The organism is Prevotella sp. HJM029, assembly GCF_000599605.1.
Classification (GTDB): Bacteria; Bacteroidota; Bacteroidia; order Bacteroidales; family Bacteroidaceae; genus Prevotella.
The window spans coordinates 1-57,671 of the sequence record NZ_AZHT01000001.1 but is presented as its reverse complement, the minus strand read 5'-3'; the positions used below and the strand labels follow the sequence as shown (position 1 = coordinate 57,671).

51 protein-coding genes and 1 tRNA gene (1 of these 52 running past the window's edge) are annotated in these 57,671 nt (G+C 43.3%); 27 read left to right on the top strand and 25 right to left on the bottom strand.

Annotated elements, in window-relative coordinates; translation table 11 throughout:
* Together X919_RS0100275 and rd are read left to right on the top strand one after the other, a co-directional pair.
* A protein-coding gene (locus tag X919_RS0100275; protein WP_028898542.1) for an anaerobic nitric oxide reductase flavorubredoxin crosses the window boundary here: on the top strand, positions 1–849 show its 3' portion. Its footprint begins 342 nt before the window's first position; 849 of the gene's 1,191 nt are visible here — the last part of the coding sequence; its start codon lies beyond the left edge, outside the window; its stop codon occupies positions 847–849.
* Between the two features lie 27 nt (positions 850–876).
* Positions 877–1,041: a rubredoxin gene (gene rd / locus X919_RS17155; RefSeq protein WP_028898541.1), complete on the top strand. Its 165-nt coding sequence runs from the start codon at positions 877–879 to the stop codon at positions 1,039–1,041.
* 437 nt (positions 1,042–1,478) lie between these two features.
* Here rd and prmA read toward each other — a convergent pair whose 3' ends face one another.
* Positions 1,479–2,345, bottom strand: coding sequence for a 50S ribosomal protein L11 methyltransferase (prmA, locus tag X919_RS0100260; RefSeq protein WP_028898539.1), 867 nt, complete (start codon positions 2,343–2,345; stop codon positions 1,479–1,481).
* 140 nt (positions 2,346–2,485) lie between these two features.
* Between prmA and X919_RS0100255 the strand changes: the two genes are divergently transcribed.
* Positions 2,486–3,520, top strand: coding sequence for a hypothetical protein (locus tag X919_RS0100255; RefSeq protein ID WP_028898538.1), 1,035 nt, complete (start codon positions 2,486–2,488; stop codon positions 3,518–3,520).
* A gap of 30 nt (positions 3,521–3,550) precedes the next feature.
* Entirely contained in the window at positions 3,551–5,086 is a 1,536-nt protein-coding gene (locus X919_RS0100250) for an OmpP1/FadL family transporter (protein WP_028898537.1), read from the top strand.
* 600 nt (positions 5,087–5,686) lie between these two features.
* On the opposite strand, the gene X919_RS0100245 is transcribed toward X919_RS0100250, so the two are convergent.
* The 5 genes from X919_RS0100245 to mltG all read right to left on the bottom strand — a co-directional run bounded on the left by X919_RS0100245 (position 5,687) and on the right by mltG (position 10,318).
* Positions 5,687–6,208, bottom strand: a complete 522-nt coding sequence (locus tag X919_RS0100245) for a hypothetical protein (RefSeq protein ID WP_036916540.1) — start codon at positions 6,206–6,208, stop codon at positions 5,687–5,689.
* A gap of 99 nt (positions 6,209–6,307) precedes the next feature.
* Positions 6,308–6,673 (bottom strand): hypothetical protein, encoded by a 366-nt coding sequence (locus X919_RS0100240; protein ID WP_155949619.1) that lies wholly within the window; start codon positions 6,671–6,673, stop codon positions 6,308–6,310.
* A gap of 110 nt (positions 6,674–6,783) precedes the next feature.
* Complete coding sequence (locus X919_RS0100235) at positions 6,784–8,112, bottom strand: PD-(D/E)XK nuclease family protein (RefSeq protein WP_028898534.1); 1,329 nt, start codon at positions 8,110–8,112, stop codon at positions 6,784–6,786.
* 23 nt (positions 8,113–8,135) lie between these two features.
* Positions 8,136–9,068 carry a WYL domain-containing protein gene (locus X919_RS0100230; RefSeq protein WP_028898533.1) on the bottom strand — a complete coding sequence of 311 codons (933 nt, stop codon included), beginning with the start codon at positions 9,066–9,068 and terminating at the stop codon, positions 8,136–8,138.
* 203 nt (positions 9,069–9,271) lie between these two features.
* A complete protein-coding gene (gene mltG, locus X919_RS0100225) occupies positions 9,272–10,318 on the bottom strand; it encodes an endolytic transglycosylase MltG (RefSeq protein ID WP_028898532.1) in 1,047 nt (348 codons plus the stop codon).
* Between the two features lie 117 nt (positions 10,319–10,435).
* Here mltG and X919_RS0100220 point away from each other — a divergent pair, with 117 nt between their 5' ends.
* Positions 10,436–11,077, top strand: coding sequence for an HAD family hydrolase (locus X919_RS0100220; protein ID WP_028898531.1), 642 nt, complete (start codon positions 10,436–10,438; stop codon positions 11,075–11,077).
* 165 nt (positions 11,078–11,242) lie between these two features.
* Here X919_RS0100220 and X919_RS0100215 read toward each other — a convergent pair whose 3' ends face one another.
* The 5 genes from X919_RS0100215 to X919_RS0100195 all read right to left on the bottom strand — a co-directional run bounded on the left by X919_RS0100215 (position 11,243) and on the right by X919_RS0100195 (position 16,401).
* Complete coding sequence (locus X919_RS0100215) at positions 11,243–12,586, bottom strand: TolC family protein (RefSeq protein WP_028898530.1); 1,344 nt, start codon at positions 12,584–12,586, stop codon at positions 11,243–11,245.
* A gap of 70 nt (positions 12,587–12,656) precedes the next feature.
* Positions 12,657–13,265: a riboflavin synthase gene (locus tag X919_RS0100210; protein ID WP_028898529.1), complete on the bottom strand. Its 609-nt coding sequence runs from the start codon at positions 13,263–13,265 to the stop codon at positions 12,657–12,659.
* Between the two features lie 302 nt (positions 13,266–13,567).
* Positions 13,568–15,181 carry a glycoside hydrolase family 10-like protein gene (locus X919_RS0100205; RefSeq protein WP_028898528.1) on the bottom strand — a complete coding sequence of 538 codons (1,614 nt, stop codon included), beginning with the start codon at positions 15,179–15,181 and terminating at the stop codon, positions 13,568–13,570.
* The gene (gene coaW / locus X919_RS14470; RefSeq protein WP_051502345.1) at positions 15,174–16,073 is read right to left on the bottom strand and encodes a type II pantothenate kinase; all 900 of its coding nucleotides are present in this window, start codon (positions 16,071–16,073) and stop codon (positions 15,174–15,176) included. Before coaW ends, X919_RS0100205 begins: the two co-directional genes overlap by 8 nt.
* The gene (locus X919_RS0100195; protein ID WP_028898527.1) at positions 16,066–16,401 is read right to left on the bottom strand and encodes a cupin domain-containing protein; all 336 of its coding nucleotides are present in this window, start codon (positions 16,399–16,401) and stop codon (positions 16,066–16,068) included. The genes coaW and X919_RS0100195 overlap by 8 nt, the downstream gene beginning before the upstream one ends.
* 169 nt (positions 16,402–16,570) lie before the next feature.
* Between X919_RS0100195 and X919_RS0100190 the strand changes: the two genes are divergently transcribed.
* Entirely contained in the window at positions 16,571–16,780 is a 210-nt protein-coding gene (locus tag X919_RS0100190; protein WP_028898526.1) for a hypothetical protein, read from the top strand.
* A 101-nt stretch (positions 16,781–16,881) separates the two neighbouring features.
* On the opposite strand, the gene X919_RS0100185 is transcribed toward X919_RS0100190, so the two are convergent.
* A complete protein-coding gene (locus X919_RS0100185) occupies positions 16,882–18,390 on the bottom strand; it encodes a BACON domain-containing protein (protein WP_028898525.1) in 1,509 nt (502 codons plus the stop codon).
* A gap of 14 nt (positions 18,391–18,404) precedes the next feature.
* A complete protein-coding gene (locus X919_RS0100180) occupies positions 18,405–21,704 on the bottom strand; it encodes a TonB-dependent receptor (protein WP_028898524.1) in 3,300 nt (1,099 codons plus the stop codon).
* Between the two features lie 746 nt (positions 21,705–22,450).
* Here X919_RS0100180 and X919_RS0100170 point away from each other — a divergent pair.
* The 11 genes from X919_RS0100170 to X919_RS0100120 all read left to right on the top strand — a co-directional run bounded on the left by X919_RS0100170 (position 22,451) and on the right by X919_RS0100120 (position 35,839).
* Positions 22,451–23,446 (top strand): AAA family ATPase, encoded by a 996-nt coding sequence (locus X919_RS0100170; protein ID WP_028898522.1) that lies wholly within the window; start codon positions 22,451–22,453, stop codon positions 23,444–23,446.
* Entirely contained in the window at positions 23,446–24,315 is an 870-nt protein-coding gene (locus X919_RS0100165; RefSeq protein ID WP_028898521.1) for a DUF58 domain-containing protein, read from the top strand. Before X919_RS0100170 ends, X919_RS0100165 begins: the two co-directional genes overlap by 1 nt.
* Positions 24,315–25,391 carry a hypothetical protein gene (locus X919_RS0100160; protein ID WP_028898520.1) on the top strand — a complete coding sequence of 359 codons (1,077 nt, stop codon included), beginning with the start codon at positions 24,315–24,317 and terminating at the stop codon, positions 25,389–25,391. The genes X919_RS0100165 and X919_RS0100160 overlap by 1 nt, the downstream gene beginning before the upstream one ends.
* 3 nt (positions 25,392–25,394) lie before the next feature.
* Complete coding sequence (locus tag X919_RS0100155; RefSeq protein WP_028898519.1) at positions 25,395–26,393, top strand: vWA domain-containing protein; 999 nt, start codon at positions 25,395–25,397, stop codon at positions 26,391–26,393.
* 13 nt (positions 26,394–26,406) lie between these two features.
* A complete protein-coding gene (locus X919_RS0100150; protein WP_028898518.1) occupies positions 26,407–27,435 on the top strand; it encodes a VWA domain-containing protein in 1,029 nt (342 codons plus the stop codon).
* A complete protein-coding gene (locus X919_RS0100145; RefSeq protein WP_028898517.1) occupies positions 27,432–28,121 on the top strand; it encodes a tetratricopeptide repeat protein in 690 nt (229 codons plus the stop codon). Before X919_RS0100150 ends, X919_RS0100145 begins: the two co-directional genes overlap by 4 nt.
* 17 nt (positions 28,122–28,138) lie before the next feature.
* Positions 28,139–30,730, top strand: a complete 2,592-nt coding sequence (locus X919_RS0100140) for a BatD family protein (RefSeq protein ID WP_028898516.1) — start codon at positions 28,139–28,141, stop codon at positions 30,728–30,730.
* A 180-nt stretch (positions 30,731–30,910) separates the two neighbouring features.
* The gene (locus X919_RS0100135) at positions 30,911–31,444 is read left to right on the top strand and encodes a phosphatase PAP2 family protein (protein ID WP_253270054.1); all 534 of its coding nucleotides are present in this window, start codon (positions 30,911–30,913) and stop codon (positions 31,442–31,444) included.
* An 18-nt stretch (positions 31,445–31,462) separates the two neighbouring features.
* Positions 31,463–32,713 (top strand): S-adenosylmethionine:tRNA ribosyltransferase-isomerase, encoded by a 1,251-nt coding sequence (locus X919_RS0100130; protein WP_028898514.1) that lies wholly within the window; start codon positions 31,463–31,465, stop codon positions 32,711–32,713.
* A 31-nt stretch (positions 32,714–32,744) separates the two neighbouring features.
* Positions 32,745–33,908: a DUF2027 domain-containing protein gene (locus X919_RS0100125; RefSeq protein WP_028898513.1), complete on the top strand. Its 1,164-nt coding sequence runs from the start codon at positions 32,745–32,747 to the stop codon at positions 33,906–33,908.
* A gap of 2 nt (positions 33,909–33,910) precedes the next feature.
* Positions 33,911–35,839, top strand: a complete 1,929-nt coding sequence (locus X919_RS0100120) for an NAD(+) synthase (protein ID WP_028898512.1) — start codon at positions 33,911–33,913, stop codon at positions 35,837–35,839.
* Between the two features lie 208 nt (positions 35,840–36,047).
* Here the strand turns inward: X919_RS0100120 and X919_RS0100115 are convergent, their stop codons facing one another.
* The 6 genes from X919_RS0100115 to proS form a co-directional block, all read right to left on the bottom strand.
* Positions 36,048–37,715: an AMP-binding protein gene (locus X919_RS0100115; RefSeq protein ID WP_028898511.1), complete on the bottom strand. Its 1,668-nt coding sequence runs from the start codon at positions 37,713–37,715 to the stop codon at positions 36,048–36,050.
* A 159-nt stretch (positions 37,716–37,874) separates the two neighbouring features.
* The gene (locus X919_RS0100105) at positions 37,875–39,122 is read right to left on the bottom strand and encodes an ABC transporter permease (protein WP_028898510.1); all 1,248 of its coding nucleotides are present in this window, start codon (positions 39,120–39,122) and stop codon (positions 37,875–37,877) included.
* On the bottom strand, positions 39,119–40,333 hold the full coding sequence (locus X919_RS0100100) for a pyridoxal phosphate-dependent aminotransferase (protein WP_028898509.1): 1,215 nt from the start codon (positions 40,331–40,333) through the stop codon (positions 39,119–39,121). The genes X919_RS0100105 and X919_RS0100100 overlap by 4 nt, the downstream gene beginning before the upstream one ends.
* Before the next feature lie 66 nt (positions 40,334–40,399).
* Complete coding sequence (locus X919_RS0100095) at positions 40,400–41,074, bottom strand: YggS family pyridoxal phosphate-dependent enzyme (protein WP_028898508.1); 675 nt, start codon at positions 41,072–41,074, stop codon at positions 40,400–40,402.
* 11 nt (positions 41,075–41,085) lie between these two features.
* Positions 41,086–41,601, bottom strand: a complete 516-nt coding sequence (locus X919_RS0100090; protein WP_028898507.1) for a DUF4494 domain-containing protein — start codon at positions 41,599–41,601, stop codon at positions 41,086–41,088.
* Between the two features lie 36 nt (positions 41,602–41,637).
* Positions 41,638–43,119, bottom strand: coding sequence for a proline--tRNA ligase (proS, locus tag X919_RS0100085; RefSeq protein WP_028898506.1), 1,482 nt, complete (start codon positions 43,117–43,119; stop codon positions 41,638–41,640).
* Between the two features lie 195 nt (positions 43,120–43,314).
* Here proS and X919_RS0100080 point away from each other — a divergent pair, with 195 nt between their 5' ends.
* The 3 genes from X919_RS0100080 (at position 43,315) to X919_RS0100070 (ending at position 47,397) form a co-directional block, all read left to right on the top strand.
* A complete protein-coding gene (locus X919_RS0100080) occupies positions 43,315–43,998 on the top strand; it encodes a YiaD family glycine zipper/OmpA-like lipoprotein (RefSeq protein WP_028898505.1) in 684 nt (227 codons plus the stop codon).
* Between the two features lie 369 nt (positions 43,999–44,367).
* Positions 44,368–45,108: a monofunctional biosynthetic peptidoglycan transglycosylase gene (gene mtgA, locus X919_RS0100075; RefSeq protein ID WP_028898504.1), complete on the top strand. Its 741-nt coding sequence runs from the start codon at positions 44,368–44,370 to the stop codon at positions 45,106–45,108.
* Between the two features lie 6 nt (positions 45,109–45,114).
* A complete protein-coding gene (locus tag X919_RS0100070; RefSeq protein ID WP_028898503.1) occupies positions 45,115–47,397 on the top strand; it encodes an ATP-dependent helicase in 2,283 nt (760 codons plus the stop codon).
* A gap of 493 nt (positions 47,398–47,890) precedes the next feature.
* On the opposite strand, the gene trmD is transcribed toward X919_RS0100070, so the two are convergent.
* From trmD to X919_RS15750, 4 genes are all read right to left on the bottom strand, one after another.
* Positions 47,891–48,565 (bottom strand): tRNA (guanosine(37)-N1)-methyltransferase TrmD, encoded by a 675-nt coding sequence (gene trmD, locus X919_RS0100065; RefSeq protein WP_028898502.1) that lies wholly within the window; start codon positions 48,563–48,565, stop codon positions 47,891–47,893.
* Positions 48,566–48,583: 18 nt separating this feature from the next.
* A complete protein-coding gene (gene ligA / locus X919_RS0100060) occupies positions 48,584–50,617 on the bottom strand; it encodes an NAD-dependent DNA ligase LigA (RefSeq protein WP_028898501.1) in 2,034 nt (677 codons plus the stop codon).
* An 87-nt stretch (positions 50,618–50,704) separates the two neighbouring features.
* Positions 50,705–51,319 carry an OmpH/Skp family outer membrane protein gene (locus tag X919_RS0100055; RefSeq protein ID WP_028898500.1) on the bottom strand — a complete coding sequence of 205 codons (615 nt, stop codon included), beginning with the start codon at positions 51,317–51,319 and terminating at the stop codon, positions 50,705–50,707.
* Between the two features lie 33 nt (positions 51,320–51,352).
* A complete protein-coding gene (locus X919_RS15750) occupies positions 51,353–51,547 on the bottom strand; it encodes a hypothetical protein (RefSeq protein WP_081759385.1) in 195 nt (64 codons plus the stop codon).
* Between the two features lie 102 nt (positions 51,548–51,649).
* Between X919_RS15750 and X919_RS0100045 the strand changes: the two genes are divergently transcribed.
* Positions 51,650–53,107: an aminoacyl-histidine dipeptidase gene (locus X919_RS0100045; protein WP_028898498.1), complete on the top strand. Its 1,458-nt coding sequence runs from the start codon at positions 51,650–51,652 to the stop codon at positions 53,105–53,107.
* A 187-nt stretch (positions 53,108–53,294) separates the two neighbouring features.
* Here X919_RS0100045 and X919_RS0100040 read toward each other — a convergent pair whose 3' ends face one another.
* Together X919_RS0100040 and X919_RS0100035 are read right to left on the bottom strand one after the other, a co-directional pair.
* On the bottom strand, positions 53,295–53,933 hold the full coding sequence (locus X919_RS0100040) for a DUF4230 domain-containing protein (protein ID WP_028898497.1): 639 nt from the start codon (positions 53,931–53,933) through the stop codon (positions 53,295–53,297).
* Positions 53,923–54,597 (bottom strand): DUF4230 domain-containing protein, encoded by a 675-nt coding sequence (locus tag X919_RS0100035; RefSeq protein ID WP_028898496.1) that lies wholly within the window; start codon positions 54,595–54,597, stop codon positions 53,923–53,925. Before X919_RS0100035 ends, X919_RS0100040 begins: the two co-directional genes overlap by 11 nt.
* A 117-nt stretch (positions 54,598–54,714) precedes the next feature.
* On the opposite strand from X919_RS0100035, the gene X919_RS0100030 reads away from it, so the two are divergent.
* The 6 genes from X919_RS0100030 to X919_RS16965 all read left to right on the top strand — a co-directional run.
* A complete protein-coding gene (locus X919_RS0100030) occupies positions 54,715–55,356 on the top strand; it encodes a DUF4738 domain-containing protein (protein ID WP_371212578.1) in 642 nt (213 codons plus the stop codon).
* Positions 55,357–55,492: 136 nt separating this feature from the next.
* Positions 55,493–55,978 (top strand): ferritin, encoded by a 486-nt coding sequence (locus tag X919_RS0100025; RefSeq protein WP_028898494.1) that lies wholly within the window; start codon positions 55,493–55,495, stop codon positions 55,976–55,978.
* 82 nt (positions 55,979–56,060) lie between these two features.
* Positions 56,061–56,657: an IMPACT family protein gene (locus X919_RS0100020; protein ID WP_028898493.1), complete on the top strand. Its 597-nt coding sequence runs from the start codon at positions 56,061–56,063 to the stop codon at positions 56,655–56,657.
* A gap of 92 nt (positions 56,658–56,749) precedes the next feature.
* Positions 56,750–56,840, top strand: a tRNA-Ser gene (locus X919_RS0100015).
* A gap of 79 nt (positions 56,841–56,919) precedes the next feature.
* The gene (locus X919_RS0100010; protein WP_028898492.1) at positions 56,920–57,381 is read left to right on the top strand and encodes a MarR family winged helix-turn-helix transcriptional regulator; all 462 of its coding nucleotides are present in this window, start codon (positions 56,920–56,922) and stop codon (positions 57,379–57,381) included.
* 28 nt (positions 57,382–57,409) lie between these two features.
* A partial coding sequence (locus X919_RS16965) for a hypothetical protein (protein ID WP_036916522.1) occupies positions 57,410–57,671 on the top strand: 262 nt, incomplete at its 3' end.

The window sequence follows — 57,671 nt, the reverse complement described above, 5'->3', positions numbered from 1 at the left end:
CATCAAGACTGGAACTTTGTAAACGTGAAAACGGGCGACACCTTGAGCCTCGGTCGCCAGACACTTACGTTCATAGAAGCACCGATGTTGCACTGGCCCGACACAATGATGACCTATCTATCGGGCGACGAGATATTGTTCTCCAACGACGTTTTTGGTCAGCATTTCGCTACCGAGTCGCTCTATAACGACCTCGTGAAGCAAGACGACCTGATGTGGGAGGCCGAGAAATATTATGCCAACATCATCAATATGTATAGCCCCATGGCTAATCGCAAGGTGAAAGAATTGATAGGCATGAATCTTCCGCTGAAGATGATTTGCCCCAGCCATGGCGTGATGTGGAAAAAGAATCCACAACAAATCATTGACAAGTATTTGGAATGGTCGCAGGGCTATCAGGAAAATCAAATCACATTGGTCTACGACACGATGTGGAATGCCACACGCAAGATGGCCGAATCCATTGCCGAGGGCATTCTCGAAGCCGATAAGGAAGTGACCGTGAAGCTCTTTAACGCAGCCAAAGAAGATAAAAACGATATTCTAACCGAGTTATTCCATTCGAAAGCTGTATTAGTAGGCTCGCCCACCATCAACTATGGTTTCTCTTATGCTATTGCAGGCATTTTAGAGATGACCCGTGGTTTGAAACTGAAAAACAAAAAGGCCGCCGCATTCGGTTCTTACGGATGGAGTGGGGATGCCCCCAAAATGATTAGCGAGCATCTTGTAGAAGCTGGCTTTGAATTGGTGAACGATGGCATTAAAATGCTGTGGGTGCCCGACGAGGCGGCCTTGGCAGCGTGCCGAGAATATGGTAAAGATTTTGCACTGAAAACAAAATAGAAGTTTAATTTTAAAACAAAAACAATTATGAAGAAGTATGTATGTGACGTTTGCGGGTACATTTACGACCCCGCAGCAGGCGATCCCGATAGCGGTATCGCTGCAGGAACCGCTTTCGAGGATATCCCTGAAGATTGGGTTTGCCCTGTTTGTGGTGTAACAAAGAGCGACTTTAGCGTGGTTGAAGAGTAGTCTTCTACACGTGAGAATCATAAAAAAAATCGCACGAGCTTTTAAGTTCGTGCGTTTTTTTATATTGTATTCAAAGTGCTGTAATGCTTTCTATGTGCGAAAGCTTGCTGGAGTTCCAGCAGAGCTGTTTTTTGATTTTTCAAGCTTGCTGGAGTTCCAGCAGCCCCATTTTTTTAATTTTTGGCCTTGCTGGAGTTCCAGCAGGGCTGCTTTTTGATTTTTCAGGCTTGCTGGAGTTCCAGCAGCCTCATTTTTTTGATTTTTGGCCTTGCTGGAGTTCCAGCAGGGCTGTTTTTTGATTTTTCAGGCTTGTTGGAGTTCCAGCAGCCCCATATTTTTGATTTTTGGCCTTGCTGGAGTTCCAGCAGCTCTATTTTTTGATTTTTAGGCTTGCTGGAACTCTAGCAGGCCTGAAAAGACATCATGTTTTTCGAACACTATCCTTTTCTAAATACCAAACTGCACCAGTCCCCATTTTGTCTTTGTTCGGTCTTTATCAACCCCAAGGATTGTGCTTTTTCTGTGAGCAGGGGCACATCTTCGGTGTAAAAACCACTCAAAATGAGCATACTTTCAGGCTGCATGAGTCGTGCGAAGGTTGGCAAATCGCCTAAAAGGATGTTGCGATTGATGTTGGCTAGCACCACGTCAAATGTGCCGTCGATGGATTGCAACACTTGCGCATTGCCATGATAAACCTCCATGTTCCTAACCTCATTAAGCTCGGCGTTGTGCAGCGCATTCTTCACGCTCCATTCGTCAATATCATAACCCACTACATGTGCTGCCCCCAATTTAGACGCAATGATGCCCAAGATGCCAGTTCCACAGCCACAATCCAGCACTCGCTTTCCTGATAACTCCATTCGTAGCAGGATGGAGACAATCATTTGTGTTGTTTCGTGCGTGCCCGTTCCAAAAGCCAATTTCGCATCAATCAAAATGTGCATCTTGGTTTTCATTTCTGTTGTTATGCTCGCGTTCTTCGCATCGCAAATGACTAATTTTCCGTCGACTTCAATTGGTTCAAATCCATTTGCTTCCCACTCAGCATTCCAATCTTTATCTTCAGCCTCGCGAATGGTGTAACGAATGTGGGCCTCAGGGAAAGCAAAACTTGCAAGCTCTTGTTGCAATAGCGCTTCATTCCATAAATCCACTTGCACATAGGCCTTCAGCCCCTGTTCGCTATCTTCAAACGATTCGCAACCGGCTTCGCCTGCAGCTTCAGCCAACAAGGCGCGCGCATCATCCATCAGCGAGGCTTCAAGACCAATGAAAAAGTCTATTTCTAAGTATTTCATATCATTGTTAATTTGTAGTGCAAATATATAAAAATTAGGGAAAAACCTACCCCTACTTAGGGAAAAACCGTATATTTGCAGCGCAAGTTATTGTATTTTTGCTAACGAAAAAAATGAAAAGTCTTAAAACAAACAAGGATATGAAAAAGTTTATACTTCTATCAATTAGCTTGGGGTTGCTTCCTTTTACAATGGTTGCACAAGACGATGATCTTTATTTCAAACCTAAGAAGGTTGTGAGAGATCGCAGTGAACAAGTAGATACGCGTAGCTACTCGGGTAGCAATCGCAATGTTGACGAGTATAATCGTCGTGGAAAATATTGGAGTCATTATCAAGTTGTCGGAAAGGATGCGAAAGGAAATGATATCATTCAATTGCAGAAGGGGTGGGGTGTGTATCCCGACTCGACTTATATGGACACTACCTTTGTAGGGAAATACTACGATAGAGTGCTTGATGAGGACGATTTTCGTTACAGCCAGCGCATGAGCCGTTGGGATGGTTTCTACGATCCATGGTATGCTCGTTACGCATGGGGTTATGGTCCTTATTGGAATTACGGTTCTTATTGGAACTATGGCTCGCGTTGGAATTTCGGTTGGTATGGTGGCTATTACGACCCTTGGTTCGATCCATGGTTTGATGGCTATTATGGTGGCTACTATGGTGCACCCTATTATGGCTATGCTGGCTGGTATGGCCCACGCTATTATAGCCCATTCTATTATGGCTATCCCTATTATGGTGGCAGCTATTACGTAAGTTATAGCCGTCCTGCTGGGACGCGTAACCACAGTTACGATGGAGTTTCCTCTGCATTCCCCTCTGGAACCTTTGGTGGCTCTCGTGCTACAGTGTCGAGCTCTCGCTCTGCTACTATTGGTAATTCACGTGTTCGAGTAGGTAATTCGAATCCAACTTTTGGTGGTTCCCGAGCAACTTACGATAATCGTGATGCTGGCTACGCTTCAGAACGCATACCTTCTCGTTCTTATAACGATTACCCTTCGCAAGGTAGTTATCAAGCACCGACGCGTTCTTACAACTCTGGTAGTTTTGGTGGTAGCGGCTCAACCTTTGGCAGTGGTGTACACTCTGGTGGTTCATTTGGAGGTGGAAGCACTGGAGGTGGTGGTTTCCATTCAGGTGGAACCTTTGGAAATCGGCGCTAAATATTTGTAAACAAAGAAAATTAGACAAAGATGAAAAGAATATATTTAATGGTAGCTTCCTTGACGCTTGTTAGCTCTGTTGCTATGGCACAAGAAACCTATGAGAATACAAAATTGATAGATAACAATTTAAATGGTACAGCCCGCTATGTCGGAATGGGCGGTGCAATGGAAGCATTAGGTGCTGACCTCTCCACGATTGGTACAAACCCTGCTGGTTTAGGATTGTTCCGCAAAGGGAAGGTTGACCTCTCTTTTGGTTTAGTGAGTCAAACGGGTATGAACAAATTTAGTTCACTCAATAAAACTAATATGAGTTTTGATCAGATTGGAGTGGTCTTCAATGTGAATAAGACATCCAATGTTTCATTCAATATTGGTTTTAACTACCATAAGAGCCGCAACTTCGACCAGTTGCTCAATGCTGCGAATACATTAAATAATGCTTCGCAAAATAAATTAACGTATCAGAAGTATCATAATCAGGTATTCAAAGAAAGGAAAGATTTGACCTATAGCCAACTGGATGCACTCTATATGGACAACTTGCTCTATGATAATAGAACAAATAAATACTATAATTTCCCTGCGACGGGCTATCTTTATAATCAGGAAAATAAGGGATATATTGGTGAATATGACATGAACCTTAGTGCAAACTTAAATGACCGTGTTTATTTAGGTCTCACGATGGGGATTCATGATGTACACTATAAAGGTTACGCAGAATACACGGAGAATTTTGTCCCCAATGCAAATAACATTCCAGGTTTAACACTCAATGATAGCAGAGAAATTACGGGAACGGGCTTCGATGTCAAGTTAGGTGCAATCGTTCGTCCTATGGCGGAAAGCCCTTTCCGTTTAGGTGCTTATATCCATACGCCTGTTTGGTATGATTTAACAACCAGCAATTATACAGTGTTGACGGATGGAACTGCACGCCCAAATGTGGGAGAAACTTACGATTTCCGTGTCAATACACCTTGGAAATTTGGTTTAAGTGCGGGAACAACACTTGCTGATAGAATAGCTTTGGGTGCAACTTATGAGTATGCAGCTTACAATGCTATGCAGACACGCATTAAAGATGGTGGAACATACGATTGGTATTATGGAACCTATTATGAGAGTAGCCACAACGATCGTGTCATGAATAATCATACTGAAGATGCCCTAAGGGGACAACATACGTTGAAATTGGGTGTAGAAGCAAAGATTACTGACTATTTCTCACTGCGTGCTGGTTATAATTATCTCAGTGCTTTATATAAAGATGCGGCAGTGAAGGATGGGAGCCTTAATTCGCCGGGCACTTATTATGCCAGTTCAACGAGTTATGTGAATTGGAAAGACACCAATCGCTTTACTTTTGGTTTGGGTTGGAATGTTTGGCGATTCAATATTGATTTAGCTTATCAATATAGTCAACAAAACGGCACCTTTTATCCATTCATGAATTACTATGATGGACCTGGCACTTCTGTAGAAGATAATATAGCAAATCCAACAAAGGTTAATAACAAGCAACATCAGTTATTGTTGACCATGGGATATAAGTTTTAAAGAATAGTTTTTAGGGCTTGTCCCTTGATATTATATTAATAGCGTGCAAATGCGATAATCTTTTTAAAGCATTTGCATGCTTTTTTTGGCTTTATATTTGATAGAAAGTGCTTGGTGATGTAAGAAATGCATAAAAAAGTGTGATTTATAGCCAAAAACATGTTTATAAACATAAAAAAAGATTTGTTAGGTATAGAAAAATGCCCTAACTTTGCAAGTGTTATCCTGAATACAATCTTTTTACCTTAAAGAAGCTAATACCTATTGAGATTGATGCCGAACTCTGTGAAGAGGGCGGCATTTTTAGTTGTACAATTATAGAAGTGCAATGTCTGTGCCATGGACTTATTCATCTATGTGTATTGTTTTTCTCTGTAATGTGTGATGTATTGCGTCATAAAGACGCACACTTTATTCACTAATATGATTGTTATTCTCAGCGCTCCTGCTATCGTTTGATAGCTAATAAAACAATGGAGAACAGTGTTAGGTTTCACCATTTCTCTATTTCTGAATGATATTACAAACAAAAAATAGCAACATTTAGTTCTTTTACTATCTGCTGCTATTAAAAATTCTTATATTAATTTCATAGTTTGGCTATTGTATCATCTCCTCCATGATTTTTATTTTCTCTATTGCAACCATGTAGTCCCATAGTCTTGAATCTTGCAACTTTGCTATAGGTATGAATGTTTGCCATTGCTCATAGAATTCAAAAGGCTTAAATTTTAAGCGTTCATCATCCCAGCGATCAATAACTTCACTCCAATCAATGTAATCTTTAAATGTTTCTAAGAATTCATTCGTGAGCTTTATAGCACTATTCATAGATAGTTTATGCCAGTCCCATTGCTGTTTAAAGGCCCTTAGTAGGGGCATTGTGGCACACTTTTCACTTAAAGCACTTGAGAGTGTGTCCCAATGGATTTGTCTTTTAAACTTCGTCAGCATAGGTATTGTCCACAAGATGTCGCTATTTCCGGAAATCGCTTCCCAATCAATTTTGTCTTGGTACTTCTCTAAAAGCGGTTCTGTCCAACTAATTTCTTCGGAAATCTCTTTCCAAGCTTCGGCCGTCATCATGCAGCGTAAGAACTCATCATCAATTATTGTTTTCATTTTCTTTATTTTTTTATTTAACTTATGTTTGTTACTGCAAAGATAGATACAAGGTGTGACAATTATGGGCATAGTAAAATTTAAAAGTAGAAATTAATACTATTGAGTGATGATATCGCAAATCAAATCATCTTTGAAAATATCTTTGTAAATGGCTTTTGCCATGAGTGCAGAGTAAATGCGCCAAAACTTTTCGCCATGCGACCGATCTTTCCTTCGTACGTCCCATGTATATTGTTCCGTGTGGTGAATGTGGTGTGCATATTCATGAATGGCAACCTCCATGATTATGTGGCCATCCATGCCTTTAGCATAGATATTAATCTTTTGCTTTTCGACAAAATATGTTCCGAGCCTCCGTTTGAATTTACGGTCAACCACGTATAATTCAAAAGGCTCTTTGCAAGTATAAATCTTTAATAGCATTTGCTTGATCGGAGCTGAAGATAGAAGAAAGTTACTCATTGTTTTAAAATTTATTTTTGTTGTATACTATTTTTTTGTGATGGTGCAAAAATAAAATGGAGCTATGCCATTGGTAGGCACAACTCCATTCTATAATGAAAGAAATCTTTTTATTCCAAATATCCGAGTTCTTTTGCAGCATGATAGAACTGTGCACATTGTTCGTCTCCTTTATCTGTGTAATCCCATGCGAGACATTCATTGCCTTCTTCATATTTAGATAATCTACACTTTTCAATAATAGTATGAACCTTTCTTATTTTGTTATTATTAGATTTATCACTCCAAAACCCCCAATAGGGTTGCTTATCATCTGTCTCATACCAACAACCGCATTGTATATGATTAAATTCAATGTAAAACGAATCTATATTATAGATTAATTGTTCTCCCCACGGTGTGCGTTTGAGGTTCTCATACCATTGCTTTATCAAATCAGTATATACCGAGTGGCGGAGTTTTTTGAGTCTCTCCTTTAATACTTCAAGTTCAGCTTGCTTTGCCTCAATGAGTTTAGCTTGGCCTGCCAATGATAAGGACTCATCTTTTAAAAGTTCATTACGTAAAAAATCTACTATTTCCATGTTTAATTTATTATTTATTCTGTTGTTATATATTCCTTTTAAGTAGTCTGCGAACTGTACAATCGCAGACGCTAATACCTGTTCTCTTTTTCCTAATATAGGTAGGCAGCAATCCTCCAACCAGTCGGGGAATGGTTTGTCGAGGATTAGTGTGCGAGGTGCAAACTTCCGGCGTAAATCTATTTCGCAGCCCTCACAAGTCCTATCTTTATCACCATCACATTGGCAACTTACGGTATCTGATTCCCATCTACAATTTCGCTCTTGATTAGAGCTATCCCAATCAGATGGTAATCGCCATACTGATTGGTTGATGTGGTCGAATAGCTTTGAGTCAATGTACCTCGGTAATATGATGACAAATATTTGTTCATCTTTAAAACCTTCCCACCTCATTTTCCCAATATATCTTGCAATTTGGTTTCGTTGAAAACGAGCACCTTTTAGTTTATTCTCAATGATGATGGCGTATTTCCCTTTCTCTTGAATGCAAATATCAATTCTATCCGTTTCAGCTGTGATGCATGGAGATGAAAACCATTGCATATTAAAGCCCTTTGGTACGAGGAAATAGTTGATAAACATTCGGCACAAGACAAACTCATGATTTACCTGATAATTTAGAATTGAAGTAATAATCTTGCTTGTCGCCGTTTCAGATGCATAGAGCATGTCCAAAAGATTCAACAGGTAAATGGGCTTATTAGGCGACCTGTCAATAAATTCTTTAAGTTTATTTGCTATGCTTAGAAGGGTGCGTTGGTTTTGTTGGTTGAAGTTCTCGTACCTGTCTATAAACGATAGCGCGTTTTCTAAGGAGGAGATGTCCTTTTCTAAGGATGTGTCTGGTTGCATAAGCAATTTTATATTATGAGTGATTATTCTCTGCATGGAGAGTTATCTAATTTATATTTATTTCCCATTTGCTGTATTTTTTCAGCAATTTCTTTTCGGAGCCACAGAGGTTGCATTACTTCAATGCATTCGCCATTCCACAGAAGTTCTTGCAGGAAGTCGAAAGTAGGGCGAACATCCATTGTAAAAATGCTATAATCAGGGTGACATTCTTTTTCCATCTGACTCTCATGTATAGGGAGATCGCGTAAATAATTAGCTTGAGTAGCCGACACTTTCAGAACAACATGTTCTATATTAACATCGGCATTGGCTATTACCCCGATGCATCCATCGAAGAATGTATGTAGATTGAAGGCTTCTTGCGCATAGTTAAATGACTGCGAAGACAGTCGAAAATCCGTAATTCGATCGAGGCAAAAGATTGTAATCATGTGGTTGAACTTATTCTTTCCGACCAAATACCAACGCTGTCGGAATAGTTTCAGACACAGAGGCATAACGAAATGTTGGCGCTCACTATCTTGCCAATAATTATAATAGGTGATATGAATGAGTCTATTTTGTTTCATAGCATCCATAATGGCTTCTAAATAATCCGCAGCCGATGGAACCTCTTCTAAAAGAATTCTATCTTTGATGGATTTACAGCCGATGAGCGTGTTGCTTACTGTATAGGTTTTGAGCAGCCAATCCTCAATGCTTCCATTGTGAAGGTCGTTTGCATTGCTGATGTAGTAACGATAGGTGCCTCCCTTCTCACATTCAATATTGAGCCCGAAAGTATCAAGAATATTCACGCGCCATTTATGGAACGTACGTTTTAACAGCTCTTGCCCAGTGCTAAGGTCTTCGTTCTCCATCCACTTTTCATTCAAATCTTCAAATGAAATTCTTTTCGCTTTGTAGATGGTTTCGACAATCCAGGCCAATTTGTTGGTTTGATTTAATGCCATATAGACAGCGTTTTAAGTTTTTTGTCGGCAAAGTTAGGGAAAAGGTGAGAATAATACGGGCATAGTATCATTTTATTTCGAAAAATAGAGGGGAAATAAAAAAGCATTTACCCCAAAGCTCTATAAGAGATTTGGGATAAATGGTGTAAGTTTGCACGCTATTGGCTGTGACTTATTACATTGAGGAGGCCTCTGCGCGTTGTTTATTTTATGCCGCGTTCGTTGAGTGCCTTTGCATATTTAGCGGCATTGTCCATGTGTTCCTTGTAGGTTTCGGCGAAGTTGTGGGTGCCGCTGAAATCCTCCTTGGCGCACATGTAGAGATAGTTGTGATGAATGCGATTGAGCACAGCATCGATACCCGCGATGGAAGGGATGCGGATAGGGCCAGGAGGGAGCCCTGGATTTTTGTAAGTGTTGTAGGGACTCTTGATGGAGAGCAGGTTGTTGTAGATGCGTTTGAGTTCGAAACGCTTCCACGCAAATTTTATTGTGGGATCAGCTTGCAGCGGCATGCCCTTGGGATACTCGGCATTGTGCAATTTCAGGCGGTTGTAGTACATGCCTGCAATCATGGGTTTCTCGCTGTTGTTGGCCGTTTCCTCATCAACAATGCTGGCCAAGGTTATCACCTCGTTGTGGGTCAATCCCAATTGAGAAGCCTTTTGACTGCGCGTGGGATTCCAAAATCTGTTGTTCTCCTTTTGCATTTTCTCCAAAAACTTGTCCACGGGAATGTTCCAATAAACATCGTAGGTGTTTGGGATAAAAAGGCAGGCAATTGTTGCCGTGTCGTAGCCCAATTTCTGGCAAGTCGCTTCATCGGTCAGTGCACGATAGAGCGTAGTGCTGTCCATGAGAAGGCGTTTTGAGATTTCGCCAGCCAATTTATCCATGGTTCTCACGCTTGGAATAGTGAGACTCACAGGCGCCTGCTGCCCGTTGCGCATGTGGCGAAACACGCTGAAAGCACCGTCTCCGGGTGTAATGGCATAACGACCTGTGCGAATTTTGTCGGCATATTGCATGTGGCGTGCCAAGGTTCTAAAGGCACACATGCCATGTTTTGAAGCCAATGGACTGAGTTTGCTGTACACTGAGTCTATGTTGTCGTTGTTATCGATGCAGACATATTCTGTTTTGTCTTTGGTTGAAAATCCTTCAAAGAAATAATAATAGATGATACCAGCGACGACTGCCACGCAGACCAAGGCGGACAGAAGGTACTTCTTTTTTAATTCTTTTTTCATATCCTTCATTTGAAAATCGGCTGCAAAGTTACACCTTTTTTTTATCTACGCCACATAATTGACCTTTTTTTGCTAACTTTGCTTGCGATTAAAACAGGGGGTATTACAGGAATAACGATGAACTATCAAACGTATATTTTTGATTTAGATGGAACACTTTTAGATTCGCTCACCGACCTTTATTTAAGTTGCAATGTGGCGCTCAAGCAGCATGGTTTGCCAGAACGCAGCTACGAGGAGGTGCGAATGTTTGTGGGCAATGGAGTGAAGAAGCTGATGGAACGCGCTGTTCCGGCCGATACGCCCACAGAGGTGTTTAACTGTGTTTATGAAGACTTTCGTGCGCATTATTTGTTGCACAATTTAGATCACACTCATCCTTATGCGGGCATCCCCGCGATGTTGCAGGCGCTGAAGGCCAATGGCAAGCAGCTGGCGGTGGTGAGCAATAAATTTTATGCGGCGACACAAGCTTTGGTGAAACATTTCTTTGGCGACACCATCAGCGTGGCCATTGGCGAACGCGAGCAAATCAGGAAAAAGCCGGCACCCGACACGGTGGAGGAGGCGCTGCGGCAGTTGGGCGTGTCGCGCGAAGGAGCGGTATATGTGGGCGATAGCGACGTCGATATTCTCACTGCGCGCAACACCCATTTGCCTTGCATCAGTGTGCTTTGGGGATTTCGCGACAAGGAGTTTCTGTTGGCAAAGGGGGCTACAACCTTGGTAGCGCGTCCAAAAGAGATTTTGGATATCTGATGGATAGGTTTGTGGCATGAACGAAAGCTTCGTAGGGAGTAGGATAAACGCATTAGTTTCAGCGCATCTAATCCATTTCCGGGTAGGCACAGTGTATCTAATCCGTTTTACAGGATGAAAGTATTAGTGTAAGTAGAGTACTGATATATCTTTGCATAAAAAAGATTATTTGAGAGTGCCTTCTTGATAGAATTGCAGCAGTTTGATGTTGAGAATGGCTAAATATTTGCTCTGTAATTCGTTTTGCTGTGCTTTGAGTAGATTGTCTTTGCCCGTCATGAGATCCACGATATTTTTTAGCCCCAAACTGAATTGTTCGTTCAGTAGGGCATAGCTTGTCTTTGCGCTCTGCGTGGTGACCTGTGCTGCTTTGAACATATTTTGGTTGTTGTTGGCCTGCAACCAATAGTTTTCTATCGTTGCGTAGAGCGCCGTTTGCTTGTCTTTGAGCTCGAGCTGATAGTTGAGTTGCTGCAATCGGGCTTTGTTGACGGCGGTGGTCGTTTGGCGATTGTCAAACAGCGGCACGCTGATGCTTACACCGGCGCCGAGGCCAAAGTTGTTTTTGAGCTGCGTTCCCCAGGCTTTGTGGCTCATCGTAGTGGTGTTGGCATTGGCTCCGGCATTCAAACTAATGGTGGGCTGCCGCATGGCTTTGGCTATCTTGATGCTCATGTTGCTACTCTCAATGCCCAATTCGGCGTTCTTAATCTCGGGACGATGGGCTACAGCCTGCTGATAGACGTTGTTGAGTTGAGGGATGAGTGCCAGCGCCATGTCGTCGGTGGTTTGGGGGGTGACGACTTCGAATGGCTCGTTGTTGGTGAGTTGCAACAGCTGTTTGAGCTGGCGTTTATAGTCTTTCAATGCACTCTCGGCTTGCACCACGGCATATTCATCCTGTGCGCGTTGTGCCGTGAGTTGCGCCAAATTGGCTTTGCTCATTTTTCCCACATTGACCATCTCTTGCCCTCTATCTTCGTTTTTGGTGCTTGTGGCGAGGCTCTCTTGATTCACTTTGATGGCCTCGGTGGAGTAGAGGATTTGCACATAGAGTTGTGCAATTTGCTCGATGAGCGCGTTGGCCGTGGTGGCCGAGTCGAGTTTGGCTTGCTTCTCGGCATATTGGTTGAGTTTGATTTGGTTGCGGTTGCGGTTACCGTTCCAAAGCATCAGATTGGCGCTCACACCATAGCTGCCGTTGTAGAATGTCTTGTCGACGCTGGTTTGCACGCGGCTTCCTGCTACCATATAGCTGCCTACTTCGGGCCATGGCGTGTAGGAGACGTTGTGCGAGGTGTTGAAGCTCAATGAAGGCAACAGTGCAGCCTGACTCTCTTTGATGTTTTCGTGCGCGTTTTTAACGTTGAGCTGCGTTTTCAGCATGTTGATGTTGTTTTGCAATGCATAATCGATGCAGGCTTGCAGAGACCATATTCGAGCATCTGTCGGTAGAGTGACAGCAAGTAAGGTGCAAAATACGCACAATAGTTTCCATTTTGTTTTCATCAGATTTATTGTCCTTTCGTTAGTTATTGTTATGGTTGGTAACAGGTTTTTATTTTGCTTGCGTATTTTATTATTGTGCAGAAAGACTTTGCAGGCGCGCAATGTATTTGCCGAGGATATCGAACTCGATATTCACCAGGCTGCCTTTGTGCATGTCGCAGAAGTTTGTGTGCTCCTTGGTGTAAGGAATGATGGCCACGGTGAATGTGTTGGCCGTGGGTTCGCATACGGTGAGCGAAACGCCGTTTACCGTAACCGAACCTTTGTCGACGGTGAAATAGCCCCGCTGTGCCAGCTCCCTGTTTGCTGCATACTCAAAGGTGTAGTAGGTACTGCCATTGGCATCGTGCACGGCAATGCAGGTGGCGGTTTCGTCAACATGTCCCTGCACAATGTGCCCATCCAATCGGCCGTTCATCAGCATCGAGCGTTCGATATTCACTTTGTCTCCAACGTTGAGTTGCTGCAAATTTGAACGAATCAGCGTTTCTTTCATGGCTGTCACGGTGTAGGTGTCGCCGCTGATACGAACCACAGTTAAGCAAACGCCGTTGTGTGCCACGCTTTGGTCGATTTTCAAGTCTTGCGCAAACGAGCAGCGCAGCGTGAAGTGCATATTGTCTTGTTCTTGCTCTATGGCTACGACGGTAGCCATTTCTTCGATGATTCCGCTAAACATTGTTGTTTTATTTTGAGGATTTAAAAAAGAAAAAAGGGGTTGCCCGATGATGTGATGAAACTCCGAGTAAATCATTATTTGAGTGTTTACCGCCTTTGTAATCCACCGGTCTGCGAGAGACTTCACTTCAAAGAAGCTTTATGTGGCCCGCCATTAGCAAGCAAAACGTGCTCGGTTTTCAATATTATTTGATGAGTATCCCAATCGAATCGGCACAACCCCTATATCTTTCTTGTTTAAAATTGTTGTCGATTTTGTTGTATGCAAAGGTAAGTTTTTTCGCGGAAACTGCAAACAAAAGCTTAGAATCTTTTCACGATGACGAAGGCTATGTGGTGGCTCACGTCGGCTGCATTAAGGGTACGCAGCTGATAGATGCCGTCGGCGATGCCTTGCATGTTGATGACATTGTTGCGCACGCTGAGTGTTTGAAGCAACGTGCCGTCAAGGGCTGAGAGTGTGAGCAGGCCTTCTTTCTCATCATAAGTGTCGGGTATGCGCAGCGTGTTGCCTGTGCACAACAATGCATCGTTGGCTGGTGAGGTTCTCTTTGTACTACATTGTGTGGGTAGGCTCTCGTTGCCATATCGATCCATTGCCGTGAGGGCGTAGTAGCGTTGGTTGCCTGCAGGAATATTGAGTTGCGCACTTGCGTGACGCACGAGCATCAGGTTTTCGGCCTTCTCAGTGTCGACAGGCCATTGCTCGCTACTATATAGATTATAGGTGCAGTTTGGTTGTGTCTGCCATGTGATTTGCGTGGCCGTTGTGTGCACGTCTGTTGGGGAGGCAGGCTGTTGCTGTGAATACCATGTTAACGCAGGTAGTAGGGCAGGTGTTGCATCGATGTCGTCGGCAGTAGCGGTGTAGATGCCCTTAGTATTGTCGGTGAAAAACTTGCTGCGGAAGTAGGCATGCCCCATACCGATGTGGCGTGCCACCAGCATCTCGCGGGTGATGTCAATTAAAGGCCAATTTTTCTCCTGCGGTACCATCATGTAGATGCCCAAGCCTGGCACAACAATCTTGCCTTGCGCCTGTTCTTGCCAGTCGAGGGCAAAGGGATAAAAATGGTTGCCTTTGAAATACATCATGGGATAGAGTTCGTCCATAAGTCCGTCGGCGAGCCATTGTTGCGCATTCTGCAATACGCGTGTGTAGGCATTCCAACCATGACTCCAATAGCGGGGCAAATCGTTAGCCTTGCCAATTGGCGAACAACTCATGCGCACCCATGGCTTGATTGCTTTTACAGCGTTGGATGCGGCTGTGACGATGTTCGTGATGAACGTGCGACCTTGTTCTGCTCGCACCTTGATGTTCCAAGCTTCAGGATAACGAATATAGTCTAAATGAATGCCATCGATATCATATTTGCTGACGATTTCTTGGCACAACTTGGCAATATGGCTGGCCGTTTGTGGCTTTTCGGGATTCATATAACCCTCGTCGCCAATCTTCACAATGAGTTGTGGATAACGTTGGCGTAGTCGTTTGCATCCCAATCCATTCCATTTCCCTACAGGAATCGACACGAGCCATGCCTGCACTGCCATGCCACGTTTGTGACACTCATCAATGGCAAATTGCAAGGCATCATAACCAGGTGATGTGTCTGGAATACCACTGAGACAACCATCCCAAGGCTCATAGTCCGAAGGATAAATCACAGTTCCTCGGATGCGCGTCTGAAGCAAAATGGTGTTGACACCAGCAGCTTGTAGTTGATCGAGTGTAGCTTGAAGTTCGGCTTGTTGCTTTGCTCTCGATCGTTCGCTCTGTGCATAGTTGTGCGGCCAGTCTAATCCACCGATAGTAGTGAGCCATACGGCACGTACTTCGTGTTTGGGTTGTGCTTGAATAGAAAGCCCAACAAGAATACTTATAACGAAGGTACACCAAAATTTTTTAATCATTGCGCTCAATCTGTACTGAGGGTTTACATGAAGGAAAACGATTGTTGCGATAGCTCAGTGCGGCACCAATAGCAGTGCAGAATTCACTATGTGTTGGAATGCGAAAACGTACATCGTAGAGCTGTTCCATGGCATCATAAACCTCACGGCATTGGGGAAGTAGCGTGAGGTTGCCAATGAGCACGAAATCTTTGATACCGCTTTCTAAACTGCTCAAGATGGTGCTCGATCCTACAGCCTGGAGCACCATGTAGATGAGCCCAATAGCGATATCCTCGCGCGATGCATTGGTCTTGGCATTACTAAAAAGGCTTGCCGTGGCGCTCATGGGAAGACCAGGAAGTGGATGAGCACTGATATCGCCGATAAGCAGATTGATTTTTGAAATATCTCCACCCTTTGCCAATTCTGCTACCTGTTTGATATCGTCGGTTTTGAGCATAATGCGGCTTAACCCCTGCAAAGTGCCGCCTCCAATACCTGTTCCACCTATATGACGAATATCGTTGCCATCACATTTCACAAGACTCGTACCCGTGCCCATGCTCACAACAATCATCTTTTCCAATCCACTTTCATAACGTGCTCCCAACCCATCAGCGATAAACTCCTGTGCTTTGGCTGTGGGTAGACCATAAATGTCTTCATCAATATAGGCAGCCCCAACACCAGTAAGCATCACTTGTGCTACGTCGCTAAGCTGAATGCCATTGTCATGCAAATATTTTCCGAATGCGCCGTAAAGCGATGTGATGGGGTCAGTGGCTCTAATTCTAAACGGATTGAGCACTGCTCCTTGTACGTCTACACCTACAATTTTTGTGGTGCTTATGCCCACGTCGATACCAATAACAATACCCGTGTTGCATGAATTATGTGTGACGTTACGCATGATGTTCTGGAACTATGCCTAAGAATACAACATCCTCGGTGCTGAGATTTGTGTAACTGTGTTGATGCCCCATGGGGCAGTAGTGCAGTTGCCCCGCGCGAACGATTTCTCTCTCTCCATCGCAAGTGATTGTGAGCTCACCTTGAAGTACATAGATTATCTCGCTATTACTGCTGTGTAGATGTCTGCCTGCCGAAGCTTGTGGCTTGAGCACGTTGCGCATGATTTTCACCTTGTCGTCGCCGAATCCAGCCATGTCGAGTTCTCCTTGTCCACCTTTGAAGCCATTGATGGTCTGCATCGTTATTTTATCGAAATCAATCACCATAATATCTTATATATATTTGAATTTGTGGGAACAAAGATAATAAAAAAATGCGGGGTGAGGTATGCTATACCTTAAAAAAGGGTTGGATGTATGCTTTGTCCGTGGGCAACACATTGTTTTTCTTATGAATAGCTTTTCCAACCCCTTGGGATGTCTGTTTTTGTCAAAAATGGATGAGAACGGAGTATGGTTTCGCTTGTTTTTGATGAAAACAGATGAGAACGATGGTCGGTTTCGCTTGTTTTTGATGAAAACAGATGAGAACGATGGTCGGTTTCGCTTATTTTTGGTGAAAACGGATGAGAACGGTGGTCGGTTTCGCTTGTTTTTGATGAAAACGGATGAAAACGATGGGCGAGTTCGCCTTATTGCATTATAGCCGTGCCTGTCCAGATTTGCTTTGCGCAAAAAATCAGGAGGCATGCCTTTGATAGCATGCCTCCATCATGAAGAGAGAGTTATAAAGTTAGGGTGAATGATTTATTTCGAGTAAAAGATGGCAATGGCCTCAACGAGTCCTTTATAGGAGGTCTTCGATGCAATGAGTGTGAGTTGATCGCCAGTAGCCACATGGAGTGTTCCAAATTCTCCTTTCTTGCCTCCCCAGCCATTAATAACGCCATACACATAAACGTTTCCTGTGGCATCGGTAAGTGCAAAGTTGCCATATTTGGTGAGGTCAAACTTGGTGTTAGCTTCTGTGGATTGTGCCACGCTACCTTTAATCATATAGTAGGTATCCTTACTATCAGGCTTTGTGCGGAAGTCGGCAATCGATATTTGCTCCACCTTTTTATGGTCTTCGATGCTGGCTTTCACCATTTGTGGTGTAGCATTATATTCACCACGTTCACCCACGAGGGTAACGATATCGCCCACTTTAATTCCATTAGTTTGGAAATCTTTTGCTTTGTAAACAAAAACATCTCCTGAGTAATCTTTGAGTGTGAAGTTGCCCTGGGCAGCATTTTTGACGTTGGTAACAATGCCCGAGATGCGATATTGCGTAGTGCTTACTGCAGCTTGTTTAAACTCATTGATAGGGGCAGCAACGATGGCGCCTACTTGTACTAATTTTGTCTGCGATGTATAGGTCTTGCCACCTTCTGTGGTGCGGAATTCGATGGTTGTTTCGCGATCACCACCTGTGTTTGGTTGCGCAGTAAATTGCACAGTTGTAGTGGTACCTGTCGTCTGTATGCCACTGATAGCAAGCCAGCTTTTAGCATCGTTGGGGATATCGACAGAAACTCCTTGTCCTTTGCAGACCAAATGAGCAGTGAAAGTGCCTCCAGTTACAGGGAGTGAGTCGTTCTCAACGGCATCAACTTTGATGAGCGACTTCTTCACACTGATAAAAGTAGCATCTTTGAGCTGTCCCACACCATTGTAGGTGGAGCGTGGTCCTTCGATAGTTACCTCGTCGCCCACTTCAATACCAAATGATTTCCAAGCATAGTTTCCACCAGCATCTTTAGTTCCATAAACATATAGTGAAGCAGTTCCATCGTTGAGATAGAAGTTGCCATAGTTGGTGTTGTTGATGGAAGTGCAGACACCTGTCACACGATAGCTCTTGTTGTCGACACCCGCAAGGACTGCAGCACAAGTTGCTTTCGTGATAGTTGGCAGACCTTGAACAATGTTGATGTGCTGGATCTCCCCATTAGCTGTGATGAGCACTTCAGCAGTGCGTCCATCAAGAGATGCTGGAGCAGTGAATGAGATTTCTGTTTGTCCAGCATGGCCTTCTGTAGGTGAAATGGTAAGCCATTCAACTTTGTTTGTTTTGGTAGTAACCTTTTCAATCTTCCAGTCGCTTGAGGTGTTGAGGGTTATTTTTGAGGTTGCTCCCGATTCAGCGATAGAAACGTATGATGTGGATACATGCAAACCATCGAGTTGTGTGATGGAGTCGTCTTTGCTACAAGCCGTGAAGAGCAAAGTTGTTGCACACAGGGTAGTGACAATTTTTGTTATTCTTTTCATTTTTCTTTTTTCATTTAGTTGAAGATATATTTGATACCAATTGATGCATTCCAACATTGACCAATGGTGTGCTGTGGTACAAACAATTGGGTTGAGCCATTGATAGAGCTTGGAGTCGACCAGGTAGCATAGCCGTTGGCATCAGCACCTTCATATTTCATAACTCTAAGTTCTTGTCCAATTTTAGGATTGAGATACTTCATCACACCCCAACTTGAATTGAAGAGGTTCATGAGGTTTTTGATGTCGAAGCTTAGTTGCAAGGTGTGCTTAGTATTCCCAAAATTAAGCTTGAAATCGTGTTTGTAGCTAAAATCAATGCGATGAACCCATGGAGTATAAACGCTATAAGGCTCAGCATATTCGCCTTGATGATTTTTGAGTGATTTGTTTGCGTGTACGAAATCCATAAAGCGGTCGCGGTCGTCATTAGTTCTGAAGCGGAATTCGCCATTGGCAACCTGTGCATCTGTGGGAATGTAAATAGCATCGTAGAGATAGCCATCTCCATTAACATCATTGGTTGTCATATAGCCGTAATTGTAGCCTCCACGCCAGGTCTCATAAATGAGGCTATAATGATTTCCACTCTTATCGTGCATAGAAGCTGAAGCAACGAAGCGATCTGGAGTAACATATTGTGAATTGTGGAGCTTGATGTAATTCGCACCTTCTACCGTTGGGATGTAGGTGAAAGCTGATTTCGCATTCGAACCAGGCATGCCAGTGATTTCTTTTGAAACGGTGTGAGTATAGGCTGCCATGAGGCTCACCCATTCTGCAGGCTGTGCGTTGAGTGACAAGTTAAGCGACCAGCCATAACCTTTGCTGGTGTTCTCGAGTACGAAAGCGCTGGGATTAGTTGATGCAGAAGCAGCATAAATCGGGCGATTGTCTACGCCATTAAAACGGGCGAAACCACCAACATTAGGTACACTCCAATCCGAAATCTTTACTGCATTGATGGTTTTATTGTAAATACCCTCAGCTGTTACGGAGAAGGGGAACGATACTGGAATTTGATAATCTACAGCTAAAGACGTTTTCCAAACTTGTGGCATTTTGAATTTTGGCGAAACAGCTGCGATTTGTGAGGGTACAGATCCCGTCTCTGGTGAGATTGTCGATGGAAAGATCTTATTACCACTGGCATTTGTCATGTTGGTAATCTTATTATAGAGTGCTTCGATAGTAGCTTTTCCGTTGGCATCTGTTACTAAGCCTCCTGCGAAGTTGCTCATCGCATAGCCGAGCCGGCTACCATTGCGCGCATTTAGTTGTGCTTGATATTGTACCATTCCACTGTTGGTTGGCATATTGGTGAAGAATACCAAGGGCAGTCGGCCAGAGAAGAAGCCTGTGCCACCACGTACTTTGAGTGTTTTATTGCCCAAGACATCGTAGGTGAATCCTATGCGTGGAGAAACCGTAAGACTTGAAGAGGGCCATTTTCCTGTGTCAATGTGGCGTCCGTTATAGTCGAGATTGTAGATAGCATTGTTGCGCATCAAATCATTATTATTGAAGAATAAACCATCGAAGCGTACGCCATAAGTGAGTTTCAACTTATTATTTACTTGCCATTCATCTTGCCCATAAATTCCAAAAGTATTAAATTGTACGCGTGAGATGGGATTCTTTTCGCCATTGTAACCATAAGTAAGGCAAACAATTTCAGGTGCGGCACCTGTTAAGAAATCGTTGACACTGGCATAGCGATAATAGCCAGTTCCGTTGCGCATATAAGAGTTGTCGGCCATTTGATGTTCGAACTTCATGCCAGCTGTGATTTTATGGTTGCCAGTGAAGTAGGTCACATCATCTTTGATGTTCCAAATCTTGTTGTGTACAGCATTGTTGTGGGTGAAAAGTTCTTCACCGAGTGACATATAATTACTGGTTGTACCAGTCCCGTCTAAAATGTCGATAAAGGGGAATTCTGAAGAATTGGTGAAGCGCTGGTCATCAAGTTTTGAATAGGTAGCCAAAAATTGATTAGAGAGTTTCTCACTAATTCGGCTATTCAGGTCGAAAGTGAATGAGTGAACAAGATTGTCTACGGCATACATCGAATTTGCAAAGGCCATTGCGTGGTCGGATGTACGTGCAAAAGCAGATGAAGGGCCACCATCCATAGACGACATGTTGGGTGCATTCCAACCGCGGTTCTTGGTGTAGTTATAGCGCAACGCTAAATGGTGCATGTTGTTGATGTTCCAATCTAAGCGTGCCAAAATCTTATAGTTTGTTTCGTCGGCAGGGAAATTCGTGTAGGAACCCGTGTCGTAACCATAATGTGTAGCCACGAATTGAGAAACGCGTTCCATGTCGGCAATGGTTGTACGTGAGATGTAGTTATTCGGATTGGCAACACCATCAGAAGAGGCTCTCCAGCGGTTAGCGATGGTTGGCGTTTGAATGGTTTCACCATTTACAAAGAAGAAAAGTTTATTTTTAATGATTGGCCCGCCAAGAGTGAAACCATATGTTGTGCTTCTATCTGTGTTGCGTGCGCCATCAATTGCCAGCTTGTCAACCGCGTCACCGCGCAGGTTCTCATTGCGATGGTAAATATAAGCACTTCCTTTAAAAGTATTTGTTCCAGATTTAGTGATGGCGTTAACTCCTCCGCCAATAAAATTAGTTTGGCGTACATCAAATGGTGAAACGACAACCTGTAGTTCATCGATAGCATCGATAGATATTGGGTTGCCACCGCCAGGCAGTTTAGAGCTTAACCCAAAATTGTTATTGAAGTTTGCACCATCCACTGTGAAGTTAGCTGTTCGGCCATCCGAACCTGCAAAAGACATTCCGTTGCCGCCATAGGGTGAGAGACGTGTTACATCGGTGATGCTGCGGTTTACGGTGGGCAGATTCACAATCTGACTGTTGTTGATGTTGGTCGAAGCACCAGTCTTCTCGGCTGCGAATTTTGAAGCAGTTGCACTCACTACTACTTCGCCCAATACCGTAGCATCTTCAGATAGCTGGGCATTGAGGTTATAGGCTTCGCCCAGTTGCAGTTGAATACCTTTATAGGTTTTCGACTGATAGCCAATGTAACTGACGGTTACCTTATAGGGACCGCCAGTGCGCATGCCCTGAATGTTGAAACGACCATCAGCATTTGTCACGGTAGCATAACGTGTGCCAGAAGGTTCGTGAGTGGCTTGTATGGTTGCACCAACAATCTCCTCGTTTGTACCTTGTAGTGTAACCTTACCGCTCATGGAAGAGGTGGTAACTTGTGCCATGACTGTCGTTGCGCACAACAGCATCAGGCTCAATAGGAAATGCAATTTCTTTTGCATAGTTTTAACTGAAATTTTAAGAATAGGTTGTGGGGTGACCCCCGATTTGAACTAAGATGGTGCAAATATAATTAAAATATATAAAATGTGGTTCTTCGCACATGTTAAATGTTTCAGTTAGTGGGAAAAATAACACTTTTGCGATGAGTAGGGTTTTATAAGGAGGGGTACTTTGCCCTATTTTTCTCAAAAACAAGCGAAACACCTCGGGCATCTCATGTGTTTTTCTCAAAAGCAAGCGAAACACCCCCGGCATCTCATGTGTTTTTCTCAAAAACAAGCGAAACACCCCCGGCATCTCATGTGTTTTTCTCAAAAGCAAGCGAAACACCCCCGGCATCTCATGTGTTTTTCTCAAAAACGGTTGAGAAACACCCGTATCTCGCTTGTTTTTCTCAAAAACGATTGAGAAACACCCGTATCTCGCTTGCTTTTCTCAAAAACGATTGAGAAACACTCGTATCTCGTGTGCTTTTCTCAAAAACGATAGAGAAACACTCGTATCTCGCTTGTTTTTCTCAAAAATGATAGAGAAACACTCGTATCTCGCTTGCTTTTCTCAAAAATGATAGAGAAACACTCGTATCTCGTGTGCTTTTTAGCATGCAGGAACCACTCATAATGAAAGGTCTTAAATTAATTCAATTCATAGGCTTTTTAATATTATTTAGGCGTGTAGATGCCCTTCACCTTTGTGATTTGTTGTAATTTTGCCACACATAAAAAATATCAATAAAATTCATATTATGGCAGAAGTAATAGATATTCGCGCCCTCAATATTATGATTGAGCAACAAAGTGGTTTTGTAACCAACCTTGTTTCAGGCATGGACAAAGTGATTGTGGGACAAAAGCATTTGGTGGAGTCGTTGTTGATTTCTTTACTTAGTGATGGACATATTCTTTTAGAAGGTGTGCCTGGTTTGGCTAAAACTTTAGCCATAAAAACATTGGCTCAGCTGATAGATGCAGATTTTAGTCGCATTCAATTTACGCCCGATTTGTTGCCTGCCGATGTGATAGGAACGCAGATTTATTCGCAAAAGGATGAGCGTTTTCATGTCAAAAAAGGACCTGTTTTTGCACACTTTGTCCTTGCCGATGAAATTAATCGTGCTCCAGCTAAGGTGCAGAGCGCGCTTTTAGAGGCCATGCAAGAGCATCAAGTGACTATTGGCGAATCAACATTCCCGCTTCCAAAACCTTTCTTGGTGTTGGCTACACAAAACCCTATAGAGCAGGAGGGAACTTATCAATTGCCCGAAGCACAGGTAGATCGCTTTATGTTGAAAGTGGTGATTGACTACCCCACGTTGGAGGAAGAAAAACTCATTATTCGTGAGAATATAGCAGGCACATTTCCAACCGTGTCTGCAGTGATTTCTGCCGATGAGATTTTAAAGGCGCGAGAAATCGTTAATCAGGTTTATATCGACGATAAAATTGCACAATATATTGCCGATATCGTCTTTGCCAGCCGTTATCCTGAGCGTTATGGACTGGGAGAGTTGAAAGATATGATTACCTATGGTGGAAGTCCACGTGCCAGCATTAATTTAGCAAAGGCCAGTCGTGCTTATGCCTTTATCAAGCATCGTGGCTATGTTATCCCCGAAGACGTGCGCGCAGTTGCACATGATGTCATGCGCCATCGCATAGGTCTTTCTTATGAAGCAGAGGCCAGTAACATCTCTTCAGAGGAGATTGTTTCAAAAATTATTAATAAGGTAGAGGTGCCTTAATGGAAGCATCAGAGATAATAAAGAAGGTAAGAAAGATTGAAATCAAGACACGTGGCTTGAGTCAAAACATCTTTGCAGGGCAATATCATTCGGCCTTTAAAGGGCGTGGTATGGCCTTTAGCGAAGTGCGCGAGTATCAATATGGCGACGATGTGCGCGATATTGATTGGAACGTTACGGCCCGTTTTCATCGTCCTTACGTAAAAGTCTACGAAGAAGAGCGTGAACTGACTGTGATGTTGCTTGTTGATTTGAGTGGCTCTTTAGACTTTGGTAGTGTGCAACAAACCAAACGCGATTTGGTAACCGAGATAGCGTCAACCTTGGCTTTCAGCGCCATTCAAAACAATGATAAGATTGGCGTAATCCTTTTCACCGATAGAATTGAAAAGTATATTCCGCCCAAGAAAGGTCGCAAGCACATTCTTTATATTATTCATGAATTGCTTAATTTCAAACCTGCAGGTATACGAACCGATATTGGCATGGCAGTATCCTATCTTACTCAGGTGATGAAACGCAGATGCACAGCCTTTTTGTTGAGTGACTTCTATTCGCGTTCTGATTTTAGTAAACCCATACAGATAGCCAACTCAAAGCATGATGTTGTTGCTATTCAAGTCTACGATCCACGAGCAAAGTCGCTTCCTGACATTGGTTTAATGAAAGTGCGCGATGCCGAAACGGGGCATGAAATGATTATTGATACAAGTTCGGCTAAATTACGGCAGGCACATGCACGTTATTGGATAGAGCGAGAAGATCTTTTGAATCGCACTTTTGCAAAAAGCAAAGTTGATTGGACTTCAGTAGCAACAAATGAAAATTTCACAAAGGCGTTGCTCTTACTTTTTAAGAAACGGATATAATGAAGATAATTAAATTGTTGCTGGCTGCAATTGTAGCTCTGTTAGCAGTGCCTGCGTGGACACAACGCGTGCAAGTAGAGCAAAAGATAGACTCTGTATCAATTCTTATTGGTCAGCAGGCACATCTTTCTTTACAAGTTACAGCTCCCCAAGGCGCACGTCTGCAATGGCCAAAGCTACATGTTCCAGGACAACTTCTCCCAGGAGTTGAGATTCTTTCTGTTGAGAAGAAATCTCCAGCGATTGTTGATGGTATGTCTGTTGAACAGCGTGTTTATACTTTAACGAGTTTTCATGAGCGGCTTTATGCTTTGCCCCCCTTAGTTGTTCGTGTGAATGGCAAGTCCTACCAAGGCGCAGCTTTAGCTTTGAAAGTTTTGACGGTTCCAGTTGATACATTGCATCCTAATAAGTTTTTCCCACCCGAAGACGTTCAAGATAATCCTTTTTCTTGGAACGATTGGCAAGGAATCTTTTGGCTGAGTTTAGTCTTTCTTGTGTTGGGTGCAGGTGCCGTTTATGTCTTTATATGTCTTAAGCGCAATAGACCTATTATAGCCCACGTGCGTATCGTGAAGCGTATACCAGCTCATCGCAAGGCGTTGCATGCTATAGATGAAATCAAGGCCAAGCAGTTGGTGAGCTCTGAAGACCAGAAATCCTATTATACGCAGCTTACAGATGCTGTTAGATTATATATCCAAGAACGTTTTGGTTTTAATGCAATGGAGATGACCAGTAACGAAATTATTGCAAGGCTACAGCAAGCCAACGACCAAAAGGGATTAGAAGAACTGCGAGAACTGTTTAGAACGGCAGACTTAGTAAAATTCGCTAAATACAGTGCACTAATTAATGAAAACGATTTAAATTTACTCCATGCGGCTAAATTTATTGATGAAACCAAAACAGATGTGCAAGAAACTGTAGAAAAAGTAGTAGAACAATTAAGTGAAGATGAGGCGAAAACGCGTAAGAATCATTTTACTTTAAAGGTTTTACTTTATGTTTTGAGCATTGCGCTTATGGCCCTACTCGCTTATATTGTGTATCAGTGGATTGAATTGATAGGATAAAAGATGGAATTTGCAAGTAAAGAATATTTTTTGTTGTTGCTTTTGTTGATACCTTACATCGTTTGGTATTTCTTTTATCGTGCTAAGCGTGAGCCCAGCATGCGTATGAGTGACACCTATGCTTTTCAATATGCTCCCAAAAGCTGGCGAATGCGCATCATTCATTTGCCAATATTTCTGCGCTGCGTCACTTTCTTTCTGATTGTTGTTGTCATGGCTCGTCCTCAAACACATAATTCGTGGGGAGAGAAACAGGTTGAAGGGATTAACATTATGCTGGCTATGGATGTTTCCACTTCCATGCTCGCCGAGGACTTAAAACCTAATCGGTTAGAGGCAGCAAAAAAGGTCGCGGCTGAATTTATTGCTGATCGTCCCAATGATAACATTGGATTAACAATCTTCGCAGGGGAAGCTTTCACGCAATGCCCCATGACAACCGATCACACATCACTCATTAATATGTTACAGAATGTACGTACAGATATAGCTTCGAGGGGGCTAATAGCTGATGGTACTGCAATCGGTATGGGATTAGCTAATGCGGTGAGCCGGTTGAAAGATGTGAAAGGAAAGAGTAAAGTCGTTATTTTGCTTACTGATGGTAGTAATAATATGGGTGATATCTCTCCCATGACAAGTGCAGAGATAGCTAAACGCATGGGAATTCGTGTTTATACGATTGGAGTTGGAACGAATAAGGTAGCGCCGTATCCAATGCCTGTCGCAGGTGGAATACAATATGTGAATATTCCTGTAGAAATAGATAGCAAGACTCTGCGAGAGATAGCTCAGATCACAGATGGTAGTTTTTATCGTGCAACCAACAATAAGCAGTTGAGACAAATTTATACAGACATTGATAAGTTAGAGAAAACGAAAATGGATGTTAAGAAATTTTCTAAATGGTATGAAGCTTATCAACCTTTTGCTTTGGCTGCATTGATATTGCTTTTGCTGGAGTTAATTTTAAGAACGACCATCTTGCGTAGAATCCCTTAGATAAAATGGTATTATGTTAAGATTTGAAGACCCTATATACTTATGGCTATTGTTCATTATCCCCATCATGGCTTGTGTACGTTTTATGATGTGGAGAAGACGCAAGGCTAAGTTCTCACGTTTTGGAGATCCTGTCTTGTTGCAGCAAATGATGCCTGATGTTTCAAAATATCGGCCAATAGTAAAATTCTGGCTGTTACAAGGTGCTATAACACTTTTAATTATTATGTTAGCTCGTCCCCAAGCGGGGATGAAAATATCCCATGATAAGCGCAATGGGGTAGAAGCTGTTATTGCTATGGATATTAGTAATTCGATGCGTGCAGAAGATGTTGTTCCCTCGCGCTTAGCCAAAAGTAAGTTGCTGGTAGAAAGTTTATTTGATCATTTTACGAATGATAAAGTTGGATTAATTGTTTTCGCGGGTGATGCCTTTGTGCAACTTCCCATAACAAACGACTATGTATCAGCTAAAATGTTTCTGCAGAATATTGATCCTTCTCTGATTGCTACGCAAGGAACTGATATAGCCCGTGCTGTAGAATTGAGCGAACAAAGTTTTACTCAGCAAAAGAATATCGGGAAAGCTATTATTATTATTACGGATGGTGAAGATCATGAAGGAAGGGCTATAGAAGCAGTTAAAGCAGCTCATGAACATGGTCGGAATGTATTTATACTTGGTGTTGGCAATGCGAAAGGAGCACCCATTCCCGACGGGCATGGTGGCTATTTGAAGGATGAGCGTGGAGAAACGGTTATGTCGGCATTAAATGAGCAGATGTGTCGCCAATTAGCCGCTGCAGGAAATGGAATGTATATTCATGTTGATAATACGAATGATGCTCAAGAGAAGCTGAATAACGCTTTAGAAAAACTTCAGACAGGTGCAACCGATAGTGTAGTTTATAGTGAGTATAGTGAACAGTTCCAAGCTTTTGGTATTCTTCTTTTGGTGCTATTGATAGCAGAGAGCCTTATACAAGAATCAAAAAATCCTTTATTTAAAAGTATAAACTTTTTTAAGAAGCAGAAAGCATGAGCTATTTAAGAAATATTTTTTTATTCCTCATAAGTATGTTATGGTTTGGTGTACATGCACAGACTGACAGACAATTAATACGCAGTGGAAATCATCATTTTCGTCAGCAGAACTATGTTAAGGCTGAGATTGAATATCGTAAGGCGTTGGTTCAAAATGGTAACAATAGCCAAGCACTCTATAATTTAGGAACCGTGTTGTTGATGCAGCAGAAAGATTCTGCTGCAACTATCTATCTTGAGTGTGCAGGAAAAGCTGAAAAAAGTAAGCTAAGGAAAGCAAAAAGCTATCATAATATGGGATATATTTGTCAGCGACACCAGATGTATGCTGATGCGATAAAAGCTTATGAAGAGGCTTTGCGTAACAACCCCAATAATAATGCGACTCGCTATAATCTGGCTCTATGTCAAAAGTTATTGAAAAATAATCCACAGAAGCCTAATTCGCAGCAAGATAATAAGAAAGATGAGCATGGGAAAAAAGATAATAAAAAAGATAAGGATAAGCAAAAACAAGATGATAAGAAAGAAAAGCAACCACAGAAGGAGTCAGCAAATAGCTTGAGTAAAGATAATGCCGAACAGCTGTTGAATGCAGCTTTGCAGAATGAAAAAGCTACGCAGCAGCGTATATCACGTGCATTGCAGCAGCAAGGAAGTAGAAAATTGCAAAAGAACTGGTAATAAGTTAATATTGAACGATGCGCATATTATTCAAATATAGTATAATTTGGGTGTTCCTTTTGGCGAGTGTACAATCTATCTTGGCACAACATATAACAGTATCAGCTCCATCAAGTATTGTGGCGGGTGAGAATTTCCGTCTCTCTTATACCATCAATACACAGAATGTTGAGGATTTTAGAGCTGGGACAATGCCATCGACAATTGAAGTTATAGCAGGGCCTTATACATCCAGACAGTCAAGCTATCAGATGGTTAACGGCCACACATCCAGTTCTTCATCTATTACTTATACCTATACGTTATATATTGCCAAAGCAGGTGTTTACACTATCGCGCCAGCTTCTGCCCAGATTGGTGGCCGGAAGGTTTATTCTAAGAGTATAAGATTGTCTGTCTCAGGGCAGGCAAAGGGAGGAAATGGTAATGGAACTTCTGGGAGTAGTGGAGCAAATGTACGTTCTGTGGGGACGAAAATATCGGGGACAGACCTTTTTATACGAGTAAGTGCAAACAAGAGAGAGGTGCATGAACAAGAGCCTATTCTGCTTACTTACAAGGTTTATACTTTGGTAGAACTGACACAATTAAAAGGAGATATGCCTGATTTGACAGGCTTTCACACACAAGAAATAAAATTGCCTCAACAAAAAAGCTTCCATATAGAGCGTGTAAATGGGCGTCCTTACCGCTGTGTTACATGGAGCCAGTATGTGATGTATCCACAGATGACAGGCAAACTTACTATTCCCAGTATAACTTTTCAAGGTGTAGTCGTGCAACAAGACCGTAGCGTCGATCCATTTGAAGCATTTTTTAATGGGGGATCAGGTTATGTTGAAGTGAAAAAGAACATACAGGCACCAAGTCTCACCATCAATGTTTTACCACTTCCTAATCGCCCAACGAATTTCTCTAATGGAGTTGGAACATTTTCTCTCTCTGCGCAGTTAGGGAAATCGATAGTGAAAGTAGGCGATCCTATAAACTTGCGTGTGGTGGTTAGTGGGAGAGGAAACCTAAAATTAATCAAGCAGCCGACCATTGCATTTCCCAAAGATTTTGAACAATATGATGCAAAAATTACCGACAAGACGCAATTAACAAACACTGGTTTGCAAGGGAGTATGCTGTATGATTTCTTGGTTGTGCCACGTAATCAGGGCAATTTTATTGTACCTCCAGTTGAACTCACCTTCTATAATTTAGTGACGCAGTCCTATCATACAATCAAGACACAGCCTTTACACATCCATGTACTTCCTGGTGTAAGAGGGAAAAACTTGTTAGATGATTATGCAGCAAAGGGGAATGACATACGTCCATTGATGAAAGAAACAGGCTTAAATTATGTTTCAAGTGACGTCTTCTTTGGATCTGTAAAATATATAATAATCTTATGTTTACTTTTATGTCTTTTTGTAGTTTTGTTGATTGTATTTAGAAGACGAGCACTCACACTGAATAATGTTGTGGCATTGAAGGGTAAGAAAGCAAATAAAGTGGCAACAAAACGATTAAAGAGAGCCAATCAGTTGTTGAAAGCCGGCGATGAAGTACATTTTTATGATGAAGTGTTACGTGCATTGTGGGGGTATGTGAGTGATAAACTGAGTATGTCTGTGGAATTATTATCACGTGATAACATTGTAGAGCGACTTCAGCAGCAATCGGTAGCCCAACATGTAATAGATTTGTTTATCAGCGCACTCGACGAATGTGAGTTTGAACGTTATGCACCAGGTGATGCAACTGGAAACATGAGTAAGACATTAGAGTCAGCTATGTTAGCGATAACGGAAATTGAGTCGACCTTTAAGATAAATAAAAGTGCAGCAAATTGCAAGTTAAATGCGGCTAAATTAGTTGTTATTTTAGTAGCTATTGCAGTACAATCACTATCATTTTCTCCTGCACGTGCAATAACTATACAAGATGCTGATAAAGCTTATACAGAGCAGAATTATCAGCAAGCTATAAGAGATTATAAAGCATTATTGCATCAAAGAAAGAGTGTGGCCTTGTTTTATAATTTAGGCAATGCTTATTATCGTACAGATAATATTACTCAGGCTATATTGAATTATGAGCGTGCACTACGCCTCTGCCCAGGAAATAACGATATTCGTTTTAATTTGCAGTTGGCACGTAGTAAGACAATTGATAAATATGCTGATGGTGAAAATATGTTTTTTATTACATGGTATAATGCAGTTGTAAACTTACTATCAGTAGATGGATGGGCTATAATTAGTATTAATTGTCTCATTGTAGCACTTTTAGGATTATTGCTTTACTTATTTGCCACTCCTTTATGGAGGAAGAAAATAGGATTCATTGCAGCGATTATAGGCTTTTTATTCTTTCTTCTAAGTATTGTAATTGCCTATCAACAGCAAGCTTCTTTGAATAAGCAAGACGCAGCCATTATTATTTCGTCAGAAGTAGGTGTTAAAAATACACCAGTGCGTGGTGGCACTGATGACTTTATTATTCATGAGGGAACCAAAGTTCATATTAAAGATAATAGTATTCCACATTGGTTAGGCATTGTTGTTCCTGATGGACGGGAAGGTTGGATATTGCGTTCTACAGTCGAATACATATAAGGTAATTGATATATGTGGGATCTCACAACTATTTTTAATATTGATCGGCAAGTGTTATTGACTATAAACAACAACGATAATCTCATGCTAACAGGTATTATGTCTACATTTACTACAGCCTGGACGTGGGTTCCTCTCTATTTTTGTCTGTTCTATGTAATAGTCAAGAACCACGAGACAATGCAACAGATAGTGTTAGTGGTGTTTGGATGTTTGCTGGCTGTGGGATTTTCTGGTGGAATTGATAATTTGGTGGTGAAACCTTGGATAGCCCGTTTGCGTCCATGTAATGACGAGTCAATTAAATACATGATTAATACAGTTATATGGATTAGTAAGAATGATTACAGCTTCTTCTCGGCTCACGCTGCTAATACTTGTGCTATAGCGGCATTCTTTGCTTTTTTGGTGCGTAGTACTCGTCTTACTATAGGTCTGTTTTTTTGGGCACTAATGAATGGCTTTACTCGTATCTATCTAGGTATGCATTATCCTTCAGATGTTATTATCGGAACTTTATGGGGGATTTTAAGTGGCTATGTGGCTTATTGTATTTATCATTATGTCTACTTCCGCACGAATCCGCACCAGAGTTATGTCTCAACTCAGTATACAGTGACAGGGTATAATCGGCAAGATACCAACTTGATATTATGCGTTTTAGTGCTGTCAGCTTTAGTAGCTACCATTATCTCGCTGGTGATTGATTTCTAAATATAGATGTTACAAGGTATGGACACTAAACAGATTAAAATAAGCGATTATCAGTATAATCTTCCTGATGAACGTATAGCAAAATTCCCTTTAGCTCAGCGCGATCACAGTAAGTTATTAGTTTACAATAAAGGTGAAATCTCAGAAGCACATTTTTTTGATCTTCCATCATTTTTACCTCAATGTTCTTTGATGGTGTATAACAATACGCGGGTAATCCAGGCACGAATGCATTTTAGAAAAGAGACAGGAGCTCTGATAGAAGTATTCTTAATGGAACCAGCCAATCCTGTGGATTATGAGCGTATGTTTCAAGCGAAGAGCCATTGTTCATGGTTTTGCATGATTGGGAATCTAAAGAAATGGAAAGGGGGAGCACTGAAATGCAACTTTGAAATTAGCGGGCAGACGTTTACCCTTATTGCGGAACGGCGTGAAGATGGGGAACAACCCTTTGGAAAAGGGACAAACTATTGGGTCGATTTTAGCTGGGATAATGAGCAAATCAATTTTGCGGACATATTAGAAGCTGTTGGAGAACTTCCTATTCCCCCTTATCTAAATCGCAAAACGGAAGAAAATGACAAAATTTCCTACCAGACAATATATAGCAAGATTAAAGGGAGTGTCGCAGCACCTACGGCAGGACTTCATTTCACTAATGAGGTGTTGCAGGCTATTAAGCAGCGCGATATCGTTGAAGAAGAGGTGACATTGCATGTTGGGGCTGGTACGTTTAAGCCAGTAAAAAGTGAAAGTATTAATGGGCATGAAATGCATACTGAATATATTGTTGTGCATCGTCACACGCTTGAAAATCTTTTGCGTTTTCATTGTGTGGCTATTGCTGTGGGTACAACTAGTGTGCGTACACTTGAAAGCCTCTATTACATGGGCGTAAAGTTAGCTTCCAATCCGGAAGCAACAGAAGAAATGCTCCATGTGACACAGTGGGAGCCTTATGAGGCTGAACGTAATGGAATGTTTGTGAACGGAATTTCAGCGGAGCAGGCTATTTACAATGTTTTGGATTGGTTGAATCGTAATGGCTTAGAGGCACTGCATAGCAGCACACAAATCATTATAGCACCAGGTTATCAATATAAGATTGTGAAAATATTGATTACTAATTTCCATCAACCACAAAGCACTTTGCTGCTCTTAGTGAGTGCTTTTGTGCATGGAGAGTGGCGTAAAATCTATGATTATGCTTTGGCGCATAATTTCCGTTTCTTAAGCTATGGCGATAGTTCTTTGCTCATACCTTAAGCATAATGACAAATTAAAATTTAAATAAGGAATGAAAAAAGGAGATAAGGTACGCTTTCTAAACGAAAAGGGTGGTGGAATAATTACAGGCTTTTCTGGTAAGGACATCGTACTTGTAGAAGATCAAGATGGTTTTGAAATTCCCTTTCGCATGAATGAAGTTGTAGTCATAGAAAGTAATAGTTATGGTTCGGACAGACTGGCTGCATTGACAATGAAGCCTATTATCACGGATAAAGGTGAAACTATTATCAATACCAATCAACGTAGTATTAAGTCGATGCTCAAAGAGGGGCAAGATGATACACCTTTCAATATGGCTGATGGCGATGAGCGTTTTGATATACTTGACGACACACGAGAAGTAACCTTCCATGCGCCAATAGAAGAACGTGAAGGAGGTAATCTGTTAACAGCTTACGTGGCATTTGTTCCGTCAAATCCTACTTTGCCTGTAGATACAACGTTCGATGTGTACCTAGTGAATGACTGCAACTATTTCTTGCAGTTGATCTATATGATAGGAGAGAACAATAGCTGGACATTAGTCTATCAAGGTGAACTCGCCCCCAATACAAAGAATTTTGTAACGACACTTGGCTATGCTAATTTGAATGAGTTAAGTCATTTGGCCATTCAAGGTATAGCCTACAAACGAGAAAAAAACTTTTTGGTGAAGCCCATGTTCTCAGCCCATATTAAATTTGAGGCAGTGAAGTTCTACAAGCAATCTACTTTCCAATCTAATGATTTTTTTGAATCTCCAGCTCTACTTTATGGCATTATTGTTAACGATGAACCAAAAAGGGTGTTGCAAGTAGATGTTGCACAATTGGCTAAAGAAATGCAATCCAAACCGCACGACAATATGAAAGTCGTACCTACAAAAATGGATTCTGCTCAAAGAGGAGACGAACCTGTAGTAATTGATTTACATATTGATGCTTTGTTGGATAATACTCAGGGGATGACCTCTAAAGATATCTTAGACTATCAGTTGCAAGTATTCAAAGACACTCTTGAAGCCTATCGTAAGCATCGGGGTAAGAAGATTATCTTCATTCACGGAAAAGGTGAAGGAGTATTGCGTCGGGCACTCATTAATGCTTTGAACTATCAATATAAGAAATTTACTTATCAAGATGCGTCATTTTGTGAATATGGCTATGGCGCAACACAAATTACCATTCATTAGTTATGGAATATGGTTTTATTAAAGTAGCAGCAGCCATTCCAGCTGTTCGTATTGGTGATGTCCAGTATAATACCGAGCAAATAGAAAGGCTTGTTACAGAGGCTGAAGAAATAGGTGTCGAAATAGTAGTCTTCCCAGAGCTTTCACTCACGAGTTATACCTGTCAGGATCTCTTTCGACAGTATTCACTGCTTGAAGCTGTTGATGTAGCCATAACTCATTTGCTGCATTTTACTCAGCAAAAAGATATTATTGTGATTGTAGGAGCACCACTCATGGTAGGGAATCTGCTTCTTAACTGTGCTATAGTGGTACAGCAAGGCCAACTTCTGGGTGTTGTCCCCAAGAGCTATCTTCCCAATTACAATGAATTTTATGAAAAACGATGGTTCACTTCGGCACAAGCTCTACGCCCTACGACCATTTCTTTAGCAGGTATTGCAGTGAAAGTATCTGCGCAACCCAAAATATTTGAAACGGCGCAGGGTGTGAAATTTGGTATAGAGATTTGTGAAGATGTGTGGGCTCCCACTCCTCCCAGTAATCATTTGGCATTAGCTGGTGCAGATATCATATTCAATCTTTCGGCTACCGATGAGTTGGTTGGTAAGCATGCTTACCTTAAGAGCCTCTTAGCACAGCAGAGTGCACGTACTATTAGTGGTTATGTATATAGCAGTTGTGGGTTTGGGGAAAGTACACAAGATGTTGTTTATAGCGGTAATGCATTAATTTATGAAAATGGAACCCTCTTAGATGAGGGAAAGAGATTTACTTTCTCACCACAATTGGTGACAGCCCAAATTGATATCGATCGTATCCGCTACGACCGCTGTAACAATACAACGTTTGCTACAGCACAGTTTAATGAAGGTTATGAAACTGAGAATATAGCTTGCTGTCCATTGCAAAATTTCAAGCCCTTCCGCTTGGAGAGAATCTTCTCTTCATCTCCTTTTGTACCAACAGGTATTGGAAAGGGGGAGGCTTGTGAAGAGATATTAAACATCCAAAGCATGGGTTTAGCTAAGCGTCTTTATCATATTAAGGCGAAGAAAGTGGTTATTGGTATCAGTGGTGGGTTGGATTCGACGTTGGCACTGCTCGTTTGTGTGCGTACTTTTGATAAACTAAAACTCAGTCGACACGGGATTATTGGGGTAACAATGCCAGGTTTTGGAACCTCTGACCATACTTATCAGAATGCAATTCATTTGATGCGAGCTTTGGGTGTCACATTGCGTGAAATCTCTATTGCGGCAAGTGTTATGCAGCATTTTAAGGATATCGGTCATGACAGTGCGGTGCATGATGTTGTTTATGAAAATAGTCAAGCACGCGAACGTACACAAATTCTCATGGATATTAGTAACCAAGTGGGAGGAATTGTAGTTGGGACAGGGGACTTGTCTGAATTGGCATTGGGATGGGCTACTTACAATGGCGACCAGATGAGTATGTATGGAGTGAATACCAGTGTGCCTAAGACTTTAGTGCAATGTTTGGTGAAACATGAGGCTCTGCAAGCAACGAATGAGATTTCGGGTTTGCTTAATGATATTATAGAAACACCTATAAGTCCAGAACTTACTCCAACTGATACAGAAGGGCATATACTGCAACGCACAGAAGACCTGGTTGGACCTTATGAACTTCATGATTTCTTTCTTTATTATGCTTTGCGTTTTGGTTTTTCTCCTGCTAAGATATTCTTGATGGCTGAGCATACCTTTGCTGGTTATTATACGGGCAATGTGCTAAAACGCTGGCTCAAATCTTTCTATTACAGGTTTTTTACGCAACAATTTAAACGTAGTTGTATGCCCGATGGCCCAAAAGTTGGTTACATTAGTCTAAGTCCGCGTGGCGATTGGCGTATGCCTTCTGATGCTATGGTAGAATTATGGTTGCAAGCTTGCGAAGCGCTTTGAATATAGCTCTGTTTGCTTCTGTCAAGTGAATATATAGTTAATATTTGGCGTGATAGATATATAGGGTTTATAACTCTGTCAAATGTCTATTACGCCAAGTTCCAATATATTAGGAGGAGTAGAGTAAGATATGCTTATGGATATCTCAGAACTATATGTCTTAATAGCATCAAGAACTTTCTTTTAAGCGATGCTTTCCCATACTCTTCTATGTTTTTTGGTAAAGGTAGCGTTTGATGCTCTTTTTGGGTGTTTTCTCGAATTCCTCATTACGCAACTGTATGCTGGCCAAACGGCAGTAAGCGGGTTGAGACTGATTGAGCTCGACGCGATTTTGTTCCATTACCTTGTCAATGTCACTATTAGAGAGACCGAAACTCTTTGCCTCATCATAATCAGGATAGACCAGTCCTATGAGCTTATCACCTTCTTGAATGACAATACATTCGTTGACCAGTTCCATAGAATTGAGTTTATCTTCTATTTCCTCAGGATAAATGTTTTGTCCACTGGCACCTAACAACATGTTCTTAGAACGCCCTTTGATGAAGACATTTCCTTGCGCATCCATCGTCCCTAAATCGCCTGTATGATACCAGCCTTCGGTATCGAGTGCTTGACGTGTAGCTTCTTCATTTTTGTAGTAGCCCAACATGACATTCATTCCTTTAGCTAAGATTTCACCAGGTATGTGTTCTGGATTGGGGCTATCGATTCTCACTTGCATGTTGACTACAGGGCGACCGCAGCTGCCTGGCACATAGGTATGGTAGTCTGCGTAGCAAATGATGGGTGCACATTCTGTAGCACCATATCCAACGGTATATCTAAACCTAATGCGGTGGAGGAATTTCTCAACTTCTTGATTGAAAGCTGCGCCACCAATAATAACCTCGTAGAATTGGCCACCAAAAGCATCTGACACTTGTTGACAGATCTTATCGCCCAGTTTTTTGGCAATTACAGGCATGTGCATGAGCATGCGTATACCACTATTTTGCAATTTGGGGAACACGCGTTTGCGGATGATTTTCTCAATAATGAGGGGTACACTGATAATAACTCTAGGCTTAATTTCACTGAAGGCCTGTGCAATGATTGCTGGGCTTGGAATGCGGGTTAGGAAATAGATATGGCAGCCAGTAAGAAATTCAAAAATGAATTCGAAGGCCATGCCATACATGTGAGCCATGGGGAGGATGCTGATGATGGGGTCGCCGCTTTTCACCTCGCTCCCCAACACGCTCTGTGCGAAATAGGCATTGCTCCAAAGGGCGCGATAGGGCAGCATCACGCCTTTCGAGAAGCCCGTCGTCCCACTTGTGTAGTTGATGAGGGCCAGCTCTTCGGGGCTTTGCTCAATATGGTAGTTCACATGTTCTTTGCGGAAATATTTCGGGAAGCGCTGACCGAATATCTCATTCAGGTGCTCGCGTGCAAACGTTAGTTTCTCTGTGCGCGAAAGCACCAATGAATAGTCGGGGATGTAGATGATGCCTTCGAGTTGGGGCATCTTTGTTGCGTCGATCTGCGTAGCCACCACGTCGCCCACAAACAAAAGCCGTGCTTCGCTGTGGTTGACGATGTTGTGCATCTGGTCGGGTGTGAATTCATGCAAAATAGGAACGGCCACGCAACCATAAGTGAGTGTGGCAAGAAAAGCTACGGCCCAGTTTGCACTGTTGCGACCGGCGAGCGCTATTTTGTCACCCTTCACGATGCCGCTGTTTTCAAACATGATGTGGAGTTTCTCTATCTTCCGTGCAACGTCGTGATATTGAAGTGTTGCACCTTGAAAGTCGGTCAAGGCATCCTTGTCCCAGTTATCTATAATCGACTGTTGTATCAGACTATTGAAATGCTGTGTTTGATCCATAATCTTGTTTTTGCTTTTATGCTTTTAATTCGTTTATTGTTGCGTGTAGGTTCTTCTGGGATGCGTTTTGTGAAGCACCTTGCACAAATCCAAAAATTCTGTGCAAAGATAGCGCATTCTTTGCACATTCCAAAACTTTATGTGCACTTAATTGGCTGTTTATTCGTAGCGCATTGATTTTGCCGGATGAATGTGCGATATGAAATAGCTCGGCGCAATGAGCACCGCTACGCAGATGAGCAAGGTGGCAAGATTGAGCAGTGTGAACAGCAGAAAATTATATTCAACAGGCACGGTGCTTACATAATAGGTCTGCGGATTTAATTTCACTAAGCCTGTGAAGTGTTGCAGGCTAATGAGACCTAAAGCAACGAGGTTGCCTATCAGCATGCCACGGCCAATAATGAATGCGGCAAACCAAATGAAGGTGTGGCGAATGGTTTTATTCCGTGCACCAAGTGCTTTGAGTATGCCTATCATCACGGTGCGCTCGAGAATAATAATCAGCAATCCCGAAATCATGGTCACGCCCGCAACAGCTATCATCAATGCCAAAATAATCCAGACATTGAGGTCTAACAAGTCGAGCCAGGAGAATAGTTGTGGTGCGATGTCACGAATTGTTTTTGATGAATAAGTCTCGCCATAATGGTCGGTCGTCCGATTTACATACTTCACGAACCGGCTCTCCACCAAGTCGGCATCTTTGAAATCCTTCAAACTGATTTCGGCTCCGGTCGCTTGGTCATCGTTCCATCCATTAAGTTTCCTTGCGGTATACAAATCGGTGAAGCAGGTCACATCATCATATTGTGCGAGGTTGGTTTGGTAGATGCCGCAAATTGTAAACCGCCGCATACGCACTCCACCTTGATTAATGAAATAGGCGAAGAGCTTATCGCCAACTTTTATACCTAACTTGTTGGCTATGCTTTGTGAGATAACAAGTTTGTTGCTGCCTTTGTGATCAGAGAACTTGGGTAGCTCGCCTGCTTTCAAATAATACTGAAGGAAAGTTGTGTCGTATTCCGGCCCAATCCCTTTCAGCATCACCCCCAAAAAGTCGTGATTCGTTTTGAGAATGCCTTGTATATAGGTATAGCGCTGCACATGCTTTACGCCTTCTGTGGCACGCAACACAGCCATCATAGAGTCATCCATCTCAATGGGATAGTTGTCGCCCGTCTGTAGTGTTAGGAAATTAGCTACCTGAATTTGTCCACCAAAGCCGATTACTTTATCACGGATTGTATGCTTAAATCCTAACACCACACTCACGGAAATCATCATCACCGCTAAACCTATGGCAACACCAGCCATAGCAATTCTAATGGTCGGTCGTGAAACGTTTCTTCCATCCCCAGCATGATGCGCTATTCGTTTAGCTAAAAATAGAGGTAAATTCACAGCGGTTTTTCTTGTAATGTTCTTCCAGGATAAGTCTCAAGTGCTTTTCTAAGCACCTCAAGTGCCCGTTCCAAATCGGCTTTTTTCAATACGTAGGCGATGCGCACTTGATTTTGTCCTGCACCGGGCGTAGTGTAAAATCCAGACGCGGGCGCCATCATCACCGTTTCACCATTATCATTAAAGGATTCTAAGCACCAACGACAAAACTTTTCACTATCATCGATAGGAAGTTGTGCAACAGTATAGAAAGCCCCCATTGGAATAGGAGAATATACGCCAGGGATGCGGTTTAATCCATCAATTAAACACTTTCTGCGTTCTACATATTCATCATAAACATCACGATAATAAGATTCTGGCGCATCTAAAGAGGCTTCGGCAACAATTTGACCTATCAGAGGCGGAGATAATCGTGCCTGACAAAACTTCATAACAGCGTTCCTTACTTGCTCGTTTTTCGTAATAAGTGCACCTATTCGAATGCCGCATTCAGAATAACGCTTTGAGACAGAGTCTATGAGGATAACGTTGTTTTCGATACCTTCCAAGTGGCAGGCACTAATATAGGGTGAACCCGTATAGATATATTCACGATATACTTCGTCCGAGAACAGATAAAGATCATACTTCTTGACTAAATCCCTAATCTGATTCATCTCCCTTCGCGTGTAAAGATAACCTGTAGGGTTGTTAGGGTTGCATATCATGATGGCTCGTGTATGTTCGTTTATCAACTCTTCAAACTTTTCAACTTTCGGAAGAGAGAAACCTTCTTCTATCGTTGTTGCTATTGTTCGAATGCGCGCACCAGCACTGATAGCAAAAGCCATATAATTTGCATAAGCCGGCTCTGGAACGATGATTTCATCACCAGGATTTAAACAGCTCATGAAAGCAAATAAAACAGCTTCACTTCCACCAGACGTAATGATAATGTCATCGGGAGAGACATGGATATTATATTTCTCATAATATCCCACTAATTTCTTGCGATAGCTCAAATAGCCTTGGCTTGGTGAATATTCGAGGATGGTGCGATCTATCTTTTTGAGGGCATCCAAACCACATTGTGGAGTGGGGAGGTCGGGTTGACCAATATTTAAGTGATAAACTTTTATACCTCTTTCTTTTGCAGCATTAGCCAATGGAGCTAATTTGCGAATGGGCGATTGAGGCATTTCCAAACCACGAACAGATATTTCGGGCATATTTATTTTAAATTAAAGTAGCAGCTGATCAACCGCTACTTTGTGATGATACATTTTATGAGACTATTAATAAACACGAGGGCCAAAGATGTTTGTTCCAACGCGTACCATTGTTGAGCCATGCTGAACGGCAATCTGATAATCGTGGCTCATTCCCCATGAACGTTGGCAAAAGGCATCGTCATCGGCAAAATATTGCTGCTTTATCTCATCGAAGAAGTGCCAGGCAGCATCAAATTCTTGTGCTATCTTGACAGCATCATCGGTATTGGTGGCCATCATCATGATGCCACAAATTTGAACATGATTCAGTTGACGCCATTCTCCTTCATCTAAAAGCGCACGACATGCGTCGAAAGATAGGCCAGATTTCGTCTTTTCTTCAGCCACATGAAGCTCTAAAAGCACTTGAATTGTACGGTCGTGTTTAGTTGCCAGTTTATCAATCTCTTTGAGGAGTCTCAAACAGTCCACCGACTCAATCATCGAAATATAGGGGGCAATATATTTCACCTTATTGGTTTGCAAGTGCCCGATAAAGTGCCATTTAATATCCTTAGGCAGTGTGGCGACTTTTTGCTTGAGCTCCTGTTCATGACTTTCACCAAAAACACGCTGCCCTTCAGCATAGGCTGCTTCAATATATTCTACAGGATGATATTTGCTGATGGCTACTAATTGCACTTGCTTTGGCAATGCTTGCAATACAGTCTTAAGATTTTTCGCTACATCAACTTCCATACTTTCTTTGCTTATTGATTTTCTCCCGTTGAAGTAGCCTCGTATTCGGGGACATCATTATGCGCCTCGTCCTTTGCTTTGGTGCTATTGTGTTCAAACACATCCATAATTTGTGTTTCTTGCACAGTAACAATCGCATAGTCAATCATTGTGCCATTCATAACCTCATCAACATGTTTTACGGCCATTGGCAAGTTGTTGGCTTGTACCAAATAGGTTACGTTGGAGCGCTTTTCCTTCTCCGTTTTCTCGTCAATGGTGATAAATTGCAACTTGCATTTATACCACTTATCGTCACTATCTGCATCGCTGAAGAAAATCTCACCATAGCTGGCTTGTTTTAAGTCGGTCACTTTAAAGTCGCCGCTGATGTATGCGCTCATCTCTTCTATGATTGTATTTTCAGCCTCAGTGAAACTCAGCGCATCTACAACATAGCTTTCAGAAACTTTCTTTTGCGAACCATCGTCAATGGTTTTCTCATAACGTATCTTGGTTTCAAACCAAGTTGCTGTTCTACTTCTCATATTCTTCTTTCTTTATGGGTCAATCTTATCCATTCATTAATAACTACGTGCTATGATGACACGATATTTTGCAGGTTTCCCTGACACCATGTCTACGCCTTCTGTTTGTTCATATCCAAACGGGATACAGCGAATGGTAGCCTGTGTTTCCTCTTTAATTTTCGCTTCGGTCTCTGCAGTGCCATCCCAATGGCAAAGGAAGAAGCCACCATCTTTTACTTTTGTTTTAAACTCATCGTAGTTATCGCACTCGTAAATATGAGCATCACGATAGCGACGTGCCTTTTCGAAAAGATTATTTTGGATATCTGCCAGCAGTTCTGTCACATGTTGAGCAATGTTATCGAAGCTAACATTCTCTTTTTCGAGTGTGTCACGTCGCATCAGTTCGATGGTGTTGTTTTCTAAATCGCGTGCACCCATAGCCAAACGCACTGGGACTCCCTTCAGTTCGTAGTCAGCAAATTTAAATCCTGGACGTTTATTGTCCGAATCATCTAATTTCACCGAGACGCCTGCTGCCTGCAATTCGAGAATGACGGGTTGCAACTTCTCGCGGATGGCATTCAGCTGTTCGTCATTCTTGTAGATGGGGATCATTACCACCTGAATAGGTGCGAGGTTGGGTGGCAACACCAAACCATTGTCATCACTGTGCACCATGATAAGTGCACCCATCAGACGCGTGCTCACACCCCATGACGTTGCCCAAACATATTCGGGCTTATTCTCTTTATTTAGAAAAGTGACGTCAAAACTCTTGGCAAAGTTTTGACCAAGGAAATGGCTGGTCCCACTTTGTAGAGCCTTGCCATCTTGCATCATCGCTTCAATTGTATAAGTATTGAGAGCACCGGCAAAGCGTTCTGTTTCGCTCTTCACCCCTTGTATTACGGGCACAGCCATCCATTTCTCTGCAAAGTCGGCATAAACCTTGAGCATCTTCTGTGCTTCGGCTTCGGCCTCTTCTTTTGTGGCGTGTGCCGTGTGGCCTTCTTGCCAAAGAAATTCTGATGTGCGAAGGAATGGGCGTGTACGCATTTCCCAGCGCATCACGTTGCACCATTGGTTGCACATGATGGGCAGATCGCGCCACGATTTAATCCATCCTTTATAGGTGTTCCAGATAATGGTTTCCGAAGTAGGACGAATAATCAACTCTTCTTCTAACTTAGCCGACGGGTCGACCACAACATCGCTACCATCCTCATTTTCTTTCAAACGATAGTGCGTCACCACGGCACACTCCTTAGCAAAGCCTTGCACATGTTCGGCCTCACGACTAAAGAAGCTTTTTGGAATTAACAGTGGGAAGTAGGCATTTTGCACGCCCGCCTTTTTAAATTCCTTATCAAGTTGTTGCTGCATTTTTTCCCAAATGGCATAACCATAAGGTTTAATTACCATGCAACCGCGCACGGGCGACTGCTCGGCCAAATCAGCTTTCACCACTAAATCATTATACCATTGGCTGTAATTCTCAGCCCGTTTGGTAAGTTCTTTGAGTTCTTTTGCCATTATCTTTCTTCTAATTTTGTTGCGTTCTACTTAGGGAAACCCCTAATTAAAATAGGTGCATTCCACAGAGAAATGCTCCCAAGAAATTCTAAATTTGCCTGCAAAATTACAAAAAAATAGTTGGTTTGCAATCGTTCGTGTTGGAAAAACAACTACCTTTGCAGCGATAACATTTCATCAAAAATTATTAGAGATATGAAAAATTTAAAAACAGTAGTAGCAGGATTATGTGTGCTTTCCGTTTTTGGTTGTGCAACCAAGCAAGGCACAGGAGCTTTGGCTGGCGGTGGTGCCGGCGCAGTTTTAGGTGGTATTGTGGGTAATATCATCGGTAAGGACACAAAGAGTACGGCCATTGGCGCAGCTATTGGTGGAGCCCTTGGCTCTGGTGCAGGTGCACTCATTGGCCGTCACATGGATAAAGTTGCGGCGCAGGCTGCACAAATCAAGAATGCTAAGGTTGACGAGGTGACCGATGCTAATGGTTTGAAAGCTGTCAGAGTGACGTTTGATAGCGGCATTCTTTTCGCTACCAACAAGGCTGATTTGGCAGCAGGCTCAAAGAACGATTTATCGAAGTTCTCAACGGTGTTGAAGAACAACAACGATTGCCACGTAGATATTTATGGTTACACCGATGCAACGGGTAACGATGGTATCAACATTCCTTTGAGCAACAGTCGAGCACATAGCGTAGTGAACTATTTAAAGAGCTGTGGCGTTTCATCTTCGCAATTTAAGAATGTAGAAGGCAAGGGTAGCGAAAATCCTGTTGCAAGCAATTCAACCGCAGCCGGTCGCAAACAAAACCGTCGTGTTGAAGTTTATTTGTATGCTTCACCAGCGATGGTTGAAAAAGCAAATAAGGGGACGCTGTAAGCTCACCATTTATTCTAAAGTAACAGAGGAGAGGGGATGTCGAAAGGCAGGCATCCTCTCTTTTTGGAGTAAAAGAACTTGCCGAGGTTCCGGCAAACATCAAAGAATAAATTTGAACCTTGTCGAAGTTCCGGCAAACGTCAAAAAATAAATTTGGGACTTGCCGACATTCCGTCAAACGCCAAAAAAATAATTTGAGACTTGCCGAGATTCCGGCAAACGTCAAAAAATAAATTTGAGCCTTGCCGACATTCTGGCGAACGTCAAAAAATAAATTTGGGACTTGCCGAGGTTTCGGCAAGCGGCAAAAAAATAATTTGAGACTTGCCCAGAGTTGGGCAATAACGATATAAAATAAAACGCTTGTAAATGGCACTAAAAAGCATCATTTGGAAAGTTGTTCGATGGGGTGGGGCTTTGTTTTTCGCCTCATCCATTCTTTCTGTCATCCTGTTGCGCTTCCTCCCAGTTTATGTCACACCACTCATGTTTATTCGTACCTTCCAACAATTGGGTAGTGGCGAGTCGGTGGTTTGGCATCACCATTGGGTTCCGTTAGACGAAATTTCGCCCCATCTCCCTGTAGCGGTGATGGCCAGCGAAGACCAGCGCTTTTTGTTGCACCATGGTTTTGATTATGATGCCATTGAGAAGGCGGCCAAGCGCAACATGAAAGGTGGTAAACGCAAGCTCGGTGCCAGTACCATTAGTCAGCAGACGGCCAAGAATGTGTTTTTGTGGCCAGGGCGGTCGTGGGTGAGAAAAGGGTTTGAGGTTTATTTCACGGCCTTGATAGAGGTGCTTTGGAGCAAGCAGCGCATCATGGAAGTTTATCTCAATTCAATCGAGATGGGCAAAGGAATTTATGGTGCTGATGCCGTAGCCGAATATCATTTTGGGAAAGACGCACTCGATTTGTCGCGCCGCGATTGTGCCACGATTGCCGCCACGTTGCCCAATCCCATTCGCTTTAATAGTGCGCAGCCCGATAGCTATGTTTTAAAGCGACGCGCTCAAATTTTGCAAAACATGCGTTTCATGCCCGCCTTTCCGAAAGAGGGCGAAGATTATAATCCACGAACAGCGTCGGGCGGAGTTTATGCACGATAAGACAACATGCAGTTAGATTTAAATCAAAGTCAGCTTGAGGCTGTAAAATATTGTGACGGCCCACAATTGGTGATAGCCGGTGCAGGTTCGGGCAAGACGCGCGTACTCACCTATAAGATAGCCTATCTCATGGATGAGTTGCATTATGAACCTTGGAGTATTTTGGCCTTAACGTTCACCAACAAAGCGGCGGGCGAAATGCGTCAACGCATAGCCACCATGGTGGACGAGAATCGCGCGCGCTATCTTTACATGGGTACCTTCCATAGTATCTTTTCGCGCATCCTGCGTGTTGAGGCCGAGCATGTGGGCTATCAACGCAATTTCACCATTTACGACGAGTCGGATAGTCGTTCGCTGCTCAAAAATATCACCAAGGAGCTTGGATTTGATGAGAAGGTCTATAAGCCATCGTCGGTGCACGCCTGCATCAGCATGGCCAAGAACCATCTTATTTCGGCCGACGATTATGCCACACGTGTGAATCTGCGTAAGCGCGACAACATGAATAAGCAGAGCTATCTTTATAAAATCTATAAAGTTTATGAGCAGCGATGTGTGCAAGCCAATGCAATGGATTTCGACGATTTGCTGGTGCTCACTTGGAAGTTGTTTCATGAACACGAAGACATCCGCCAGAAATATGCTGCGCGTTTCCGCTATGTGTTGGTCGATGAGTTTCAAGACACCAACGCCGTGCAGCAAGAGATTGTCACGCAACTCACCCGCGAGCAGCAACACATCTGTGTGGTAGGCGACGATGCGCAGAGTATTTATGGTTTTCGTGGTGCGAACATTGATAACATTCTTAACTTTCAGAACATCTATCCTAAGTGCAAGCTCTTTAAGTTGGAGCAGAATTATCGTTCGACACAAAATATTGTTCAAGCGGCCAACAGCCTCATTCGCCACAACGAGCGGCAGATTCCCAAAGCATCGTTCAGCGAAAATGCCCTCGGCGAAAAGCTTATTTATGAGCCGTTGCACAGCGATCGCGAAGAGGCTACGGTCGTGGGGCATCACATTGCCAACATCGTGCGGCAGGAACATTGCGACTACACCCAGTTTGCCATTCTCTACCGCACCAACGCGCAGAGCAGAATCTTAGAAGAAGAACTGCTCAAGCAAGAAATTCCTTATCGCATCTTTGGCGGAATGAGTTTCTATCAGCGCAAGGTCATCAAAGATGTGTTGGCCTATTTCCGCATGGTGGCCAATCCCGACGACGAAGAGGCACTGCGCCGAATTATTAACTATCCGAAGCGCGGCATTGGTGACACCACCGTGAGCAAAATCGCCGTTTGTGCACAAACCCACCAAACGAGCCTGTGGAATGTAATTCTAAATCCGCTGGCCTATAATTTAGAGGTGAGCGGCAGTGTGGCCACCAAGCTGCACAACTTTGCAACGCTCATCATGTCGTTCATGGCGCAGGTAGCCGAAAAAGATGCCTACGAATTGGGCACGACAATCATCAAAGAATCGGGTATCAGCACCGACATCTTCTCGTCGAAGGATCAAGAAGCGCTCGACAGGCAAGAAAACCTAAAGGAGTTGCTCAACGGCTTGCAAGATTTTGTGGCCTCGAAAAAGGAGGAAGGCAATGCCGACGAAATCTATTTGGTGGACTTCTTGCAGGAGGTGTCGTTGCTCACCGACCAAGATCGCAACAATCCCGATGACAACAACCGCGTTTCGTTGATGACCATTCACTCGGCCAAGGGATTGGAGTTTGCCAATGTTTTCATCGTGGGCTTAGAGGAAAACATCTTCCCCAGTCCGATGTGCACCACCACAGCACGCGAATTAGAAGAGGAGCGCCGGTTGCTCTATGTTGCCATCACGCGTGCCGAAAAGCGCTGCTTCATCACCAATGCCAAGAGCCGGTGGCGTTATGGCAAATTGGTGTTTAGCTCGCCCAGCCGTTTCATTCGCGACATCGATGCGCGCTACATGGCTTTGCGCGAGAACGGCAGCTTATTCAATGAAACTAAAACAGCCGATTTCGATCGTCCGGTGACTCGCGTTTCTCCCTCACCGCTTCAATCGCACAGCAGGTTGCAAGCACTCCACACGCCATCTACCACCATTTCGGCTGGCGGCAACAGCAACATTGTTGCAAGCGACGGCCTGAAAAGTGGCAGCATCATCGAACACCAGCGGTTTGGCATCGGCACGGTTGATTTTTTAGAGGGTGAAGGAGACAACTTGAAAGCCACGGTCACGTTTGAGAACGTAGGCCGAAAAGTGCTCTTGCTGAAATTTGCGCGCTACAAAATTAAATCTTGAATGGTGCACAACCACCATTCGAAACCTCCCATTCTATAAGGGTTTCTGTTGCACAGCATTTGTTTCGAGGTGAATTTGCAAAGAAACGCTTTCTCCCAAAGCGAGGAACGGCCGTCATAACCTTATGCCAGCTCCATCCTGTTCGGGGAACGGCAGTCATAACCTTATGCCTGCTTCACCCTGTTTGGGGAACGGCTGTCATAACCTTATGCCTGCTCCATCCTGTTTGAGGAACGGCCGTCATAACCTTATGCCAGCTTCACCCTGTTTGGGGAACGACAGTCATAACCTTATGCCTGCTCCATCCTGTTCGGGGAATGGTAGTCATAACCTTATGCCAGCTCCATCCTGTTTGGGGAACGGCAGTCATAACCTTATGCCAGCTTCATCCTGTTTGAGGAACAAGAGTCATAACCTTATGCCTGCTTCATCCTGTTCGGGGAACAAGAGTCATAAGCTTATGCCACCTTCAACCGACATGCGGAGAGGAAGATTATTTCAGCAAGTCGGGGCGCAAGCGTTTGGTTCGCTCCATGGCTTGCTCAAATTCCCATTGGCGTATTTTGGCTTCGTTGCCACTCAGCAAAATCTCGGGCACGCACCATCCTTTATAGTCTGCCGGACGTGTATAGATGGGAGCAGCCAAAAGGTCGTCTTGAAAGCAGTCGCTCAGTGCACTTTGTTCGTCGCTGATGCTGCCCGGGATGAGCCTCACAATGGCATCGGTGATGGCGGCGGCAGCCAATTCGCCTCCCGTGAGCACATAGTCGCCAATGCTGAGTTCGCGTGTGATGAGGTGCTCGCGTATGCGCTGGTCAATGCCTTTGTAATGACCGCAAAGCATAATGAGGTTTCCTTTGAGCGAGAGCTCGTTGGCGATGTGTTGATTGAAGGTTTCACCATCGGGGCTCATGTAAATCACCTCGTCATAGTGGCGCTGGGCTTGCAAGGCCGAGATGCACCGGTCGATGGGCTCGCATTGCATCACCATGCCAGCGCTGCCTCCATAGGGGTAATCGTCAACGCGGCGCCATTTGTCGGTGGAATAGTCACGCAGATTGTGCAACTGAATGTCGACGAGCCCTTTCTTTTGTGCTCGCGCTAAGATAGATTCTTGGAAAAAGCCCTCCATCATGGTGGGCAGAACGGAGATAATATCGATTCGCATATTTGCAAGAATTTCGTTTTATTTTGAATACTGAAGGGGTGCCGATGTGCTGTTGTCGTGCTCGTCGGCAGCCGTGAACTTCGCCATAAATTCGTCCTCGGTGATGATGGGGATAGCCAACTGGTGGGCCTTTTGATTTTTGGCACTGGTCGACGTTGCGTCGTTGTTGATGAGGTAGTGTGTTGATTTGCTCACGCTTCCCGTCACCTTTCCACCCTGACTTTCGATGTAGGCCTTGAGCGCATTGCGGTTTTTATAGTGAACGACGTCGCCCGTGATGACAAAGGTGAGCCCGGCACAACGATTGCCTTGCTGTGTCACAGGTGGCTGCGAGATGTGCAGCTGTTGCATCAGACGAGTTACGATGTTGAAATGCTCTTCATCGCGAAACCAACGCTCAAACTGGCTGCTCTTTTCGGGGCCAATGCCTGCGATTTCGGCCAACGGAGAATGGCCCAGCTCAGCATTTGGTTGGCGTGCGATAGCCATCAAATCGGTTAGCGGATAAGCCTGCAATAGGCGGCGGCAAACGTCTTGTCCGCAAAGCGGAATGCTCAAGGCGAAGAGAAAATGCTGTGCATCGACATTGCGTGCCCGTTCGATGGAGGCCAGCAATTTCTGCGTGCTGCGCAAGCCAAAGCCATCTAATTGTGCCATCGCTTCAGCATAATCTTTCAACAGGAATAGGTCGGCGTAGGTCTTAATCCAGCCTAAATTCATAAACTTCACGACAGTCTGCTCGGACATTCCTTCAATGTTAACCCCTTCTTTACTCACAAAACGGGCAAACTTTTTTAACTGTTTAGCCGGACAATCTTTGTTCGTGCAATGTAGGGTTTTGGTGTTGCTGACCTCGCTCACCGAAATTTGGGTTGGCGATTGGCAAACAGGGCAGGTGCACGGCACTTGAAGCGTGCCCACCGTTTCAATCACCTCGATAACCTTTGGTATAATCTTGTTGGCCTTGATAACACGCAGCTTCGTACCCTGTTCGCCGATGCCTAATCGCTCGCATTCGCTGATATTGCAAAGCGATGCGCGCTTCACGGTGGTGCCCTCAAGCTCTACGGGCGAGAAGATGGCTACGGGCGAGATGGTGCTGGCTGCACAACTCCATTCCACATGATCTAAGGTGGTGTCGGCATGCTCGTCTTGCCATTTAAATGCGTAGCCAGCGCGGGTGGCATGATGCCCTGTCACGCTGCCCGTTTGTGCATATTGCGTGTCATCATACGTAATTACCAAGCCGTCGACAGGGTAGGGGTTAATCTTCTGCGTCACCAGCTCTGTCCAGTGCGCAATGGTTTGCTCAATATTTTGTAGCGTCGGGTGCAGAATCTCTTCGTGCGCAACAGGATGCATTCCGTTCTGGCGCAGCCATTCCATGCGTGCACCCCAAGAACGAATTTCGTTGTCGGTGTGAACCAAGGTGAATGGAATCCATTGTAAATGGCGCAACCTCACTTCGTCCACGTCTTTTAGCGTGAGTGACCCCGAAGCCAAGTTGCGTGGATTGGCATATTCTTCGTCACTCTCGATATTGAATTGCTCGAAATCAGCATAACTAATAACGCACTCGCCGCGCACCACAGCGTGCCCCTGATAGGGGATCGTTTGCGGGATGCCTTGAATGGCATTGACCAAATGCGTTATATTGGTGCCGATGTGTCCATTACCGCGCGTGACGACCTTGGTCAATTTCCCTGCATCGAATGTCACGACGAGGGTTAATCCATCAAGTTTCCAACTCATCCAAATGGGACGCCCCTCAGCCCATTTGGCTAAATCTGCAGGCTGTTTTGTCTTGGCTAAGGATAGAGCAGGAAACTCGTGTGCCTCTTTTGCTCCACTAATGTTATCGGCTGAAACTTTATTGGTGGGCGAGTCGGGCAAAACTACTCCTGTTTCTTCTTCTAAGTGTTTCAACTGGTCGAAGCGAGCATCCCATTCATAATCACTAAGCAGCTCGTCCTGCCCATTATAATAGGCATCGGCTGCTCGATTGAGTTGGTCAACCCACTCACGCATTTGCTGAATTTTATCTGTTGACATAAGCTTTGTCCGTGTGAAGAAAAAATGCTACTACCCAACGCTATGCCGGATAGTAGCATGATATAAAGTCTATTTGTTACAATATCGTTATTTCTTGGCGGCAGCTGCCATTTTGGGTGAAGGCTTATAAGCCTTGTTTAAACCTGCAACAACCTCGTTGGTGATGTCGAAAGCCTTATCGGCATAAAGTAAGTTGTCGCCCGCCTTACTCAAAATCAAACTGTAATGTTTGTCTTGATTATACGTTTTAAGGTAGTGCTGTATGCTATCGCGTAAAGCATTGTTATATTTCTCAGTCTCCTTTTGAAACTCGTTGGTCAAACGTTGATTAAGCGCTTGTAGGTCTGCATTCTGCTTTTGAAGATTTGCATTAATAGCTTCTGCTTGCTCGCGGGAATAGGCATTCTGTTGCACTTTCTGTTGGAAATTGGCTGCAGCTGCCTGCAATTGCTGCTGTTTCGCAGCCAAAGTGCTTTGAATGTTTTGTCCTTTACGCTGCAAAATAAGCGAGTAATCTTTGCAAAACTTATACTGACTCATGATGCTATCTACTTCGACATAAGCAATCTTGAGTGATGTCGCCTCTTTTTGCGGTGTATCAGATTTTGCATCGACCTTTGGCGCAGACTGGTTACAACTTGACAACGCAGCCATAGTGGCAGCTGTTATCGTCAATACTTTCAAAATGTTTTTCTTATTCATATTTTCATTTCTAAATCTAAATTCAATATTTCCTTAATAAGCTTTTCCTGCACGACGTGCTTCTTTATCTTGGTCTATCACACAATGAATACCCTGCTTACGTAAAGCTGCATTGTCATGAATGTGTTGTGATGTAAACTTTCCATTCTTTAAAAACAATAGTTTAACAGCTAATAATGCGAAAGCTATTGCAATTATTAACATAGACAAGAGAAATATCTTAATCATTTTTATTACTTTTGTGCTTACCTTTTTGGATGATTTTATTGCGAGCAAAGGTAATATAAATCGAATAAAGGACAAAACAAAACGAAATAAAAAGATATTAAAATGAGTAATGTAGAATTAAAACCAGTACGGGTGTTTGAGCAGTTCGCTGCCATCAATCAAATACCTCGTCCTTCGAAACACGAGGAAAAGATGGCTGCTTATTTAAAGAAATTCGCAGCTGATCGGGGGCTTGCATGTAAGGAAGATGAAATAGGCAATATCCTAATTAGTAAGCCTGCTACGAAAGGTATGGAACACATGGGTACCACTATTTTACAAAGTCATATGGATATGGTTTGTGACAAATTGGTGGATGTGGAATTCGATTTCCATAACGATGCAATCCAAACCTATGTTGATGGTGAATGGTTAAAAGCAAAAGGTACGACATTGGGAGCCGATGATGGTATTGGCTGTGCCATAGAATTGGCTATTTTAGATAGTGATGATATAGAACATGGTCCCATTGAATGTGTGTTTACGCGTGATGAAGAAACTGGACTTACAGGGGCATTTGGTATGAAATCAGGCTTCATGAGTGGTAAATACCTCATCAATCTCGATTCAGAGGATGAAGGACAGATTTTTGTATCGTGTGCCGGTGGTATTAATACAACAGCTACATTCACGTTTACGCGCGAAGCTGCTCCTGCAGACTACACATTCATGGAGGCTTCGCTAAAGGGACTCACAGGAGGGCATTCGGGTGATGATATCAATAAGAAGCGTGCAAATGCCATCAAAATTATGGCACGTTTCCTCTACTTGCTGCAAAGCCAGATGCCACTTCGCTTAGCACAATGGAATTCGGGACGCATGCATAACGCGATTCCGCGCGACGGAAAGATTATCTTTGCCGTGCCCGCAGACCAAAAGGCCGAAGTGGAGCAAGTGTGGAAAAAGCTGATTGCGGGTGTTGAAGAAGAATTCCATGTGACTGACCCCGTGATGCATTGGAATTTGACTGAGACAGAGGCACAAACTGTTTTGCCGGCTACTGTTTCGCAAAATCTCATTCGCAGTTTACAAGCATTAGACAACGGCCCACTCACATTCTGTCAAGACAAAGCACTTGAAAATATGGTTGAAACATCGAGCAATGTGGCCAGTGTGCAAAGTGAAGAGAGTAAGGTTGTGATTGTGGCCAGTCAACGTAGTAACGTGATGAGCAATCTCAAAAACATGGCCAATACCGTGAAGGCTGCGTTTGAGTTGGGCGGTGCTGACGTATTGCAAAACGATGGTTATCCTGCTTGGAAAATGAATCCCAATAGCAAATTGGTAAAAGTGACGGTCGAATCCTATAAGAAGCTGTTTGGCAAGGAGCCTATTGTTCGGGGAATTCATGCAGGTTTGGAATGTGGCCTATTTTCTGAGAAATATCCTGAGCTGGATATGGTTAGTTTTGGGCCGACCCTTCGTTATGTTCATACTCCTGATGAACGCCTGCTTATCCCTACTGTAAAAATGGTTTGGGATCACTTGTTAGATGTTTTAAAGAATATTCCGCAGGAGTAAATTTTGTTTGTTATGTAATGGAGTGGGTAGTTATAAGTTTAACTACCCACTTTAATTATGTCCTATAAAAGATGCCTATTCATTAAATGGTAGATACACGATTTAGTAACTTTCTATGCATCTGGTAGCTAAATCTTTTGAGAAAAAATGTAGTAGGCGAGTTTCCAATTGAGCATTCTAAAAGTAGCTAAGGTCTGGTATGGGAAAATACTACGACCACATTTTTAGCACCCATACTGCGTAGTAGTTCTTTCACTTGTTGTTGTGCATTCTCTTGTGCGAGTTGCAAGTTCTGGCGTGAAAGAGCGCGTTTCAGCATCACGTTATAGGCTTTCTCATACATATGTTTGCGGTCGGTTTCTGTCCAGCTGCCCTTTTCGTAGAAAGACATTGTGCGCGCTTCGTCAATGAAATGAAGATCCAATAGCTTGATGGGGGGCAGCGTGGCGATGAGTGTATCGTGCTTCTGTGTGAGCCAACCTTCGGGTGTTTCTTTAAGGTTAATGCCCAAACGGAGCGTGCCATAATAGATGCGTGCCAGTTCACTATCGCCGAAGAAGCCATGCTTAATGGTGTCGATGAGCTCTTCATCGTTCACTTGAAGAAATTCCCATTCGCCAATAGCTTCAATATGTTCCACTTGTGTGGGGGTGAGGTCGATATTGCTATTGTCGGCGAAGGAGAGGCTGTTTCCCTTTAATAGCAGTCTAATGCCCCATAAGACGAGAGCTGCAAGGAGCACAATAGCCAAGACGATATAAACTTTGTTGACGAGCCATCGCTGTGCGAAATAGGCGATGCCATGCGACTTTTTCTTATCTTCCATGTTCGTTGGTTTTATCAATCAGTTGTGGGATATCTTTAGGTTGCAAATTGTTGCTGAAGGTGATGGTAATATCCTTTTCTTCGTAGCCTAATTGTTGTAGTATGGGAACGAGCGTGCGGGTGGCGCTAATGCGTGCATATTCTAAGATGTCAGATTTCTCAAGGTCTTTAAGAATTTGCTGTCGTCCTTGCTGTTCGAAGTGAGCCAGCTCTGCATCGGTGAAGTTTGTACGCATGAAACTGACGTATTCGCGCACACTTTTGTGATCAATTTCAGTGCTGGTGATGACGAGATGTGGATTGGGCAACTTGATGGTGATGCGCTTTCCGTGGCGCTCGATGTTATCTTCATTAAAGCCTTCGAAGTTAATATAGGCTTTGATAGTGGCGTCCATAGGGATAGCCACTTCTCGTTTACTGAAGGGTAGGTTGATGTTGATGTCTGTGTTGAACAATGACCCCTTGATGGTTTTCTGGTCGTTATGCGTCACAATCTTGTGCACTTGGTAGGACATGGTGTAGAGTCTGGAGCATTGTTGAATGCGGTTCACCAGCATAGGAATTGTGTCGAAGGCTTGCTGTGTAGGAGCCGTCTCATGTTTGCATCCCATGATAAATCCTGCCAAGAGTGCTATCGACAGACAGATGATGTTTCTTTTCTTCATTGACTGATTTGAAATAATGTGCTGCAAAGTTACTAAAAAAGCCGAAAGCATGCAATGTTCGTGGAAAAACAGCATATATTGCATATTAAACCAGTATGGATTACGGCAATAAAGCGTATGAATTACTTTGTTTTTTCTACCATTTGCCGTACCTTTGCAGTTGCATTGATACATGAGATGAAAATGAAACACTTTATGATATGTATTTCCATTGCCCTGTTCATAGGAAGTCTTGTTGGTTGTGGTGGAAAGAAAAACAATGGTGACATTATAACAAAGAAACCTGTATTGGTGGTGCATCGCACCATTCAAAAGACGGGCGACTACGTGCAGCGTCGGGAAGTGAGTTGGCTGGGCAGCCATTACACGGTGGAGGTGAAGCGCATGGCTGACCCTTCTTTGCCTGTTATTAACGATGGCAGCAGCAGATATTACGACAATCGCATTACTATCACAGTAATTCGTGCCGATGGAAGTACGTTTTTCTCACGGTCTTTTACCAAGAAAGATTTCTTAGCCTATGTAGATAAAGCCTATGCCGACGAGGCCTTGGTGGGCATAGTGCTCGACCATGCAGCGGGCAATAATTTGCGTTTTGCGGCCAGTGTGGGATCCCCAGACAAGCTAAGCGACGAATATGTGCCGCTGAAGATGACTCTCTCACGCACCGGTGGCGTGTCGATAGCGCGTGACACGCAATTAGATACGGGTAGCAATGAACCTTCAGAAGCTGATTTGAGCGACGAAGAGGATATTTGATAACGCAGTCAGGTATACCGACTTCGGCCATGAATCGATGACTAAGATTTGACAGGTATTTCGAGACAAGTGTTGTATTCTTATATATTTTTTTGTACCTTTGCGGACAAAATTCACACTTTAAAATAAAGGTTTTATGATATCAAGTTCATTAGAAAAGGCTCTTAACGAGCAGATTGTTTGCGAGATTTATTCTGCAAATCTCTATCTTTCCATGTCGTTCTATTTTGAGAAGGAAGGTTATAATGGTTTTTCTACCTGGATGAAGAAACAGAGTGCAGAAGAGATGGATCATGCTTATCAAATGGCTAATTTCATTATCAAGCGTGGAGGAACAGCCGAAGTAAACACGATTGATGCAGTGAAGAAGACCTGGACAAGCCCTCTCAATGCCTTCGAGGATGCTTATGCACATGAATGCAAAATTAGTGCGCGTATCAACGACTTGTTGACCCAAGCACAAAAAGAAGGCGACAATGCTACACAAGATTTCTTGTGGCAGTTTGTACGTGAGCAGGTTGACGAAGAAGCTACGGCAAGTGGCATTGTAGACCGCATCAAGCGTATGGGCGATAGTTCACTCTTCAATTTGGATGAGCAGTATGGCCGTCGTCAAGGCTAATCCCTGCAGAGTTATTTTTTTTATGCAATAAAACGAACTGGTGCATGCTCATGGTGGTATGTGCCAGTTTTTTATTCCAACCATGCCAGATATCGATTTGTATACAACCGTAGTGAGCGATGCTGTAGGCGAAGGCTTTTATAGCGAGAAGCGCAGCAAGTTTTATGCTTTTGCTCACCATGTGACAACGCTCGACGAAGTGAAAACGCTGGTGGCATCCTATCGGCAGAAATATTATGATGCACGCCATTGTTGCTATGCTTATGTTTTGGGGCCTGACGGAGCGCTTTTCCGTGCCAACGATGATGGTGAGCCGAGTTCAACAGCGGGCAAACCCATTTTAGGGCAGATTAATGCCCGGCAACTTACGGATGTTCTTGTGGTGGTGGTGCGCTATTATGGCGGCATCAATTTAGGCACAGGTGGGCTGATTGTGGCCTATCGTGAGGCGGCGGCCGATGCCCTATCGCATATTGCATGGGTTGAAAAGCAGGTGGAAGAGACCATCGACTATGAGTTCACCTATCCGATGATGAATGGTGTGATGCATTTAATTAAAGAATTCAATGCCACAATTGTCAGTCAGGAATTTGACAATGTTTGTAAAGTTTCGTTGCGCATTCGCCACCGCGATGCCCAATTACTGCTCAATCGTTTGGCGCAGCTGTCTTTTCAATAATATAACCTATAATGTCTGTTAAATATCCATGTTTGCCGAGTCCTTTTCGGATAGGTTCTCATGCTTTTTTATTAAATTTGCACTCGCGAAAAGGAAGATTGGCAGAGTGACCGAATGCGCTGGACTCGAAATCCGGTATACGCCTTTCGCGTATCGGGGGTTTGAATCCCTCATCTTCCGCCACAAATTAGTAAAGGTTTAGACCTACAGTGAATTGGCTTTCCGATGCTGTAGGTCTTTTTTAAATTAAAGCAGGATACGAATGGCAATAGAACAGTTAAAGTTGAGCAATCAAGTTTGTTTTCGTTTATACAGTGTGAGCAGGCTCGTTATTCAGGCCTATCGCCCGTTGTTAGACCGCTTGGGAATCACCTATCCGCAATATCTGGTGCTTATGGTGTTGTGGGAAAACGACCATCAGTTGGTGAACGACATAGCACATCGCCTGATGTTGGAAACCAACACGGTGACACCATTAATGCAGCGCATGGAAAGGATGGGCTTGCTGGTGCGCAAGCGTGGAAAGAGTGACGGCCGGCAGCGCATTGTGTCGTTGACCAAGAAGGGCAAGGAGATGGAAAGTGAGGCGCGCGACATTCCGCAACAATTGGCCAATGGCTTGGGCAGTTGTGGCATTCCTGTAGAAAATGTGTTGGGGCTCGTGCCCGTTTTAGACCAGATTATTGAGGGGTTGTATCCCCACGAAGCACCAAAAGCAGAGTAGCTTTTCCTCGGTGTAGCCTTGAAGGCAGATGCGTATAGGGCATAATGGCAGTTGGTTGTCGTTGTGCCCTTTGCTTTTGTTCCTGCTTTTCGTTTGGATGCAGCAAATGGTGCTGCCTGCTTGCATCGGCCTCTTTCTATTGGTAGCAGCATCCGTTTTTGCCAGCATTTTGCGTTTTTGTTCGTCGGAAGATCCCCTCGCTCACGATAACCGAAGCAAAATATTGGCGGCGAGCCCCTCGCTCACGATAACTGAAGCAAAATATCGGCGGCGAGCCCCTCGCTCACGAT

Coding starts and splice junctions, on each gene's coding strand:
- rd (WP_028898541.1), top strand. CDS start 877: ATGAAGAAGTATGTATGTGACGTTTGCGGGTACATTTACGACCCCGCA.
- prmA (WP_028898539.1), bottom strand. CDS start 2,345: ATGAAATACTTAGAAATAGACTTTTTCATTGGTCTTGAAGCCTCGCTG.
- X919_RS0100255 (WP_028898538.1), top strand. CDS start 2,486: ATGAAAAAGTTTATACTTCTATCAATTAGCTTGGGGTTGCTTCCTTTT.
- X919_RS0100250 (WP_028898537.1), top strand. CDS start 3,551: ATGAAAAGAATATATTTAATGGTAGCTTCCTTGACGCTTGTTAGCTCT.
- X919_RS0100245 (WP_036916540.1), bottom strand. CDS start 6,208: ATGAAAACAATAATTGATGATGAGTTCTTACGCTGCATGATGACGGCC.
- X919_RS0100240 (WP_155949619.1), bottom strand. CDS start 6,673: ATGAGTAACTTTCTTCTATCTTCAGCTCCGATCAAGCAAATGCTATTA.
- X919_RS0100235 (WP_028898534.1), bottom strand. CDS start 8,112: ATGCAACCAGACACATCCTTAGAAAAGGACATCTCCTCCTTAGAAAAC.
- X919_RS0100230 (WP_028898533.1), bottom strand. CDS start 9,068: ATGGCATTAAATCAAACCAACAAATTGGCCTGGATTGTCGAAACCATC.
- mltG (WP_028898532.1), bottom strand. CDS start 10,318: ATGAAAAAAGAATTAAAAAAGAAGTACCTTCTGTCCGCCTTGGTCTGC.
- X919_RS0100220 (WP_028898531.1), top strand. CDS start 10,436: ATGAACTATCAAACGTATATTTTTGATTTAGATGGAACACTTTTAGAT.
- X919_RS0100215 (WP_028898530.1), bottom strand. CDS start 12,586: ATGAAAACAAAATGGAAACTATTGTGCGTATTTTGCACCTTACTTGCT.
- X919_RS0100210 (WP_028898529.1), bottom strand. CDS start 13,265: ATGTTTAGCGGAATCATCGAAGAAATGGCTACCGTCGTAGCCATAGAG.
- X919_RS0100205 (WP_028898528.1), bottom strand. CDS start 15,181: ATGATTAAAAAATTTTGGTGTACCTTCGTTATAAGTATTCTTGTTGGG.
- coaW (WP_051502345.1), bottom strand. CDS start 16,073: ATGCGTAACGTCACACATAATTCATGCAACACGGGTATTGTTATTGGT.
- X919_RS0100195 (WP_028898527.1), bottom strand. CDS start 16,401: ATGGTGATTGATTTCGATAAAATAACGATGCAGACCATCAATGGCTTC.
- X919_RS0100190 (WP_028898526.1), top strand. CDS start 16,571: ATGGATGAGAACGGAGTATGGTTTCGCTTGTTTTTGATGAAAACAGAT.
- X919_RS0100185 (WP_028898525.1), bottom strand. CDS start 18,390: ATGAAAAGAATAACAAAAATTGTCACTACCCTGTGTGCAACAACTTTG.
- X919_RS0100180 (WP_028898524.1), bottom strand. CDS start 21,704: ATGCAAAAGAAATTGCATTTCCTATTGAGCCTGATGCTGTTGTGCGCA.
- X919_RS0100170 (WP_028898522.1), top strand. CDS start 22,451: ATGGCAGAAGTAATAGATATTCGCGCCCTCAATATTATGATTGAGCAA.
- X919_RS0100165 (WP_028898521.1), top strand. CDS start 23,446: ATGGAAGCATCAGAGATAATAAAGAAGGTAAGAAAGATTGAAATCAAG.
- X919_RS0100160 (WP_028898520.1), top strand. CDS start 24,315: ATGAAGATAATTAAATTGTTGCTGGCTGCAATTGTAGCTCTGTTAGCA.
- X919_RS0100155 (WP_028898519.1), top strand. CDS start 25,395: ATGGAATTTGCAAGTAAAGAATATTTTTTGTTGTTGCTTTTGTTGATA.
- X919_RS0100150 (WP_028898518.1), top strand. CDS start 26,407: ATGTTAAGATTTGAAGACCCTATATACTTATGGCTATTGTTCATTATC.
- X919_RS0100145 (WP_028898517.1), top strand. CDS start 27,432: ATGAGCTATTTAAGAAATATTTTTTTATTCCTCATAAGTATGTTATGG.
- X919_RS0100140 (WP_028898516.1), top strand. CDS start 28,139: ATGCGCATATTATTCAAATATAGTATAATTTGGGTGTTCCTTTTGGCG.
- X919_RS0100135 (WP_253270054.1), top strand. CDS start 30,911: ATGCAACAGATAGTGTTAGTGGTGTTTGGATGTTTGCTGGCTGTGGGA.
- X919_RS0100130 (WP_028898514.1), top strand. CDS start 31,463: ATGGACACTAAACAGATTAAAATAAGCGATTATCAGTATAATCTTCCT.
- X919_RS0100125 (WP_028898513.1), top strand. CDS start 32,745: ATGAAAAAAGGAGATAAGGTACGCTTTCTAAACGAAAAGGGTGGTGGA.
- X919_RS0100120 (WP_028898512.1), top strand. CDS start 33,911: ATGGAATATGGTTTTATTAAAGTAGCAGCAGCCATTCCAGCTGTTCGT.
- X919_RS0100115 (WP_028898511.1), bottom strand. CDS start 37,715: ATGGATCAAACACAGCATTTCAATAGTCTGATACAACAGTCGATTATA.
- X919_RS0100100 (WP_028898509.1), bottom strand. CDS start 40,333: ATGCCCGAAATATCTGTTCGTGGTTTGGAAATGCCTCAATCGCCCATT.
- X919_RS0100095 (WP_028898508.1), bottom strand. CDS start 41,074: ATGGAAGTTGATGTAGCGAAAAATCTTAAGACTGTATTGCAAGCATTG.
- X919_RS0100090 (WP_028898507.1), bottom strand. CDS start 41,601: ATGAGAAGTAGAACAGCAACTTGGTTTGAAACCAAGATACGTTATGAG.
- proS (WP_028898506.1), bottom strand. CDS start 43,119: ATGGCAAAAGAACTCAAAGAACTTACCAAACGGGCTGAGAATTACAGC.
- X919_RS0100080 (WP_028898505.1), top strand. CDS start 43,315: ATGAAAAATTTAAAAACAGTAGTAGCAGGATTATGTGTGCTTTCCGTT.
- mtgA (WP_028898504.1), top strand. CDS start 44,368: ATGGCACTAAAAAGCATCATTTGGAAAGTTGTTCGATGGGGTGGGGCT.
- X919_RS0100070 (WP_028898503.1), top strand. CDS start 45,115: ATGCAGTTAGATTTAAATCAAAGTCAGCTTGAGGCTGTAAAATATTGT.
- trmD (WP_028898502.1), bottom strand. CDS start 48,565: ATGCGAATCGATATTATCTCCGTTCTGCCCACCATGATGGAGGGCTTT.
- ligA (WP_028898501.1), bottom strand. CDS start 50,617: ATGTCAACAGATAAAATTCAGCAAATGCGTGAGTGGGTTGACCAACTC.
- X919_RS0100055 (WP_028898500.1), bottom strand. CDS start 51,319: ATGAATAAGAAAAACATTTTGAAAGTATTGACGATAACAGCTGCCACT.
- X919_RS15750 (WP_081759385.1), bottom strand. CDS start 51,547: ATGATTAAGATATTTCTCTTGTCTATGTTAATAATTGCAATAGCTTTC.
- X919_RS0100045 (WP_028898498.1), top strand. CDS start 51,650: ATGAGTAATGTAGAATTAAAACCAGTACGGGTGTTTGAGCAGTTCGCT.
- X919_RS0100040 (WP_028898497.1), bottom strand. CDS start 53,933: ATGGAAGATAAGAAAAAGTCGCATGGCATCGCCTATTTCGCACAGCGA.
- X919_RS0100035 (WP_028898496.1), bottom strand. CDS start 54,597: ATGAAGAAAAGAAACATCATCTGTCTGTCGATAGCACTCTTGGCAGGA.
- X919_RS0100030 (WP_371212578.1), top strand. CDS start 54,715: ATGAATTACTTTGTTTTTTCTACCATTTGCCGTACCTTTGCAGTTGCA.
- X919_RS0100025 (WP_028898494.1), top strand. CDS start 55,493: ATGATATCAAGTTCATTAGAAAAGGCTCTTAACGAGCAGATTGTTTGC.
- X919_RS0100020 (WP_028898493.1), top strand. CDS start 56,061: ATGCCAGATATCGATTTGTATACAACCGTAGTGAGCGATGCTGTAGGC.
- X919_RS0100010 (WP_028898492.1), top strand. CDS start 56,920: ATGGCAATAGAACAGTTAAAGTTGAGCAATCAAGTTTGTTTTCGTTTA.